This is a genomic window from Streptomyces sp. HUAS TT7, assembly GCF_051550175.1.
Lineage (GTDB): Bacteria > Actinomycetota > Actinomycetes > Streptomycetales > Streptomycetaceae > Streptomyces.
The window spans coordinates 396,668-452,858 of sequence record NZ_CP196175.1; the positions used below are offsets into that span (position 1 = coordinate 396,668).

The window sequence follows — 56,191 nt, forward strand, 5'->3', positions numbered from 1 at the left end:
GCGCCGCACCCCGGCGCGGGCCGTACCACGGAGGCGGCAGCCGCACCCCCGAATATGCCGAATACATACCCACTCGCGACAACAGCAGGAATGCGCCACCGGAAACTGACTCAAAGCCAATGGATATGAGCTCCTCAACCCGCTCCGCGACATCCCCAAAGGCCACGGAACCAGATATTCCGGGCGGCGAGTTTCGATACTCCTAAAGGATGAGTAAGGTGTGGATCGCTGTCGGTGAACCTGCGTAAGAGCTCGGACTCCGGCGTAATTCCGCATGGCTGGAATTCGTAGGGCGCAGGGCGTCGTCTGCGGGGACGGGGAGAGGATCGTGGCTGCCGGCTCGTTCGAGGGACACTATGTGTGGCATCCGGCGGCCGACGATCGCGAGCTGGCACGCGCGTGCACGGACGTCCGGGCGGGGCGCTACCTCGGCGCCCACAACGTCCTCGAAGAGACGCGCGGGGACTACGAGTTGAGGGCCCACCGGTCCCTCGTGCTGGCCTCGGAAGCGGCCGACTCGGACCTCGCGGAACGCTGGATGGCCGAGGAACCCGGCCCGGAAGCAGCCCTGTTGGGAGCGCGCGTGGCGATGATCCGCGCACTGCGCATGGCCGACGCCGGGGACGCGCGGGCCGATGCCCTGCTGCGCATAGCTCAGGCGGCCTGTATGCGGGCGGCGCGCCTGCTGCCCCAGGACCCGACCCCGTGGGTGGCCCAACTGGCCCTGGCCCGCATCGACGGGCCCCGCGATCCCGCCCCGCGGGGACTGCTCACCGCGCCGCCCGGCCCCTGGCAGATGTTCGCCCATGTGCTGCGGCTCGACCCCTGGCACCGCGAGGCCCATCACCGGTTTCTGGCCTGCTTCTTCACGCGTCACGGCGGCTCGGCGAGCGCCCGGTGGGACGTCGCCTCGTTCCTCAGCCACCGTGCGCCCGCCACCTCCGCGCTGCGGCTCCTGCCGTTGGTCGCCCTCGTCGAGGACTACGACCCGAACGTCCTCCTCGCGGACCACACCTGGCAACAGCCGCAATGGGCCGCGACCATCCTCGGCATTTACCACAACTGGTTTCCCCAGACGGCCAGTTACCGTTTCACGCCTGTTCTCGATCTGGCTTATCTGGCGCACGCCCTATTCATGGCGAAGCGTGAATTCGAAGCGCGGGAAGTCCTCACGGCCATGGGTCCGTACGCCTCACGCATGCCCTGGAGCGCGTTCGGCGATCCCGGGGAACAGCTGACCAGGGCCAGGAGGTCCTGCGGACTCCCGACCCCCGCCCCGGCCTGACCACGACCGCCCCCCCAGACCCGCCCGCGCGGCCTACGCGTCTTTTCACCCCCAAGGAAAGGTTGCCACTGTGTCCGAGCGCACGTCCCGCACCCGCTCGCCGATCCGAGACCGGGAATCATCCGTGGCACTCGACGACGATGCCACGCTCCACGCGATGGGATATCCGCGGAAACTCACCCGGAGATTTCACGCCTTCGACAATTTCGCCATATCCTTCACCATCATCAACATCATCTCCGGAATCTTCTCCGCATTCGGTTTCGGAATGGGTGCGGGCGGTCCCCGTATTCTCGTCTTCGGCTGGATCGGCGTCTCGGTCATGGTGCTGTTCGTGGGCGCCGCGATGGGCGAAATCGCGTCCGCCTACCCGACCAGCGGCGCCCTGTACTTCTCCGCGGGCAAGCTCGCCAAGCGTCATCGTGGCGCCTGGTCCTGGTACACGGGGTGGCTGAACTTCGTCGGCCAGGTCGGCGGCACGGCCGCGACCAACTACGCCGCCGCCACCTTCATCCAGGCGTTCATCGGGATGCAGTGGTCGTCGTACGAGCCCACGCAGCAGCAGACGGTCGGCATCGCGACGGCGATCCTGCTGGTCCAGGCGCTCGCCAACACCTACACCGTGCAGCTGGTCGCCCTGGTGAACCGGATCTCCGTGTGGTGGCTCCTGGTCGGCATGGTGGTGATCGTCGTCGCCCTGACCGTGAAGCCCTCCTCGCACCAGCCGGCCTCGTTCGCGACGCACTTCGTCAACGGCACCGGGTTCAGCAACGGCCTGTACGCCGCGATGCTGGGCCTCCTCGTCACGAGCTGGACGTTCACCGGCTTCGACGGCAGCTTCCATATGTCCGAGGAGACGGTGAAGGCCACCGTGAACACGCCCAAGGGCATCATGCGCGCGATCATCTACTCGGCGCTCGCCGGCCTCGTCCTCATGCTCGCCCTGGTGTACGCGATCCGCGACTACGAGGCCGAGCTCCAGGCGTCGGCGCCGCCCGTGCAGATCCTTGTCGACGCGCTCGGCGCGGGCACCGCCAAGCTGCTCCTGCTGATCGTGATCGGGGCCATGCTGTTCTGCGGCCTGGCCAACATGACCAGCAACACCCGCCAGATCTTCGCCTTTTCGCGGGACGGGGCGATGCCGGGGTCGCGCTGGTGGCACTCGGTGTCGCTGCGCACCCGCACGCCCGTGAAGGCGGTGTGGCTCGCCGCGGCCTGTGCGCTCGTGCTGATCATTCCGGCCTTGTGGTCGCACACCGCCTTCACCGCCATCGTCAGCGTCAACGTGGTCGGCCTGTACCTGGCGTACGGGGTGCCCATCTTCCTGCGGCTGCGGCTGAGCCACTTCGAGCCCGGCCCCTGGAACCTGGGGCGCTTCGGCAAGCCGGTGGCGGCGATCGCCGTGGTCTGGATCGGGCTCAGCAGCGTGCTGTTCATGCTGCCCCAGGCCTCCCCCATCACCTCCGACAACTTCAACTACGCGCCGATCGCCCTGGGCGCGGTCCTGCTCATCGCCACCGTCTGGTGGTTCGCCACCGCCCGTCGGCGCTTCCAGGGGCCGGTCAGCTACGGCAGCCCCGACGAGGTGGCGGCGATGGACCTCATCTGACGCAGCGTCATATCAGGCGTCGGGTACCCAACTGCCGTGGAAACCAAGGGGTACCCGGCCCGGCAGATGGATGCGGGCGACCGGCTCGCCGGTGAAGTCCTGAGCGGCCAGGATCACCAGGTCGCTCGCACCCCGCTCCGGGTTGTGGACGTAGGCGAGCGCGTATCCGTCGTCCTCGGCCGCCTTGTGGCCGTCCGTGTCGCGGGGCACGAACACGGCTTCGCCCGCGGCCGCCGCCTTCGGCAGCCGGTGCACCTCGGAGGTGCCGCGCAGCAGGTCCTGCTTGATCAGGGCGCTGCTGAACGCCTTGTCCGGCGGCACCCCGTCGACCGTCTCGTACGCGGCGAAGAAGTCGGCGGCGGCCGCGGAGTAGCCGTACCGGTGGCGCCTGGACACCGTCGCCTCGTTGACGCGTGGGAACTCCTGGGGCCGGTCGTCGATCCGCCGCTGGTGGACACGGCCGTGCTCCAGGTCGATCGTCCAGCGGTCGAGCGCGGGCGTCCCGGTCGCGGCCGGGCCACCGGAGCCGCGCCCGGCGACGAAGAAGGCGGCGGGGTAGGTAGTGAGGTCCATGATCACCGCCGCCCCCTCGTCGTACGCGTTGAGCGTGTGCGAGTAGAAGACGGGGTCCACGTCGAACCAGCGGACCGGACCGCCCTCGCGCGGCATGACCCCGACCCGCGCCGCATGATGGTCGTCCCACACATACGGCACGGGCGCGCCGCTCCGGGCCGCCTCCGGATCGAAGGAGACCGGGATGTCGATGACGACGACATGCCGTTCGGTGAGCCCGAAGTCGTGCACCATCGAGCCGGCGGGCATGGGGATCCGGGTCGTCCTGGCCACCCGCCCGGTGCGGTCCACGACGATGTGGCGGACGTGGTCCCAGGTCGGGTAGTACGCGATGGCGTGCAGCTCGTCCGCGTGGGCGTCGTACTTGGTGTGCGCGGCGAAGGCCCCGCGCAGCGTGCCCCGGAAGTCGTACGGGCGCAGCGTGTCGAGCTCGCCGTCGAGCTCGTACGGCAGCGGCCCGCTCTCCTGCGTCGCGAGGATGCGTCCCTTGTACGGGATCACATGGGTGTTGCAGGCGAAGTCGTCCTCGGGCACCGGCCCCGGGTGCTTCTCCCTCAGTTTCTCGGCGACGGCGGCCGAGCGGATCCAGCGGTTGCGGTACCACTCGGCGCGGCCGTTCCTGAGGCGGACGCCGTGCACCATGCCGGGGCCGATCATCCAGTGGTGGGCCCGCGGGTCCTCGATGCCGAAGGCGTTGGGCCCGTTGCGCAGATAACGGCCGTTCAGCTCGCGCGGGATGCGGCCGGTGACGGGCAGCGAGAACGCCGTCAGCTCTTCCGTCACCGGCGCGAAGACGCCTTCGAAGAAGGGGCTGCCGCCCGGGGCCGCGGAGGCAGCCGGGGCCATGGCTGCCGCCGGCCTGCCACCCAGCGCCATCGCCCCTCCCGCCAGCGCGATCGCCGCCGTGCCCCGCAGCACGTTCCGCCGAGTGTGAACGGTCATCGCCGAGCCCCCTGCCTTCTGTTCTCGCCGTACGGATCTGTCGCTCACGATCCTGGGGCAGAAGCCGGGGCCGGGTCAGGAGGCCTGGGGCCCGGACAGAGGTGGTGCCAGGCCCCCGGGTGCCAGGTGGTTGCAACCCGCTTGCAACCACCCGCATGGTGAGGTGTGACTGCCGGATCGCGCACCATGGCCCGTAGGAGCGAGGGAGACGATGACGCCCGCAGACCAACCGGAACCGACACCGGCGACAATGGACTCACGAACAGTCGAACTCACCGTCGCGGCCATCGAGTTGATCCGCAAGCTGCGCTCGACGCACGGTCCGCTGATGTTCCATCAGTCGGGCGGCTGCTGTGACGGCAGCGCGCCGATGTGCTACCCGGAGGGCGAGTTCCGTACCGGCGGCTCGGACGTTCTGCTCGCCTCCCTCGCGGTGGAAGGTGTCGACGAACGCATACCGTTCTGGATGTCGACGAGCCAGTACGAGCTCTGGCGGCACACCCGGCTGATCGTCGACGTGGTGGAGGGCCGGGGCAGCGGGTTCTCGCTCGAAGCGCCGGAAGGGGTGCGGTTCCTCATCCGGTCGCGGCTGATCTGAGACCCGCCGCCGGGACCTCAGCCCCGGTCGCGTACGGCCACGATGCCGTTGATGACACCTATGTACGCGGGGCCGTCGGGGCTGGTGGTGATCGGCGCCCAGTTGTTGTCGTACGCGGGGCCGGTTCCGGGCTCACACCCGAAAGCCGACCCCCCAAGGGTCACTGAGCAAGCCGCCGCTCAAGTGGGGTCCGGAAGCTCGGTTTGATGCGCACAGAGCCGAAGAACGCGGCAACCCGCTCCGCCTCGGCCTCGATCGCCGCCCGCGCCTCCCGCCCCACCCGCGCCCCCGCAAGGACCTCCGTGACGATCGACCCGTCACCCCGCTGGGCCCACCCACCCACAACCCGCCCGTTCCACCACACACTCGGCCCGATGTTCCCGTTCGTGTCGAAGAGCTCGGTCGTGTGATCGGCATCGAGGTACCAGTCACGATGCCGCCAGCCCATCGGGGTGGGGTCGAGGGCGGGTAGGAGCGCCGCCCAGGGCTCGGGCTCGGCAGGGGGTTCGAGGTGGGCGGGCAGCGCGTGCCCCGGACCGGCGTCGAGGTCGACCTCGACCGCGTCGGTGCGGGCAAGGGCCTTGCGGGTGTCGGTCAGCGTCCACCCCGTCCACCACTTGACGTCCTCCGTGGTGGCGGGCCCGAACACCGTCAGGTACCGCACCGCGAGCTCCGCCTTGGCCTCGTCGACGGGCAGGTCGGGGTGCGGTTCGGCGGGGATCCAGCGGTACTGGCTGGAGGCCCACGTGCCGAGCGGCCGGCCGCGCCGGATGCGGCTCTCGGCGGCCATCATGCCGAGGAATCGGCTGGTGATGCGGGGCCGGGCCTCGTACGGCTTGCCCTCGGACTGGACGATCTGCGACTTCAAGTCGGGTACGTCGTCGGCGAGTTGGGCTGCGGTGGCCTCGCCGCGCCGCTCGAGCGCGGCCAGCACGGCGGCCTCGGTCGCGGCGAACCAGCGTTCGTCGAAACCGAGCTGTTCCTGGATGACCTTGGCGAGGTTCCTGCGTTCGCGGGCCGCCACCGCGCGGGCGGTCGACGCGTCCACGACGGGGGCGAGCTCACGCGGCACCACGAACATGGTGCGCCGCATGCACAGCATCCGGACCAGCGTGTGGTCCTCGTACAGCGCGCGCTCCAGGTCCGCCACGGAGGGGTCCTTCAGCCGGGCGGCGACGCTGAGGTACACGGACGCGGGATCCGTGGCGTGCAGGCCGAGCACCGCCTCGGCGACCGCCTCCGGGGTACGTGCGCGGGCAGCGGGGGTGAGTAGGTGGCGGGCGCCGAGGCGGGCGCGCCGCTCCTCGGCGGTGATCTTCCTGCGGGCCTTGGTCATGGCTTGAGGCTACCGACCACACCTGCCGTCGCGTTGAGGCCGTCCTGGATGGAGGTCGCCATGCTCGTACCGGCCAGGAAGAAACCGAGCAGGGTGCAGACGATCGCGTGCGAGGGCTTGAGCCCGCCGCTCCGCAGGAAGATCACCGCGAGCACCACCAGCAACAGGACCACCGAGATCGACACAGCCATGACGAGCCTCCTCCGCCGCGCCGGAATCGCGGCACTCGGGCGTCAGTGTGGCGGAGGAGGCACTGTTCACCGGCTCAAGACATGTCCGCCGTACGGGTGTTGACTGCGCGTGATCCCGCTACTCGCCGTGGGCGCGGAGGAAGGCTTCGAGTCCGGCGAGGTCGTCGGTGTTGAACCAGTCGATCCCGGCGGCGTACAGCTCGCGCCACAGGGCGTCGCGTTCGGGCCCGGCGACGTCCGGGGTCGCCCAGAACCTCAGCCGCTGGCGGCCCGCGTGGGTGCGGGCCACCAGGTCACGCAGCAGGGCGCGTTCGGCGGCGGGGAAGGGTCCGGCGCCGGTCCAGGTGAAGTGGCCGGTCCAGGCCTCGCTGATCAGCGGGATGAAGGAGGCGGTGGCGGCCGTCCCGAGGTCGTCGAGCCGCCCGTCGTAGAAGGCGTACCGCACCTGCTGCGCCTCCATGGGCGTGCGGGCGCCCCGGTCGCCGGAGACGACCGCGGTGATGGCGCTGGTGCGCACCCGGCCGTGCGCGTACGAGCTGAAGAGGTGGCGGTACGGGCCGAGGTGCCGGTCGAGTTCGAGGTAGGTGGCCGCGCCCTCGGTCTTGATGTCGATGAGCAGCTGGAGCGGATGGCGATAACCGCGGTACACCGAGCCGTGGTTGGCCCGGATCAGCTTGCGCAGCGGGTCGAGGTAGAGGGATTCGAGGGTGCGGCTCGGGTCGAGCTCGCTCGGGTCGTGGCCGACCAGGAGCTGACCGTCGACGAGGAAGATGTCGGCCTCGACGCTGGTGAAGCCGTGCGCGAGGGCGTCGAAGAGGGGGTGGGTGTGCTCGTAGTCGTTGTGCGCGTGGGTTCTGCGCAGGGGGCTGGGGCCGGAGGGGTGCCCGGCCGCGCGGGCGGTGCCGGCCAGGGCGGGCACGGCGACGGCCGCGGCGAGGGCGGCGACGGCACTGCGGCGGGTGAGGTGGGCCATGGGTGCGCTCCCGGGGAACGAGGGACGGACGCGACCGAGTATGCGTCCGCCCGCTCTCAACTTGCGTTCGGCTGCACAGAGTTGGCCGGTCCTTCGCCTCGCCGTCGCGCGCCGGTCAGGTCGGCGGCGAGGCTTCCCAGCTGACCGTGCGGTCGCACCAGCGGTCGAGGAGGACCTGGTCGTGGCCGACGGCCAGCAAGGACGCCTGCGTCTCGCGGCGGTAGTTCTCGACCGCCGCGACCAGCGCGGCCGTCGTCGAGGCGTCCAGCATCGCGGTCATCTCGTCGCAGATCAGCAGGCGCGGGCGCAGCACCAACGCCCGCGCCAGGCAGGCCCGTTGGAGCTGTCCGTCGCTGACCTCGTGGGCGCTGCGGGTCAAGAGGTCGCCGCCGAGGCCGACCGCGTGGGCCAGCGCGTCCACGCGCTCGCGGATCTCGATCCGCCGGCCGGTCGCCTTCAACGGCTCGGCGATCAGGTCGCGCAGCCGCAGTCTCGGGTCGGCGGAGAGCCGGGGCGACTGGAAGACGACGCCCACGGTGGTGCGCAGGGCGCGCGGGGCGCGGTGGCGGTAGTCGGTGACGGCGGTGCCGTCCAGGACGACCGTCCCGGCGTCGGGGCGGTGCAGCAGGGCGGCGACCCTGGCCAGGGTGGACTTGCCGCAGCCGCTGGGGCCGAGCAGGCCGACCGCCTCGCCGCGGGACACGGCCAGGCTCACATCGCGTACGACGGGCTTGCCCCGCTCGTAGCCGGCTGTGATGTTGCTGAGCTCAAGCACGGCTGGGGTCCTCCGTGTGGGCGTGGTGGCAGGCGGCTCGGCCGTCGAACCGCGGCTGGGTGCCGCAGAGCGCGTCGGCCAGGTCGCAGCGGGGTGCGAACGCGCACCCCGCCGGGAGGTCCCCCAGTTCCGGCGGCATACCGGGGATGGGCTGGAAGGACCGTTCCGGCAGGGCATCGAGCAGACCACGAGCGTACGGGTGAAGGGGACCCGGCTCGCCGAAGAACCTGGTGGCGTCGGCGAGTTCGACGATCCGCCCGGCGTACATCACGGCGACCCGGTCCGCGATCCGGGCGGCCGCCGCGAGGTCGTGCGTGATCATCAGCAGGGCGCGGCCCTCGTCCACGGTGCGGCGCAGTTCGTCGGCCGTGCGCTCGACCAGTGCGCGGTCGAGCCCCGTCGTCGGCTCGTCGGCGAGCAGCAGGGGTGCGTCGCCGACGAGGGCGAGGGCGGTCGCCGCGCGCTGGGCGAGCCCGCCGGACAGTTCGTGCGGGTAGCGGTCGAGGTGGTCCGCCGGGAAGGCGGCCCGCCCGGCAGCGGCCTGCGCGGCGGCGCGCAGCTCCTTGCGCGGGACAGGCGTCAACTCCCTTACAGTCTCGGCCAGTTGACTGTGCACGGTGCGCACGGGGGTCAGATGAGCGGCCGGGCTCTGCGGTACGAGGCCGATGCGCCGGCCCCGTACCGTGCGGGCGAGCAGCCGCTCGTCGGCGGTGATCAGGTCCGTGCCGTCGTCGAGCAGCGCCGCACCCTCGGATTCGGCGTTGGCGGGCAGCAGGCCGAGCAGCGCGGAGGCGAGCACGGACTTTCCGCAGCCGCTCTCGCCGACGAGCGCGAGGCACTCCCCCGCCGCCAGGTCGAAGGAGGCATCGGTGACGGCGGCGATGTGCCCGCCGCCCCGCGTCCGGAAGCGTACGGAGAGGTTCCGTACGGACAGGGTCGCGTTGACGGTCCCGGTGGTCACAGCATCAGCTCCGATCGACGGCGCGGACTGAGCCGTTCGCGCCAGGCTCCGGCCAGGCCCGCGACGGCGAGCGTCGGCAGGATCAGGAGGAGCCCTGGGAACAGGGTCGGCCACCAGTCCCCCGCGAGCAGCGAGCCGCGCGCGCTCTGGACGAGGTTGCCGAGGCTGGCCTGGTGGGCGGGCAGACCGAGGCCCAGGAAGGACAGGGCGGACTCGTGCCACATGGCGTGCGGCACCATGAGAACGGCGGCAAGACCGGCCTGCGGCAACACACCGGGCAGCAGATGACGGACCGTCACCCGCCACCGCGAGGCGCCGCCCGAGATCGCCGCGTCGATGAACGGGCGCGAGCGCAGCGACAGGATCTCGGAGCGGACGATGCGGGCCGTCGACAGCCAGTGCGTCAGCGCGACCGACACCACGACCGGCCACACTCCGGGGCGGAACATCGCCACGACGAAGATGCCGAGCAGCAGGTGCGGTACGGACGAGCAGGTGTCGACGAGCCGCATGACGACCCGGTCGGTCCAGCCGCCGAAGGCCCCGGCGACCGCGCCGACCGCCGTGCCGATGAGGGTTGCGGCGAGCGCGGCGACGGCGCCCACCAGCAGCGAAACGCGCAGGCCGTACACACAGCGGAGCAGCAGGTCGCGGCCCACGTCGTCGGTGCCGAACGGGTGGGCCCAGGACGGGGGTCGGAGCTTCTGAGCGAGGTCCACGGCCTGTTCGTCGAGCTGGGCCAGGGGCGGCACAAGGACGACGGCGAGCACGACGACGGCCATGATGATCACCGAGGTGCGGACCCGCAGGGTGCGGGTGGACCGGCCAAGGGCCTTTTTCTGCGGGCTCGGGCGGGCGTCAGCCATCGAATCCCACCCTCGGGTCGGCGAGCCCGTACAGGAGGTCGGAGAGCAGGTTGCCGAGGAGGACGGCGGCGGTCGCGAGCACCGTGAGGGCGGCGAGCAGCGGGAAGTCGACGGAGGTCGCGGCCTGCACGGTGGCGGCGGCGATGCCGGGCCAGCTGAAGACCGTCTCGACGAGCAGCGCGCCGGTGATCAGTTCGGGGACGCGGGAGCCGATCAGGGTCAGCATGGGGAGCATGCCGGAGCGCAGGGCGTGGCCCGTCAGGACGGTGCGTTCGGCGAGGCCGCGGGCCCGCGCCCCGCGCACCGGGTCCTCGTCCAGCGCGTCGCCGACGCCTTGGCGTACGTACAGGAAGAACCAGGGCAGTTGGGACAGGCCGAGCACGCCTGCCGGGAGCAGGAGGTGGCTGATGACCTGGCCGGAGGTGACCGTGTCGCTCGCGGTGTCGGTGAGGCCCCCGGCCGGCAGCGTGCCGAGTTTGAGCGCGAAGAACCAGATGGCGAGCAGGCCGAGCCAGAAGGCGGGGGCGGCTTCGAGGGTGTAGGCGGCGGAGCTGACGCAGCGGTCGAGCCAGCCGCCGCGGCGGCGCGCGGCGAGCACGCCGAACGCGGTGCCGAGCAGGATCGCGACGGCGAACGCTGCGGTGGCGAGCAGCGCCGACCAGCCGATGCGTTCGGCGATGACGTCGGCGACGGGCTGGCGCAGCACGCTGGAGTCGCCGAGGTCGCCGGTGAGGGCCGAGGTCAGCCATTCCCACCAGCGCTGGACGAGCGGCTGGTCCACGCCGAGGTTGGCGCGCAGCTGGTCCAACTCGGCCTGGGAGGCGGTGAGTCCGGCGGTTCCCGCGTACGCCTTGACGGGGTCGAAGGGGGATGCGGCGGCGACGGCGAAGACGCCGAAGGTGACGGCGAGCAGGACGGGGGCGGCGGACAGGATCCGCCGCCCCGTCATGCGGCCCATCGCCCCCCACGGGAGGCGGCGGCTCACTTCTTCGGGGTCCACTTCTCGACGTCCCACCAGGGGCCGGACGCGAGCCCGTGGTCGTGCGGTTCGACCTGCGTGGAAAGACCGGCCCACTTGTCGTTGACGACGTACAGGTGGTCGATGTGGGTGAGGAAGGTGTAGCCCGGGTTCTTCACGAGCTCGCGCTGAATGGTGTCGTACGCGGTCTTGCGGACGGCCTGGTCGCCGCTCTTGCGGGCATCCTCCAGGGCCCTGTCGACGGTGTCGTTGGCGTACGAGGCCATGTTGTTGAAGCCGTCGCCCGCGAGCGAGGACTTGAGCAGGTTGTACTGGTCGAAGTCGGGGTCGCCGGGCGAGCCGCCGCCCGCGAGGACCGCGTCCTGCTTCATGCGGGGCTCGATGACCTCCCAGGTGCCGGACTGGGTGGTGACGGCGATGCCCGCCTTCTTGGCGTCGGAGGCGAACGCGAGGGCGTGGTCCTGGCGGAGCTTGTCGCCGGAGAGGTACCAGAGCGGGAAGGCGGCCTTGACGCCGTCCTTCTCGCGGATGCCGTCGGCGCCCGGCTTCCAGCCCGCGTCGTCGAGGATCTTCTGGGCCTTGCCGAGGTCGTGGGCGCGCTCGGTGCCGGCGGCGAACCACGGGCTGCCGGTCGGCACCGGGCCGTAGGCCGGCTTGCCCGCGCCTTCCAGGATGCGGTCGACCATGGCCGTGCGGTCGACGGCGAGGTCGAGAGCCTGGCGCACCGCGGTGTCACCGGCGACCTTGTTGCCGGTGGGCAGGGTGACGTTGCGGTAGTCGTACGTCTTCGCGGCGTACGTCTTCTTGCCCCCGTCCCCCTTGAACGTCTTGGCGAGGTTGGGCGGCAGGATCGCGCCGTCGAGGTCGCCGGCGCGCAGCCGGGTCGCGCGGACGTCGTCGTCCTTGGTGATCGCCATCGTGAACTTCTTCACGGCGGGCGCGCCGCCCCAGTAGGAGGGGTTCGCCGAGAAGGTGATCTTCTCGCCCTTCGACCACTTGGTGAGCGTGTACGGGCCGGTGCCGACGGGCGCGCTGGAGAAGGCGCCCGAGTTGACGTCCTGCTGGGCCGCGACGTGTTCGGGGACGACGGGCAGCACGGTCCGCTCGGCGAACGGGGCGTAGGGGTACTTGAGGGTGAAGACCACCGTGTCGTCGCCCTTGGCCTCGACGGACTTCACCGCGTCGAGCTCGCCCTTGGACGGGTTGTTGGTCTTCGGGTCGAGGATCTTCGTGTAGGTGAACACGACGTCCTTGGCCGAGAACGGCTTGCCGTCGCTGAACTTCACGCCCTGCCGCAGCTTGTATGTGTAGGTCAGCCGGTCCGCGCTCACCTCAGGCAGCGCGGTGGCGAGGGCGGGCCGCAACTTCATGTCGGCGTCGAAGGTGAGCAGCCCGTCGAAGAGCTTGGAGTTGCCGTCCTTGCCGTAGCCGAGGAGCGGGCTGAGCGTCTCGGGCTCGTAGGCGATGCCGACGACCGCGGAGTCCTTCTTGCCGCCCCCGGCCGCCCCACCACCCGGATGGGAGCAGGCGGCCGTGCCGACGGCGAGAGCCCCGGCCAGTACCGCGGCGGCCGCGGCACGTATGGAACGGGCGGTCATGCGGCCCACACCCCTTGCTGAAGATCAACTGCTATTGCGAACAAATCGCAATTAAACCCGCATGCAAAGGAGTGGTCAAAAGCGGTCGGCCCCGGTCCGCGCGGGTGACGCGGACGGGGGCCGTAACAAATGGGGGCGGGGGCGGCTACTCGCCGGTCGCGCCGTCGATGGCCTCGCGGAGCAGATCGGCGTGACCGTTGTGGCGGGCGTACTCCTCGATCATGTGCGTGAGGATGTAGCGCAGCGAGATGGTCTCACTACGGAACTCCACTGTGTCGTCAAGGGAGTTGAAGGCGTCGGCCGCGGACCGGGAGTCCTCGCACGCGGCCCGCCAGGCGGCGAACGCCTCGTCGACGTCGGCGTCCGCGACATGGAACTCGCCGAACTCGCCGTCGGCGGTGCGGGGCCAGTAGGACGTGAGCCGCTCGCCGTTCAGGACCAGCCGGAACCAGCTCCGCTCGACCTCGACGGCGTGCCGGACCAGGCCGAGCAGGGTGAGCCCCGAGGTCGGCACGGCCTTCCGTTTGAGCTGTTCCGCACTCAGGCCGGCGCACTTCCAGGCGAGGGTTTCACGCTGGTGGTCGAGGAACGCGGTCAGCGAGGTGCGGTCGTCGGCCGTCTTGGCGGGTTCGGTGCGCTGCTGATCACTCATCGGCCGATGATGCCAAGGCGCGAGGGAGCCGGTGCTCGCCGTCCGCAGGGTGGACTGCCGGGTGTTCCCCCGCCCTCCTGCGGACGGGCGAACACCCGGCTCGCCGTCAGGGTGCCTGAAGATCGACCAGTTCGGCGATCGCCGACCGGTGCTCCCCGGCCGAACCGAGCGCGATCTGCGCCGACTTGGCGCGCTTCAGGTAGAGGTGGGCCGGGTGCTCCCACGTCATGCCGATGCCGCCGTGCAGTTGCACGCACTCCTCGGCGGCGTGCACGGCGACCCGGGCGCAGTACGCCTGGGCGACCGCCACCGCGAGCGGCGCGTCGGGGCTGCCGGTGGCGAGCGCGTCGGCCGCATTGCGGGCGGCGGCCCGCGCCGAGACGACCTCCAGCCAGAGCTGCGCCATCCGGTGCTTGAGCGCCTGGAAGGAGCCGACCGGCCGGTTGAACTGCTTGCGCTCGCGGGTGTACGTCACCGTCTCGGTCAGGCACCACTCGGCGACGCCCAGTTGCTCGGAGGCGAGCAGCCCGGCCCCGGCCAGCAGGCCCCGGCGCACGGCGGCGAGCGCCGTCTCCGCGTCGGCGAGCCGCGTGCCGGTGACGCCGTCGAGGGTGACGGCGGCCAGCGGGCGGGTCAGGTCGAGCGGGGTGAGCGGGGTGACCGCGACATCGGTGGCGTCGACGGCGTACAGGCCCTCGCCGGTCGGCACGAGCAGCACGTCGGCGGTGGCCGCGTCGGCGACGGCGCTGACGGTCCCGGCGAGCCTTTCGGGCAGCCGCACCGAGTGCGGGCCCGCCGAGAACGGCACGACGAGGGCCGCGGTCCGGTGCCCGGACGCCAACTCCCCCAGCAGGGAGGCGACTTCGTCCGCTTCGGGATCCAGCGCGAGGAGGACCTCGGTGGCGACGACGGCACTGGTGAGGTACGGCACCGGCGCCACCGCGCGGCCGATCTCCTCCAGGACGACCGCGGCCTCGCGGTGCGAGGCGCCCTGTCCGCCGAGCTTCTCGGGGACGAGCAGCCCCGCGAGGTCCATCCCGGCGCCGAGCGAGCGCCACAGCTCCGGGTCGTACGGGGTGTCCGACTCGGCGCGGGCGAGCGCGGACGGGGTGTCGGTGCGGTCGGCGAGCAGGGAGCGCACGGCCGCCCTGAGGTCGTCCTCGTCCTCCGAGTACAGCAGGTCAGGGGTGGCTTCCGCCTCGGTCTGCGCTGTCATCGGGCCAGGTCCTTCCAGGCGACGTCCTTGTCGTTGCGCGGCTCGGCGGGCAGGCCGAGGACGCGTTCGGCGACGATGTTCAGGAGCACTTCGCTCGTGCCGCCCTCGATGGAGTTGCCCTTCGAGCGGAGGTAGCGGTATCCGGCGTCGCGGCCGGTGAAGTCGACGAGTTCGGGCCGGCGCATGGTCCAGTCCGAATACAACAGGCCGTCCTGGCCCAGGAGTTCGACCTCCAGGCCGCTGATCTCCTGGTTGAGCCGGGCGAACGCGAGCTTCATGCCGGAGCCCTCGGGACCGGGCTGGCCCGCGACGAGCTGCTGGCGCAGCCGCTCGCCGGTGAGGCGGGCGACCTCGGCCTCGACCCACAGGGTGAGCAGGCGCTGGTGCAGATCGTGGGTGCGCAGCTCGGGCCGGTCGCGCCAGGCGCGGGCGACGGGGCCGATCATGCCGCCCTCGCGCGGGATGCGCATGCCGCCGATGGAGACCCGCTCGTTCATGAGGGTGGTCTGGGCGACCTTCCAGCCCTCACCGATCTCCCCGAGCCGGTGGGCGTCGGGAATGCGCACACCGGTGAGGAACACCTCGTTGAACTCGGCCTCGCCGGTGATCTGGCGCAGCGGCCGCACCTCGACCCCGGGGTCGGTCATGTCGCAGATGAAGTAGCTGATGCCCTGGTGCTTGGGCAGGCCCGGGTCGGTGCGGGCGATGAGGATGGCCCAGCGGGCGAGGTGGGCGCTGGACGTCCACACCTTCTGCCCGTCGACCACCCAGCCGTCTCCGTCGCGTACGGCACGGGTACCGAGCGCCGCGAGGTCGGAGCCCGCGCCGGGCTCGCTGAACAGCTGGCACCAGACCTCCTCGCCCACCCACAGCGGGCGCAGGAAGCGCCGCTTCTGCTCCTCGGTGCCGTACTTGAGGACGGTCGGCGCGGCCATGCCGAGGCCGATGCCGATCCGGCGGGGGTCGTTGTCGGGCGCTCCGGCGGCGGCGAGCTCGGCGTCGACGACGGCCTGCAGCGAGCGCGGCACGTCGAGGCCGCCGAGGCCGACCGGGTAGTGCACCCAGGCGAGCCCGGCGTCGAAGCGGGCCTTGAGGAAGTCGAGGGGCTCGGTGGTGGCGGGTGGGTGCGCGGCGAGCAACTCGCGGGTACGGGTGCGGAGTTCGGCAGCGTCGGTCATCGGGCGGCTCCGTCCGGTACGACGACCACGCGGCCGGTGGTCGTGCCGTCGGCGACGCGCTGCACGGCGGCAGCGGCGTCCTTCAGCGGGACCCGCTCGCTGATCAGCGGCTTGATCGCACCCTCGGCGGCGAGCTTGGTCAGCTGCTCGTGGCAGCGCGCGATCGAGGCCGGGTCCTTCTGCGCGTACAGGCCCCAGTGCAGCCCGACGATCGAGTAGTTCTTCACCAGCGCGTGGTTGAGCGCGGGAGCGGGAACGGATCCGCTCGCGAATCCGACGATCACGATCCGGCCCTCGAAGGCGACGCACTTGGCGGACTTGGCGTACGCGTCGCCGCCGACCGGGTCGAAGATGACATCGGCGCCGCGCCCGCCGGTGGCTTCCTTGACGGCGGCCACGATGTCGTCGGTGCGCCGGTCGATGACCAGATCACACCCCAACTCCCGTGCCACATCGGCCTTTTCGGGTCCGCCGACGACACCGATGACACGCGCCCCGGCAGCCTTGCCGAGCTGCACGGCCGCGCTGCCCACTCCCCCGGCGGCGGCGTGCACGAGCAGCGTCTCGCCCTCCTGGAGATGGGCCCGGCGGTGCAGTCCGAACACGCCGGTCTGGTAGCCGATGTGCAGGGCCGCGGCCTCGGCGTCGTCCAGGGCCTCGGGCGCGGGCAGCAGGGCCGCCTCGTCGGCGACGACGTACTCGGCGAGCCCGCCGTACGGCAGTGCCGGGTTGGCGATCACCCGGCGGCCGTCCTCGGTCTCACCGCAGATCTCCACGCCCGGCGTGAAGGGAAGCGGCGGGCGGATCTGGTACTGGCCCCGGCAGAGCAGCGCGTCCGGGAAGTTGATGTTCGCGGCGCGCACCCTCACCAGCACCTGGCCCGGGCCCGGCACGGGCCGGTCCACCTCTTCGAGCCGCATCACCTCGCCCGGCTCGCCGTTCTCGTGCACTCGCCATGCCTGCATTCGGGGCCTCCACACGCTGGGCGCGATACGGCTGCGTACCGCTGAGTACGTTCCACTGCTCGCGGGCATACTAAGCGGTCGCTTGCCCTATTGGGAACAGCCCGGCGGATCGGCCCCGCTCCCGATGTGCGGACATACCCCCCTGCCACTGGCCCTGCCCGTTCGGCCGGGCCTTTTCTGCCCTTGCGTCCCTGGCCTCGGCCGTCACTCACCGGCTAAGCAGGAAGAGATCGCGTTTCACTCGGGAAGAGGCCCTCTTGCACGACCACGACCACGTCAGGACGACCGGATCAGAAGCCGGCCGCCCCTCCGCCCGCAGGCCATCGGCGGAGAGTGGCACACCGCTCCAGAACCTGCTCGCCCTCCAGAGCGGTGCCGGAAACAAGGCCGTCGTGCAGATGCTGCGCGAGGCCGGGCACGCCAGTGCGCAGGAGCGGCACCAGCACGGCGCAGGCTGCGGCCACCAGCAGGACACGCAGGCCTCGGTTCAGCGCTCCGCCGTGCATGACGTGCTGCGCTCGGGCGGCCGACCGCTCGACAGCGCGACCCGTACGGACATGGAGTCGCGGCTCGGCGCGGACTTCTCGGACGTGCGCATCCACAACGACAGCGCCGCCAGGGCCTCGGCGGCGGAGGTCGGCGCCCGCGCTTACACCTCGGGCAGCCATGTCGTGATCGGCGACGGCGGCGCCGACAAGCACACCCTGGCCCACGAACTGACCCACGTCATCCAGCAGCGGCAAGGTCCGGTCGCGGGCACGGACAACGGCTCGGGACTCAAGGTCTCCGACCCGTCCGACCGGTTCGAGAGGGAAGCCGAGGCCAACGCGACGCGGGCGATGTCCGGCGCGCCGGTGCAGCGGGCCGGACAGGAGCACACGCAGGACGGCGCGGCTGCCGCCGGAGCGGGTGCGCGGGCCGGGACCCCGCAGACGGCGGCGGTGCAGCGGATCATCAGAATCACCCCGGGGATGTACGAACGGGGTCTCGACAGCGGTGCCCTGACGCTGCCTCAGCTCAAGGAGTACTTCTTCTTCGCGGTCCGGGACGACGCGATGCGCGCCGCGAAGGTGCAGGGCAAGGGCAGCCCGATCGCGAACGCCCTGAAGGCCCTGGTGAACAGCCTGAAGAGCGCCACCGCCGACCCTGTGGCGGTGCGCGCCGAGATGGACGCCCTGGTGACAGACGTGAACACCGTCCTGCAGGGCGAGGAGGCGTACCTCGACGACTACACCTCCACCGTCGAGGGAACCCGGCACGTCCCCGGCCCCGGTGTGGGCACGGTGCCGAACTCGATGACCCGGTACAGCCAGGAGGGCGACAAGGGGTACCAGTACGCGCATTCGCGGAAGACGGCGGACCAGCTGGAGGAACCGCGCTGGCCCGATGAGGAGACCATGCACCGTCAGGTGGCCGCGGAGCTCGGTCCGCACGCGGCCCCGGTCGAAGGGGATCCGCGCCCGCGGACCCACGGCGAACGGGCGCTCAAGCAGCTCGACTGGCAGCAGGCCCAGAACCTGCTGCCCCGCCCGCTGCTGAACCTGATCTTCGATGTGCGCTACCAGCTGGAGGCGGACGCAGGCTCTCCGGTGGTCGTCGACGAACGCACCCCCGAGCAGCAGCGGCGCAAGGACAAGAGCCCCTCCGCCCCGGGCACGCTGCGCAGCTGGCACCAGGACGACAGCGGCAAGCTCCCGGCCAACGGCTTCGACGCCGACGCGATTCCGGCCCATGCCACGGCCCTGCACAACCACTACGCCACGGCCTCGCAGTCGGGTGCCGGCTCGTCGGTGCAGAACGCCGCAACCGCTCCGCGCGGCTTCGCCGAGTACACCGGTGCGGGAAGCCGGGGTGTGCACGACGTGAAGGTGGTCCTGGACTACATCCAGAAGCGGGTCTACCTCACCCTGACGCACTATCAGTACTGGGCGCTGGTCCCGCAGGAGGGCGGCTACACGTTCTGGCCGTCGGGCACCCAGGACCAGGAACAGGCGCTGGGCAATCTCAAGAACCAGCCGAACGGCGCCCAGGGCGTCCTGATGAGCCCCTGGCTGGAGGTTCTCGTCTCCTGAATCCCCGCACGGCCATGGCGGTTTGGCGCGGCAGCCGGTAGGGATGCGCCATGACGGACGACGCCGCACGGCCCCCACGTCCCGCGCACCCCGGGCTGCCCGCACCTCCCCCGCTCGGCGCGTGCGCGCTGCCGCCCGGGACGTACGAGGGCAGCCTGGTGCTGGTGACCGGGGGCGGGTCGGGGCTCGGCAAGGCGATGGCCGCCGAGTTCGCGCGGCTCGGCGCCGATCTCATGATCGTGGGCCGCTCGGCGGACCGGCTCAAAGCCGCCGAGCAGGAGCTGGCCGGGTTCGGCGGGCGGGTGGCGGCCGCGGTGTGCGACATCAGGGAGCCGGAGCGGATCGCCGAGGTCTTCGACGCGGCCGAGGCGGCGCTCGGCGTCCCGGCCGTCCTGGTGAACAACGCCGCCGCCAACTTCCCCTCTCCGGCCGAGGACTTGTCGCCGAACGCCTGGCGGGCGGTCCTGGACATCACCTTGACCGGAACGTGGTTCATGACCCGCGAGTTCGCCCGTCGCCACCTCGCGGCCGGTACCCCCGGCTCGGTGATCAGCATCGGCGCCTCGTACGCCTGGACGGGCGGCCCGGGTCACGCCCATTCGGCGGCGGCGAAGGCGGGCGTGCGCAATCTCGTCGAGACGCTGGCCGTGGAGTGGGGCCCGTACGGCATCCAGGTCAACGGCCTGGTGCCCGGCCTGATGCCGCACCCGGATCTGCCGGAGGCGATCCGGGCCGGCCTCGACCGGGCCGCCGATGACGGCGAACTGGCCCTGCGCCAGCCCGCGTTGCGGGTGGGACTGCCGCGTGAGCTCGGCTGGGCGGCCACCTTCCTCGCCTCCCCCTACGCCCGCTTCATCAGCGGTCACACGCTGGTGGTGGACGGGGCGAACTGGCAGCGCCGGGCGCTGGTGACGCCGCCGGTGAGCAGCGTGCGGGAACAACTGGGGCGCGGGCCGTTCGGGGAGTAGGGCACCCCATGACTCTGTTCACTTCCCGTCGAAGGCGGGCGGGCGCCGGTCGGCCTTGGCCGCGTAGCCCTCGCGGGCGTCCTCGGAGGTGAGGGTGAGGGCGGCGGTCAGCGCCGTACGGTCGAGGGCCGCGGCGAGCCCCGCGTCGGCGAAGGCGTCGATGTTGCGCTTGACGGACCGGACGGCCAGGGGCGCGTTGTCCGCGATCTCGGCCGCGAGATCCATGGCAGTGTTGCCCAACTCCCCCTTGGTGACGATCTGTTGGATGATTCCGATGCGTTCGGCGGTGGGGGCGTCGATGCGGCGGCCGGTGAGTGCGAGCAGTTTGGCCCAGCCGGCGCCCGCGTCGCGCGCGATCCGCAGATCGCCTCCGGCGTCGACGGCCACGCCGAGGCCGGTCTCCGGCAGCGCGAAGACGGCGTCGTCGGAGGCGATCCTGATGTCGGCCATCAGGGCCAGCTCGAAGCCGAAGCCGAGGCAGTAGCCCTGGACGGCGGCGATCACGGGCTGCGGCAGCCCTGCGAAGGCGGCGAAGCGCTCGTGGACCCAGCGGATGCCTTCGTAGTAGCGGTGGGTGCGTTCGGCCGGGGAGCGTCCGGTGATGGCGCCACCGGGGGCGGTGACGTCGATTCCGGCACAGAAGGCGCGGCCCTCGGCCCGCAGCAGCACGACCCTGACCGACTCGTCGAAGCGGATGCGGTCGGCGAGCAGTCCCAGCTGGCGGCTCGACTCCCAGCTCCACCCGTTGAGCTTGTCCGGCCGGCACAGGGTGAGGACGCCGACGCCGGAGCCGGTGACGTCGAGCCGGATCCGCTCCTCACTCTCGGCGACCCGCCGGTCCAGGATGTCGATCATCACCTCTCCCTTTCTTTATGCTGACTATCCGTCAGACATGTCGAATACGTCGAGACTAGGGGACTTCCGTGCATGGCGCACCCCTGCGGGAGGGGGCGCCGCCCGGGCCGGGTGATGCTCCGGCCTTCGCTTTGGCAAGCCCTTGCTCTTCGTTGGGCGCGTGTTCATCGGTTCCCACCACCGCCCCACACCCAACAGCGGCAAACTGACTGGCAGGTCCACGTCACTGGTCTCAACCGACAGCTCTGAAAGGGGCGTTCATGGCCGAGTTGACACGACGCAGACTGCTGGGATCGGCGGCCGGAGCCATCGGCGGCGCGGCAGCGCTGTCCCTGCTGCCGCCCAGCGTGCAGAAGGCCGTCGCCGCCGGACCGCCACGCAACGGCTCGCTGCGCGACGTCGAGCACGTCGTCATGCTGATGCAGGAGAACCGGTCGTTCGACCACTACTTCGGCACTCTCTCGGGCGTGCGCGGGTTCAGCGATCCGGGCGCCCTGAAGCTGCCCAACGGGCGTTCGGTGTTCTACCAGCCCGACTCCGTGAACCCGCGGGGCTACCTGCTGCCGTTCCACCTGGACACGCACAGCACCAGCGCGCAGGCCATCCCGTCCACGAACCACGCCTGGGCCGTGCAGCACCAGTCATGGAACGGCGGCAAGATGGACCGGTGGCTGCCCGCGCACCGCAAGGCGGACGGCGTCAACGGGCCCTATGTGATGGGCTATTACACGCGCGAGGACATCCCGTTCCAGTTCGCGCTCGCGGAGACCTTCACCATCTGCGACAACTACTTCTGCTCCGTCTTCGGCCCGACCTGGCCGAACCGCCTGTACTGGATGACGGCCAGCATCGACCCGGGCGGCACCAAGGGCGGCCCGGTGATCAGCAACTCCGCGCCCACGCCGTACCGCTGGACGACGTACGCCGAGCGGCTCCAGGCGGCCGGGGTCAGCTGGAAGGTCTACCAGCAGGACGACAACTACGGCTGCAACGTGCTGGAGCAGTTCAAGGCCTTCCGGGACGCCAAGCCGGGCTCTCCGCTGTACGAGCGCGGGGTGCGCCCGCAGCCCGAGGGCACCTTCGAGGACGACGCCCGGAACGACCGGCTCCCGGCGGTCTCCTGGATCATGCCGACGAGCTACCAGTCCGAGCACCCCGACTATCTGCCGGCCGCGGGGGCCGACTTCGTGGCGCAGAAGATCGAGGCCATCGCGTCCAACCCGAAGGTGTGGGCGAAGACCGCCTTCATCCTCAACTACGACGAGAACGACGGCCTGTTCGACCATGTGGCGCCGCCGACCCCGAAGGCGGGCACCGCGGACGAGTTCATCGGCGGGCTGCCCATCGGCGGCGGCTTCCGGGTGCCCGCCATCATCATCTCGCCCTGGACCGTGGGTGGTTGGGTGGCGAGCGAGGCCTTCGACCACACCTCGGCGCTGCGCTTCCTGGAGCACTTCACGGGGGTCAAGGAGCCGAACATCAGCCAGTGGCGTCGCCGCACCTTCGGCGACCTGACCTCCGCCTTCCGGTTCAGCAGCACCTCGCCCCGGCCGCCGAAGCTGCCGGACGACACGGCGGAGCAGCTGGAGGAGGCCAAGCGCGAGGTGGCCACGCTGCCGAAGCCGACGCTGCCCGGTGCGACCCAGCACTTCCCCAAGCAGGAGCCGGGTCACCGCCCGCACGTGTAGCCCCCTAGCCAGGCGGAGCCCCCTGGGGCTCCGCCCCAGACCCCGAGGCGCCTTGCCCACCCGCCCGCCCGTCGCGCAGGGTTGGATGGTTCCGGCCCCTGGGGCTCCGCCCCAGACCCCGTTCGCGCCTGAACGGCGCTCGTCCTCAAACTCCCCCAAGGACTTAAGGGCCAGGGGGGAGAAGCCGAGAACTTGGGGGAGCGACCAGCCGTCCACGGGCCGCGGACGGAAACGGGGTCAGGCGGTCGGGCTCGCGGATGGAGCCGGGGCGCCCGAGTGGCGCTGTGGCAGCAGGGCCTTGCAGAGCGCGAAGGCCTGCGCCGACTTGGGGTCCGAGGTGTTGAGGCCCCGCATGCCCCCGCCCCCGCCGGCCCCGGGCGAGGCGGACGGCAGCACCACCCCGTGGTCCTTGAGGCAACTGGCGAAGGCCTTCATCGCGGTGCTGTCACCGCCGCCACCCCGCCCATTGAACTGCGGCCGCTCGCTCGCACAGGCCTGCGCGGCCCGCCTCTGGGCCGGATCCGCGGAGACCCCGCCCCCGAAGCCGCCGAACCCGCCACCTCCGCCGGGCCGCCGGGCGGCGCCGCTCGGCCGGCCGCTGCCGCCAGGCCGGGGCGCCATCGTGACCCCGTGCTGCGCCAGGCACTGGCGGTAGGCGTCCATGCCCTTGGAAGCGGACGCGGAAGACGCGGGCTTCGCCTGGGCGCTGGGGACGGCGGCCGAGGACGAGCAGGCCGCGAGCAGCAGGCCGCACGCGGCGACGACGGTGGCCGAGACGGCGGCCCGCACGGCGATCGCGGTGAGCGCGGTGGCGGGCCGGCGCTTGGTCCAGGTCATGTCCGGTGTCTCCTCTGTACGTCGGTCTGACGGCGTGCGTCGGTCTGGCGACGGCCTCGCTGGAGGGGTACGCCGTCGGCGACCCACGACTGAACCGCACCCGGGTGGGCGCCTCCAGGGGAAGGACTGGGAGTTCCCTGGACGTCCGGGCCCGTGCGGGACTCCCGGGACACCCGTGGTGATCCGATACGTAACCGCACGCCCTCAATGCGAAGTTTCTGCGGCATCGGCGCTCCCAGGGAACTCCCAGAAAGCTCCCAGACGTTCCAAAGTGCGGGAGGTCAGGATCCGCCGTCATGAAGGTGCTCCCACGACGGCGCAAAGCCGTCCTGATCAACTCGGTGCTCGGTGTGGCCGTCCTGGCGGGTGCCGGCGGCGCCTACGCGGCGGTGACCAGCCACACCGACACTCCCGCGCGGGCCGGCTCGAAGACCGTCGAGGTCACCAAGGGCACGGTCCTCGCCACCGTGTCCGGCTCCGGCGCGCTGGCCTCGCCGAACGACGCCGGGGTGAACTTCACCACCGGCGGCAGGCTCACCGAGGTCGACGTCAAGCCGGGCGACAAGGTGTCCCGGGGCCAGGTACTCGGCAAGGTGGACGCCACCGCCGCCAAGGAGACCCTCGCCCAGGACGAGGCATCGCTGACGGCGGCCCAGGCCAACCTCACCAAGGTGCAGGAGGGCCAGCCGAGTTCGAGCACGGCGTCCGGTTCGGGAGGCGGCTCCTCGACACGCGGCTCCGCCAACACCGCGCCCGCCCCGGCCGCCTCGCCGACGGTCGACCCCGCGCAGCTCGCACAGGCCGAGGCGCAGCTCACCCAGGCGCAGAACGCGGTGGACGCGGCGCAGCGCGCGGTGGACGGGACCACGCTCACGGCCCCGGTGGCCGGGACCGTCGCGTCCGTGTCGGCGAAGACGGGCGACACCGTCACCGGAACCGGCGGCAACGGCACGAATGGGGGCGGCGGAGGTTCGGGCAGTGGGTCCAACTCCCCTTCCAGCAGCGTCAGTTCGTCCTCCTCTTCCGCCCTCTCCGGCTTCGTGGTCCTCACCAACCCGTCCGGCATGCAGGTCACCGCGAACTTCTCCGAGGCCGACGCGCTCAAGCTGAAGCCGGGCCAGGCGGCCACGGTCACGCTGAACGCGGAGTCGGGCACGGTCCTCAACGCCAAGGTACTGTCGGTCAGTTCACTGCCCGTCAGCTCCGGATCGGGCTCCGGCGGGGGCGGCGGCAACAGCAGCTCGGGGAGCGCCGTGCAGTACGCGGCCACCCTCACCGTCACCAGCCCCACCGCCGACCTGCGCACCGGGCTCAGTGCCGGCATCCAGGTCGTCACGGGTGAGGCGTCCGGCGCCCTGTCGGTGCCGACCGCAGCGGTGACGGGCACCGGCGCCAACCGTGCGGTGACCGTGGTCAAGGCCGACGGCACCACCGAGCGCACGCCAGTCACGGTGGGTCTGGAGGGCGACAGCTCCGACCAGATCCTCAGCGGTCTGAGCGAGGGCGAGAAGGTGCAGCTGGCCAGCGTGTCCGCGACGGGCAACGGCGGCTTCCCGAGCGGCGCCTTCCCCGGCGGCCTCGGCAGCGGTGGCGCACGCACCCGCGGAGGCGGGGGCGGCGGCACGAGCGGCGGGGGCGGCGGCTTCCGTGCCGGTGGCGGCGGAGGTGGCCGCGGATGACGCCGCCCCTGTGGCCGCGCGGAGCCACGGCGCTGCCCGAGGCGACGCCCGGCAACGAGCCCTGGGCTCCTGCGCCGGTGATCGAGGTGCGCTCCCTGATCAAGACGTACGGGCATGGAGACGCGGCAGTCCACGCGCTCAGCGGGCCCACCGACCCGGTGAGCGGCCAGGCCCTCGGCGTCGAACTCGTCGTCGAGCAGGGCGACTTCGTCGCCGTGATGGGAAGTTCCGGCTCGGGCAAGTCGACCCTGATGAACATCCTCGGCTGCCTCGACGTGCCGACCTCCGGCCGGTATCTGCTCGACGGCATCCACGTCGGCGGCCTGGACGAGCGCCAGCTCTCGCTGGTACGCAACCGCAAGATCGGCTTCGTCTTCCAGTCGTTCAATCTGGTGCCGCGCACCCCCGCGCTCGCCCAGGTCGAGCTGCCGCTGGCGTACGCGGGTGTGAAGCCCGCCGAGCGGCGCCGGCGGGCCGAAGCGGCACTCACCCTGGTCGGGCTCGCCGACCGGATGGACCACCGCCCCAACGAACTCTCCGGCGGTCAGCAGCAGCGCGTGGCCGTAGCCCGGGCGCTGGTCACCGCGCCCGCGATGCTGCTCGCGGACGAGCCCACCGGAAACCTCGACAGCCACAGCACCGAGGAGGTGCTCTCCGTCGTCGACCGGCTGAACGCGGCGGGGCGCACCGTCGTGCTGATCACGCACGAGGACGAGGTGGCCCGGCACGCCAAGCGGGTCATCCGGCTCGTCGACGGAAGGATCGTCGACGACGTACGGCAGGCTCCCGTCGACGGTCCGCCGCCCGCCCTGCGCGAGGACGACTCGCTGGTCGGAGGCGGCCGGTGAACCCGTTCGAGACGCTGCGCTTCGCCTTCGGCGGGCTCGCGGCGAACAAGGTGCGCTCCGCGCTGACCATGCTCGGAGTGCTGATCGGCGTGGCCGCGGTCATCGTGCTGCTCGCGGTCGGCAACGGCTCCTCGCAGGCCGTGAAGGACTCGATCGAGAAGCTCGGCACCAATGCGCTCACGGTGTCCTCGGGCGGCGGCTTCGGCGGCTCGCGCTCATCCGGCGCCACCGTCACCAAGCCGCTGACCGTGGACGACGCGAGGGCACTCGCCGACCCCGCGTCCGCGCCGCACATCGAGTCGGTCGCCCCGGAGACCACCACATCGCAGACCGCGCTGTACGAGGGCACCTCGCACTCGGTGAGTCAGGTCGTGGGCACCTACCCGGCGTATTTCAAGGCGTCCAACAGCAAGGTGACCAAGGGCGACTACTTCAGCTCCGACGACGTGCTCGGCTCGCGCAAAGTGGCTGTGATCGGCTCGACCACGGCGACCGACGTGTTCGGCACGGCCGACCCGGTCGGCAGGAAGATGACGCTGGGCGGCACGCCGTTCACGGTCGTCGGCGTCCTCGCCACCAAGGGCGGCACCGGGTTCCAGGACCCGGACGACGTGGTGATCGCGCCGCTGCCGACCGTGCAGAACGCCTTCACCGGCTTCGGCTCGATCGGCCAGATCCTCGTCGAGGCCAAGTCGGCCGACGCGACGACCCAGGCGCAGAACGAGATCACGACCGTCCTGATGGGTCGGCACGGCATCAAGGACCCGAACGTGCTCGACTTCCGGGTCAGCAGCCAGGCCTCCCTGCTCACCACGCAGGCGGACACCAACAAGACGTTCACGGTGCTGCTCGGCGCGGTGGCGGCGATCTCCCTGCTCGTCGGCGGGATCGGCATCACCAACATCATGCTGGTGACGGTGACCGAGCGGACCCGGGAGATCGGCATCCGCAAGGCGATCGGGGCGCCGCGGGGCGTCATCCTCGGGCAGTTCCTCGCCGAGTCGACGCTGCTTTCGCTGATCGGCGGCGGGCTCGGGGTCGCGGCGGGCCTGATCGGCTCGCACTTCACGATCGTCGGCATCAAGCCGGTGATCATCCCCGAATCGGTCGTCGGCGCCTTCGCGACCGCCGTGGCCATCGGGCTGTTCTTCGGCGGCTACCCGGCCAACCGGGCCGCGAGCCTGCGGCCCATCGAAGCCCTGCGGCACGAGTGAACCCCATGTACGGACAGGGAGAGGACATGTTCGGCAACGCCGAGATTTTGGAGAGCGCCGGCCCCACGGAGACCGGCGATCCGGAGGACATCCTCGCCGAACCACCGGACGCCCGGGACATTTCGGCCGAGCTCAGCGCACCGCCGCGGCAGCAGCTGCCCTGGCTGACGCTGGTGCTCTCGGGCTCTTTGGTGGCGGGGCTCGCCTTCGCCGGGGGAGCCCTGGCGGAGAAGAACCAGAGCCAGGGCTCGGCATCGGCGACCCAGCGCACTCCGTCCGCCGCCGGGGCCCGCGGCGGCTTCGGGCAGGGCGGCCAGAGCGGCCAGCGGCAGGGCGGAGGCATCCCGGGCGCGGCGGGCGGGCTGACCATCGGTACGGTGAAGCTCGTCGACGGCAGCACCATCTACGTCACCGACACCCAGGGCAACGTCGTCAAGGTCACCACTGCCGGCAGCACCCAGGTCACCGAGGCCAGGAGCGGCAAGGTGTCCGATCTGCAGCCGGGCCAGACGGTGACGGTGCGCGGCAGTCAGAATGCCTCCGGGGATGTCGCGGCGACCACCGTCACCCAGGGCGGCGCGAGCGGCTTCGGCGGTGGCCGGGGCTGACCGCGCACCCACCGCCCACGCCGCCACGAGGAGGAACCCGATGGACACGGCTGTGCCCGAGGCGAGCCTGCTGGTCGTCGACGACGAGCCCAACATCAGGGAGCTGCTCTCGGCCTCGCTGCGCTTCGTCGGCTTCAAGGTCGTCTCGGCGGCCACCGGGGCCGACGCGCTGGCCGCCGTCGCCAAGGAGCGCCCGGACCTGGTGGTGCTCGATGTGATGCTGCCCGACATGACGGGTTTCGCGGTCGTGCGCAGGCTGCGCGAGGAGCCCGGCGGCGGCCCGGGCGCCGACCGTCTGCCGGTGCTCTTCCTCACCGCGAAGGACGGCGTCGACGACAAGGTCAGCGGTCTGACGGCAGGCGGCGACGACTACGTCACCAAGCCGTTCAGCCTGGAGGAGCTGATCGCCCGGATCCGCGCGATCCTGCGCCGCACCGGCGGCCCGAGCGGCGAGGGCCGCCTGGTGGCGGGCGACCTCGAACTCGACCCGGTGGGCCACCAGGTCCTGCGGGCCGGGCGCCCGGTCTCCCTCTCCCCGACCGAGTTCAAACTGCTCGCCTACCTGATGACCAACGCCGACCGCGTCGTGTCCAAGCCGCAGATCCTCGACCATGTGTGGGCGTACGACTTCGGCGGCGACCTCAGCATCGTCGAGTCGTACATCTCGTACGTGCGCCGCAAGGTGGACTCCGGGGCCGACGGCGCGCCCAAGCTCATCCACACCGTGCGCGGCATCGGCTATGTGCTGCGCCGCCCGCAGTCCTGAGGTGCCGGCCCGATGCTGAGATACCTGTGGGCGCGGTTCGGGTGGCTGCCGCGCCGCTTCGCCGCCCTTTCGCTGCGCTCGCGGCTGGTGCTGCTCGCGATGGCGCTGGTGGCGCTCGGGCTGACAGTGAGCGACACCGTCGTCCTGAGCTCGGTGCGCGGCCAGTTGGTGCAGCGCGTCGACCAGCAGCTGAACCGGTTCGGGGATTCGGTGGCGCACCGGGTCGGCGTCGAGGGCACTCCGGCGCCGCGCGCGGGCCGGTCGGGCCGGTCCTGGCTGCCCAGCCAGTATGTGATCGCCTTCGCGGCCGACGACGGCAAGGTCACCGAGCAGTTCCGCCAGCCCGTCGCGGCGGGCGACCCCCGGCCGCTGTGGCCGGTGATGGACGCGAAGGCGCTGCGGGCACACCTGGGCAAGCCCTTCGAGGTACCCAGCGATCACGGCGGCGGCAGCTGGCGGATGCTGATCGTGCCGGTGGACAGCGGCGACCCGGCGCTCCCTGCCGGAGTCGTTGTGGCCGCGCCCCTGGAAGAGGTCTCCTCCACGGTCGACCACCTGGCCACGGCCTTCCAGCTCATCGGTGTCGTCGTGGCGCTGCTGCTGGGGGTGGCGGGCTGGTTCGCGGTGCGGGCGGGCCTTCGTCCGCTGCGCCGCATCGAGGCCACGGCGGCGGAGATCGCGGCAGGACGCCCGCTCTCGCACCGCATGCCGGACGCCTCGCCGCGTACCGAAGCCGGACGGCTGACCAGCGCGCTCAACGGGATGCTGGCGCAGCTGGAGTCGGCGTTCGCGGCGCGCGCCGAGTCGGAGGAGCAGATGCGGCGCTTCGTAGCGGACGCGAGCCACGAGCTGCGTACGCCGCTGGCCGGCATCCGGGGCTTCGCCGAGCTGTACCGGATGGGTGCGCTCCCCGACGATGCCGATGTGAAGCGCACGATGGCCCGCATCGAGAGCGAGGCGGTGCGCCTCGGCGGGCTGGTGGAGGACCTGCTCACGCTGGTCCGCATGGACGAGCAGCGGCCGCTCCAGCTCGCCCCGATGGATCTGCGCACCCTCGCGGTGGACGCCCTGCACGACACGAGGGCCCTGGACCCGACGCGCGAGGTGACCCTGACCGGGCCGGGCGGCGAAGGTCCGCCCGGTCCTGCCCCGGTGCTCGGCGACGAGGCGAGGCTCCGCCAGGTGGTCGCGAACCTCGTCGGCAACGCCGTCGCGCACACACCGTCCGGCACTCCGGTACGGATCGGGGTGGGCGCCGTCGACGGCCGCGGCCTCATCGAGGTCGCGGACTCGGGCCCGGGTCTCACGCCCGAACAGGCGGCCCGGGTCTTCGAGCGGTTCTACCGGGTGGACGCCTCGCGCAGCCGGCAGACCGGGGGCGGCGCGGGGCTCGGCCTGGCCATCGCCTCGGCGCTCGTCCAGGCCCACCAGGGGCAGGTGGAGCTGGAGGCGGCTCCGGGCGAGGGCGCGCTCTTCCGGGTGCTGCTCTCCGCGGCACCCTGATCGGCTCCCACTCCCCCGGACCGGCCCGAGTGCGGGCGGGGCCGGGGGCTCCTAGCGTGGGTTCATGATCCGGTTCGAGCAGGTCAGCAAGGTCTACCCGGACGGCACCCGTGCCGTCGACGACCTGTCCTTCGAGGTCGCCGAGGGCGAACTGGTCACGCTCGTCGGCCCGTCGGGCTGCGGCAAGACGACCACGATGATGATGGTGAACCGGCTCATCGAGCCCACGTCGGGCCGCATCCTCGTCGAGGGCGAGGACATCGCGACGCTCGACCCGGTCAGGCTGCGCCGCCGGATCGGTTACGTCATCCAGCAGGTCGGGCTCTTCCCGCACCGTACGGTCCTCGACAACACGGCGACCGTCCCGGCGCTGGTCGGCTGGAAGCGGGCGAAGGCCCGGGCGCGGGCGGCCGAACTGCTCGACCTGGTCGGCCTCGACCCTGCGAAGTACGGCCCGCGCTACCCTGCGCAGCTCTCGGGAGGCCAGCGCCAGCGGGTGGGCGTGGCAAGGGCGTTGGCCGCGGACCCGCCGGTCCTCCTCATGGACGAACCATTCGGAGCGGTGGACCCGGTCGTACGCGAACGCCTCCAGAACGAGTTCCTCAGCCTCCAGGCGACCGTACGCAAGACGGTCCTCCTGGTCACCCATGACATCGAGGAGGCCGTACGGATGGGGGACCGCATGGCGGTGTACGGGTCCGGACGCATCGAGCAGTTCGACACCCCGGCGTCGGTCCTGGGGGCGCCGTCCACCGCATACGTGGCCCAATTCGTGGGCGCGGACCGGGGGTTGAAGCGCTTGTCGGTGACGAGGGTCGAACCGGACGACCTGGAGCAGCCGCCGATCGTACGGCTCGACGAACCCGCGGAGGCGGCCGCGGCCCGGCTGCGCGGCGAGGAGGCGCGCTGGGCCGTGGTGCTCAACGAGGGGGGCGAGCTGCACGGCTGGGTCGCGGCGGACGAGCTCTCCCTCGCGGGTTCGGGCTCGGTCGCCGACCTGGCTCGGCGCATGGAGGCGTGGGTGCCGGTAGGGGCCCCGCTCAAGCAGGCGTTCAGCGAGATGCTGCAGTACGACGCGGGCTGGGTGGCCGTGGTGGACGGCGCCCGCTTCCTCGGCGTCCTGACCCCGGCGAAGCTGCACGAGGCGCTGCGGAGGTCGGTGGACGCGGATGCGCTGGGGGTGGCGCGGGGGGAGGTCGACTTCGACTCGGTCGCCGACGCGTGAGGGGGGCCCGCTGAGGGCGCCTGCCCACCCGTTCCGCCGTGCGGAACGGGTGGGCACAAGCGGGGTGGGAAATCCGGGCCCGCATGCGCCTTACGTTCCGCGGAGCGCGTGGCTACCATCCGGTAGCCCTCGTACCGGGCGCCCCACAACACCCCCCGCTGGAGCCGCCATGCGCCTCGCCCCCGCCGCCACCGCGCTCGTCCTGCTCACCGGCACGATCGCCCTCGCCCCCGCCGCCCAGGCGACCGCCCCCGCCCCCATCCCGGTCGTGTTCGTGCACGGCCGCAACGCGGACCCCGGCGTCTGGGGCACCATGAAGGACCGCTTCAGGCAGGCCGGTTACCCCGACGGGGACCTCTTCGCCTGGGGGTACGACTCCAGCCAGTCGACCAACGAGGTGCTGGCCGGCCAGTTCGCCGCATACATCGACTCCGTGCGCGCCCAGACCGGCTCCTCTCAGGTGGACATCGTCGCGCACAGCCAGGGCAGCCTCCCCACCCGCTGGTATGTGAAGTTCGGCGGCGGCACGCAGGTGGTGCGGCACTGGGTCTCGCTCGGCGGGCCCAACCATGGGACGAGTCTGGCCTGGGCGTGTTCGATCTGGGACCAGGGGTGCCGGGACATGACGCCGAACTCGTACGTCGAGAGCCGTCTGGCGAGCGGCAACGAGACGCCGGGCCCCACGAAGTACGCCACGTTCTGGTCGGACTGCGACGGCTTCATCCTGCCGAACAGCAGCGTGCCGCTGTCCGGCGCCGTCAACACCGATGCCGGCTGCCTCGCCCACAACGACCTGCTGACCGACGCCCCCACCGCCCAGGGAGTCCTCAACTTCCTCAAGAAGTAGTCCAGTTGACCAAAGGCTCACGACATCAGATCAGTCGCTTCGACTTGAGATAGTTCCTCGCCACGTCCTCCGGCAGCCGCCGCCAGCTGTCGACCTGTTCGTTCAGGGAGGCGAGGTCGGCCGTGGTGAGCACTGTGTTGAGCTTGTCCAGCGCGCCGGTCACCCCCGTGCTGCCGGCGCGTGAGCGGTTCACCACCGGCACGATGTAGTCGGCGTTCTGCAGGTGTTTGTCGTCGGCGAGCAGCACCAGGCCGAAGGCGGAGAGCGTGGCGTCCGTCGTGGTGGTCAGGACCATCTGATCCTGACCACTCTGGACGGCCTGCTTGGCCTGTGTCGTGCCGACCCCCTTGGGGTCGACGGCCGTGACATCGATGCCGTACGTCTTCTTCAACCCCGGCTCGCAGTACGGGCGTTGGACGCATTCGTCGCCTGCCGCGAGCCGTACCGGAAGCTTCGCCGCACCGAGGTCGCTCAGCGTCTTGAGCCGGTGCTCGCGCGCGTACGACGCGGCGACGGCGAACGCGTTCTGGTCGACCGCCTTGCCCGGGTCGAGGACGGTGAGCCCGCGCGGGGTGGCCAGGGCGCGCAGGGCCGTCATCGTACGGTCGAGGTCCGGTGAGCCGACCGGCTTCGCGTCGGGCCCGTGGGCCTTGGCGTTGAGCCAGTCGGCGAAGGTCGCCGCGTACTCGGGCACCACGTCGATCTGCCCGCTCTCCAGGGCGGGTTCATAGATCTCCCGGTTGGTAACCGAGAGGATCTTCGTGCGGTAGCCCGCCTTGCCGAGCAGCAGCGCGTACATCTGGGCGAGGACGTCGCTCTCGGTGAACCCCGCCGTGCCGATCGTCAGGTGCTTGTTGTCGCCGGGCGGCGCGGTGACCGAGCCCTGCTTCTCCAGGCTCGGCCCGGTGGTGCAGGCGGCGACCGCCGTCAGGGCGAGGACGGCCGGCAACAGGCGCGGGCTCAGCAGCCGCGGCTTCATCCGAAACCGCCCCTTGCCCACTGCGGCGCGAACCGCTGGACCGCCTCGAAGATCCCCTCCACCACCAGCGCGAAGACCGCCACGAGCACGGCGCCCGCGACGACTTGGGGCGTCGAGGCGAGGTTGAACCCGGCCGTGATGATCCGGCCGAGCCCTCCGCCGCCCGCGAGTGCGGCCAGTGTGGCGGTCGCGACGAGCTGCACGGCGGCGATCCGCACACCGGTGAGGATCAGTGGCAGGGCGAGGGGCACCTCGACGCGGAGCAGGAGCTGGCGTCCGGTCATGCCCATGCCCCTGGCCGCCCGCACCACATCGCGGTCGACCTCGCGCATGCCGACGTAGGCGTTGGTCAGCAGCGGCGGTACGGCGAAGAGGATCAGCGCGACGATCGTCGGCCCCTCGCCGTATGTGCCGAGCGGGGTCAGCAGGAGCAGCACGAGGATGGCGAAGGTGGGCACGGCCCGGCCCACGTTCGAGATGTTGACGGCGAGCGTCCCGCCCTTGCCGAGGTGGCCGAGCACCAGCGCCACGGGCAACGCGATGAGGCAGCTGAGGACGAGGCACAGCGCGGTGAGCCAGAGGTGTTCGCCGAGCCGGTGCCAGATGCCGTTCTCGCCGGACCAGTGGGCGGCGGAGGTGAGCCACGACCATGCGTCGGAGAGCGTGTTCATGCGGGCTCCGCCCTCGTCCAGGGCGTAAGGAGCCGCTGGATTCCGAGCAGCACCAGGTCGGCGGCGACGGCGATCACCACGCACAGCACGGAGGCGGTGAGCACCTGTGCCTTGAAGTACGTGTTCATCCCGGAGTAGATCAGGTTGCCGAGCCCGCCGTAGCCGACGATGGCGCCGACCGTCACCAGGGACACCGCGGAGACGGTGGCGATGCGCAGACCGGCCATGGCGGCGGGCACGGCGAGCGGGAGTTCCACGGCCAGGAGCAGCCGTACCGGCCCGTAACCCATGCCCCGGGCCGCCTGCCGGGTGTCCTCGGGAACGGCGCGCAGCCCGGCCAGGATGTTCCGTACGAGCAGCGTCAGCGAGTACAGGACCAGGCCCGCGATGACGAGGGACGCCGAGAGCCCGTACACCGGGAGCAGCAGCGAGAACATGGCGAGGGACGGGATGGTGTAGAGCACCGTCGTGACCCCCAGTACGGGACCTGCGGCCCAGCGCCATCGCCGGGCGGCGACGGCCAGCGGCACGGCGATGACCAGGCCGAGCAGGACCGAGACCGCCGTCAGGTGGAGGTGCTGGAGCACCGCGTCCCAGAGGATCTGGCGACGGCTCGACAGATAGGCGCCGCAGATCCATTCGTTGCGCGCGAGGCAGTCGTCGGGAGGCGCGGTCACCCGTTCATTGGAGCCCGGGGCCCCGGTCGGCCGCGCGTCCTGGTGGGCTGTCCGGGGCATACGTTGAGATACGGGGTCAAAAGGGGGACTCTTGGGGTAGGTGCGGCCGGGAGCCACCGGTGCGTGGAGGCCACCCGCCCGGTCGGGAAGAGGTGAGTGCCGTGCGCGTACTCCTCAGGGCGATACTCGACACCGAGAAGACCAACGACGCCATTCGCAACGGAACCATGCAGAAGTCGATGCAGGCCACGATGGAGGCTCTGCGTCCCGAGGCCGCCTACTTCACCACCGAGGAAGGGTGTCGTACGGCGTTCATCTTCTTCGACCTGGCGGACCCGTCCCAGATGCCGAAGATCGCCGAGCCGTTCTTCATGGACATGGGCGCCAAGATCTCCTTCGTGCCCGTCATGAACGGGGACGACCTGGAGAAGGGGCTCGCCGCCCTTGGCTGACCGTCGCGGGGCTTCGCGGAGGCCGGACCACAGACGTGGCCCGGCCCTCTCGGTCTAGAACCCCGCGTCGCAGCAGCCGTCGCGGCGCATCAGGCGGCCCACGTCCAGCCAGTCCTCGGCCTTCGCCGCCGCATGCCGCTCGTGCGGCTCGTACGCGGACACGAGATCGGTGGTCGTGTACGGCACGCCTCCCTTGACCACGCCGGTGGTGCGCACCAGGGAGTCGAAGTCCGTGAACGGGTCGCCGTCGACCAGCGTGAGGTCGGCGAGCCTGCCGCGCTCGACCGTGCCGAGGTCCTTGTCGAGTCCGAAAAGGCGGGCCGGCAGAACGGTCGCGGTGCGCAGGGCAGCGGCCGGGGAGAGGCCGCCCAGGTGGAGGGCCCGCAGGCTCAGATGGAGGGAGAGCCCGACGGGCACGAGGGGCTGGTCCGTGCCAAGCGCCACGAGTCCGCCCCCTTCGAGCACCCTGCGGTAGACGTCGGTCTCCCGGTGCAGGGTGGCCAGTTGGGCCGGGCTCGGTGCCGTGCCCGCCGACTGCTTCACGGCCGCCGAGTCCCACGGCGGCATCACGGCGGTGACCCGCGGGTCGTCGGCGAGAGCGGGGTCCGAGCCGAGCAGCGGCGCGGAGGTGAACGGCGTCACGATGAGCGCGAAGTTGATCCCGCGGGCCGTGTAGATCTCGATGACGTCCTCGTAGGCCTTGCCGGTGGCGGAGGTGGCATGTCCGAACTCGGCGCGCTGCGTTGCCAGTAGATGGGTCGTCAGATCCTGGCCGACCTCCACTCCCGGGGAGACGAGATGGCTTCCCGAGCGCACGCCGAGTCGTTCGTGGGCGAAACGTGCGGCCTCCTGCATGAGCCAACTGGGCGCCCGTACATAGGTTTTGACGAAGTCCCAGTCGAGTGCGGCGCCGCGTTCGAGGGAGCGCCGGAGCCCGGCCTCGGTGCGGTGGGCGCGGCCCATGCTGTAGGCGACCCGGGATCCGTCGAGCAGCTCCCCGGTGGTCAGCAGGCGCGGCCCGGCGAGCTGTCCGGTGGCCACGGCCTCGCGGATGCGGGCCTGTTCGTAGGCGAACCCGCCGAGCGACACGGCGGTGGTGATCCCGTACGTGAGCTGGCCGACGGTCTGGCGGCCGCCGTATGTGCTCTGCCACGGGTGGGTGTGGGTGTCCCAGAGTCCGGGGAGGACGGTGCGGTCGGATGCGTCGACGGTCCGCTGGGCGGCGCGCCTGCGGTGGGGTTCGACGGAGGCGATGCGTCCGGCGCGTACGACGATGTCGACGTCGTCCCGCACGGAGTCGCCCGTGCCGTCCCAGAGTCGTCCGGCGTGCACCACCGTGTCGGCGGGGGCGGGCCTGCGCTGGTCGAGGGCGACCCGCACGGTGCGCGCGGCTCCGCCGTCGACGCCGATGAGCCGCAGCCGTGCGCCGGACAGATAGAGCAGGGTCTTGGAGTCGCCGGACCAGGAGGGGTGGTCGGCGGGTTCGGTGGTGAGGGAGCGCGGCGGGCCTTGCGGGGTGCCGTCGGGGGCGACGGGAAGCAGGCACAGCGCGGATTCGACGACGACCGCCATCCAGCGGCCGTCGGGCGACCAGACGGGCCCCGAGTCGTAGCGGTCGGCGATGGAGACGTGCGGGGCCACGGCGTGCAGCTTGTCCGCGCCGGTGGTGGTGTCGACGACGCGGATGACGTTGTAGCCCTCGCGGAAGCGCAGGTTGAGCCGGTTGCGGTCGCACAGCGCGACGTAGCGCCCGTCGGGCGACCAGGTGGGCCGGCCGGGCAGCCCGCCCGCGCCGAGCGGGGTCACCAGGACGCGTTCGGCGCCGCTCGCCAGGTCACGTACGACGAGCCGCCCGGACATGTCGATGGCGGCGAGGCGCTTGCCGTCGGGCGAGAGCGCAGGGTGCACCCGGCCGCCCGTCGCGAGCGCGCTTTCCTCGCCGGTGGCGAGATCCCGCCGGTAGACGCCGAGCAGCCCGTCGCGGTCGTCGGCGTACAGGAGCGAGCGGCCGTCGCGCGCCCACATCGGCCCGAGGAGGTAGCGGGTCGCGGGCGACTGCCGCAGCCGCTCCGGCGGTCGCGAGCCCGAAGTGTCGGTGATCCAGAGCGAGTTGAGTGCCGCGAAGGCGATGCGCCTGCCGTCGGGGGACAGTGCGGGCAGGTGGATGCCGCGCACCGGGCGCACCCGTTCCTCGCCGAGGTCGTACGACTTGACCTGATAGCGCGGCCGGTCGACGGGCAGCTCGCCCGCGAACGGGATGACCTCGGGCTCCGTCGGGTTCTCCGGGCGCACGAGGGTGAACCGGCCGTCCAGGGTGAGCAGCAGCTCGCCGTCGGTGGTCCAGCGCGGGGGCATCGGGGCGATGTCCCCGGCGACCGGGACGGGCTTGCCGTCGACGACGAGTGTGCAGGAGGCGTTGGGCGCGGCGGTGGTGCGCAGGTAGGCGAGGCGGCGGCCGTCGGGCGAGAGCGCCGGAGTCATGACCTGTGCGTTCTCGGTCTCGCTGTGCTCGACGGTGACCGCGCCCGCACCCTGGGCGGGAACGGAGGCGACGGTCCTGGACTCCACGCCGAGCCCGGACGGGGTCGTGACGGCCTTGGCGCGGACGAACAGGATGCGCTTGCCGTCGGGTGACCAGGTGGGGTCGAAGTCCTCCCACGGGCCGTCCTGGAGCGGGCCGTCCTGTCCGGACAGCCCGGTGAGTCTGGTCAACTTGCCGGTGTGCAGGTCGAGTTGATGGATGCGGTACGGGCTTCCTGCCACCGGGTCGCCGCCGCGTTCGGAGGCGAAGACGATGCGCGTGCCGTCGGGCGACCACGCGGGGCCGCGGTCGTCCCACGGTCCATCGGTGCGCTGGCGCACGTCGGTGCCGTCGGGCCGCATGGTCCAGATGTGGTAGCCGCCGCCCTTGTAGGCGCAGAACGCGATGAGCCCGCCGTCGGGGGCGTAGACCGGCCGGGTGGGTTCGAGTCCTGCCGGGGTGAGCGGCTCGGCCTCGCCGCCGGCGCGGGGCAGCGACCACAGGACGTCCTGGACCTCGGCGATCAGATGGTCCCCCGCGGGCGAGAGGCTCGCCGCGCCATTGGTGGAGGCCGTGAAGGAGAGGGAGAGTCCGGTACGCGGCGCGGCAAGCGCGGGGGCGGGTATGGCGCCGACGGCGGTGACGGCCCCGGCGGCGCCCGCGGCGGCGAGGAGTTGACGGCGGGAGAGGGAGAGGGGGGTGGCGGTGTTGTCACGGTCCATGACACAGCACGCTCGCGCACCGTACGGCGCAGGGGCAACACCGCCATTCCCGCCAAATCGTCATGACCCACCGTCAAACCCCGTAAAATTCAGCCCACTTGAGCCGCCCATCAGGCGGTGTGCACCTCCAGGACCGTCACCGAGTACGGCGCGAAAGTCGCGGTGAAGGTGGGTGCCACTCCGATGATGGTGCGGCCGCGCGGGACGACCGCGAGCGGGTCGGCGAGCGTGTTGGTCGCCTGTGGATGCGCCCCCGCGAGCACGGTCACGGCGGCCGAGGCATCGGTGCGGGCGACGCCTTGCAGGGTGACAGTGGTCTTGCGGGCCGTGCCGCCCGTGTTGACCACCGCGAGGTGGATGCGGCGGGCGCCCGGATCATGGGTGGTGACGACGTTGAGCCCGGGCAGGGCGCGCACGGCGGTCGGCAGGACGACGGTGCCGCGTCGCGTGAGCAGGAGCTGCTGTGCGTAGTAGCTCGGCGAGTTGTAGCTGGTCAGCGCGTCGTAGGCGATGAGGTTGGTGGCCCAGGTGTTGTCGCGTACGTGGCTGAACAGCGGGGCGTACGCTTCCATCAGGACCTGGTCGGAGTTGCGGATGATCCCGGCGAGCCAGGAGGCGTCGCCCAGCGCGGCGTTGAGGTCGGGGGTGGGCCGGCCCTCCTGCGAAGCCCACTCCCCCACGAACACCTTCGGGCTGTTGCGGTCGCGCCGGTCGTACTTGTGGGAGCCGGCCTGGAAGGCGGCGGGCGACTGGTAGTAGTGCTCGTCGATCAGGTCGTACGGGCGGGATGCCACCGGCGTGGTGGCGATCAGCTTCAGCGCGGGGAAGCGGGCCTTGATCGCGTCGTGGAAGGCGGCGTAACGCTCCTCGTAGGAGCCGGACTTGTCGAACCAGTCCTCGTTGCCGATCTCGACGTACTTGAGGGGGAACGGCTTGGGGTGGCCGTCGGCGGCACGCCGGGCACCCCAGCTGGAGGTGGTGGGGCCGGTGATGTACTCGATCTGGTCGACGGCATCCTGCACAAGGGGCTTGAGCGCGTCTCCGGTGACGTGGGCGCCCTGGAGCGAGTACCCGGCGTACACGCACAGCAGCGGCATGCAGCCCAGGTCCTCGGTCATCTGGAGGTATTCGGGCAGGCCGAGGCCGTCCGTCGACCAGTAGCCCCAGGCGGAGTTGTGGTGGCCCGGGCGCTGTTCGACGGGGCCGATCGTCTTCTTCCAGTCGAAGCGGTCGGCGATGACGTTGCCTTCGAGGTAGTTGCCGCCGGGGAAGCGCAGGAACTTCGGTTCCAGGGCGGCGAGTTTCTCCATCAGGTCGACGCGCAGCCCGTTCCTGCGGCCCTTGTAGGTGGGCGGAAAGAGGGAGACCTGGCTCAGCCACAGCGTGCCGGGGGCGGAGGTGGTGACGACGAGGCGGGCGTTCGCGGTGGTGGGGGCGCCGGCGGCGGTGCGCAGGGTGAGCTCGTACATGCGCCAGGATCCGGTGAGGGGCCCGGTGGTGCCGGTGGCATGGACCTCGCCGTCGGCGCCGATGACGGCGACGGTCAACTTGGCTGTGGAATCGGCCGACTTGGCGTAGAGAGAGGCACGGTACGTGGTGGACGGGCGGACCGGGATGCCCCAGTAGCCCTCGTTGGCGACGCCGTCGCCCGCCGCCTTCGCGGTCACGCGCAGGGACTGGGTGAGGGCGGAGTTGAGTGGCTGGGCGGTGTCGATGGCCAGGGTCGCGGAGCCGGTGGCGCTCCAGTGGAGCGGGGTGGCCGCGGCCATGAAGCTGCGGTTGTTGACGAGTTCGGCGTACAGGCCGCCCTCGCCGCTGTGGTTGATGTCCTCGAAGAAGATCCCGCCGAGTTCGGTGCCGACCTGGGGGCCGGGGCGGGTGGTGTCGACGGTCAGGAGGGGCTGGGTGGAGTCGACCGGTACGCCAGCGAGCGCGGCGGCATCGGTCGCGGTGAGGGCGGTGTCGAAGACCTGGACGTCGTCGATGAGAGCGCGAGCCTGGTCGACCCGGGCTCCGCCGAACAGTCCCCGGCCCACCGCGGTCGCCCCGGTGGCGCGCCAGCCTGCGGCGTAGGGCACCTCGCCTTCCAGGACGCCGTTGACGTAGAGGCGTATGACTCCCGCCGCCTTGTCGTCGACGCCGAGCAGGTGGTACCAGACGCCGGTCACGGGCGCGGAGGCCGCCCCGGCGACGCCCGCCCCGCCATTGGCCGAGGTGGAGTCGTTCGGCAGCCGGGTGAACGCGAACGCTCCTGTGTCGTCCCGGAGTTGGAGATAGAACCCGCTCACCGCGAGCCCGTCGACCGAGACGAAGGTCTGGTACCCGGCGGTGCCGGTGAGCCGCACCCACGCGGCGACGCTGAAGCTCTTCGACGTGTCCACCACTGGGCCGGACGCCGACGCGTTGCCGCCCGCCGAGACGTCGAGGGCGGCCGCGCCGGACTTCGCGGCGCCCCACTTCGCACCATCGGCGAGGGTGAGCGCGCGGCCGCGTCCGGAGCTGTCGGCGGCGGTCGCACCCGCGCCCTCGTCGAAGGCCCAGTGGGCGACGGGAGCGGGCAGCGCCGACTCGGCCGCTCGCGCCGGGGAGGCCGCGAGCGCGGGGCCGATCGCGCCGGCCAGCGGCAAGGCGCCGAGCGCGGTCACGATCGCTCTGCGGCTGGGCCCGGAGGCCGGGGCGGGGGTGGGTTGTGTCATGCGGGTGCTCCTCAACTCTCGCTAGAGGTTCGAGATTTCGGACAGCGTTCTGCATTTCGACGCCGGGGAGCATTCCGCCTTTCCCGCCCTCGCGTCAACACCCCTGGAACGGCTCGGAACGGTTCCCGTCCGACCCATTGACACCCTCGGCCGCACGTCATTACCGTCACGCCAGCATTTCGAACGCATGACGAAATATCGAACGTCACGGACAGCAGCCCCGGGAGCAACTGCCTTGCGAATCACGGGAATCAGCACCCACGTCGTCGGGACCCCCTGGCGAAACCTCAGCTACGTCCAGGTCCACACCGACGAGGGCCTGACCGGCGTCGGCGAGACCAGGATGCTCGGCCGCACCGACGCGCTGATCGGCTATCTCCGCGAGGCAGAGGCCAACCACATCGCGGGATCCGACCCGTTCGCGATCGAGGACCTCGTGCGGCGGATGAAGTACGGCGACTACGGGCGGGCCGGCGAGATCGTGATGTCGGGCATCGCCGTGGTGGAGATGGCCTGTTGGGACATCAAGGGCAAGGCTCTCGGCGTCCCGGTGTGGCAGTTGCTCGGCGGCCGGGTGACCGACCGGGTCAAGGCGTACGCCAACGGCTGGTACACCACCGAGCGCACCCCGGAGGCCTATCACAAGGCGGCACAGGCGGTCGTCGAGCGGGGGTACCGGGCGCTGAAGATCGACCCGTTCGGCACCGGCCACTTCGAGCTGGACCGCCAACAGTCCCTGTACGCCGTCTCGTTGATCGAGGCGGTGCGGGACGCGATCGGTCCGGACACCGAGCTGATGCTGGAGATGCACGGCCGCTTCTCGCCGGCCACCGCCGTGCGCCTGGCCCACGAGCTCGCGCCGTTCCAACCGGCGTGGCTGGAGGAGCCGGTACCGCCGGAGAACCTCAAGGCGCTGGCGAAGGTCGCGGGCAAGGTCGACATCCCGATCGCGACCGGCGAGCGCATCCACGACCGGATCGAGTTCCGCGAGCTCTTCGAGTCGCAGGCCGCCGACATCATCCAGCCGGACGTCGGCCACATCGGCGGCATCCTGGAGACCAGGAAGCTCGCCGCGACGGCCGAGACCCACTACACGCTGGTCGCGCCACACAACGTGGGCGGCTCGGTGCTCACCGCGGCCTCCCTCCAAGTGGCGGGCTGCACACCGAACTTCAAGACTCTGGAACACTTCAACGACTTCGCGGACGCCGAGATCAAGAAGGTGGTCAAGGGCGCCCCGCAGGTGGTCGACGGCTACTTCGAGCTGCCGGACGCGCCGGGTCTCGGCGTCGAGCTCGATGTGGACGCGGCGGCCGAATTCCCGCAGCAGCAGGCCCGGTTCGATCTGTGGGCCGAGGGCTGGGAGAAGCGCGACCCGTCCGGGGCGCGGGGATGAGCAGCCGCGCGATCGTCGTCGACGCGCCGGGGCGCCACCGCCTGGTCACAGGCGAGCGCCCCGAGCCCGGCCCGGGTGAGGTCGTGGTGCGGGTCGCCGCCGCCGGGATCTGCATGAGTGACCGCGAGGTGTACGACGGCCACCGCGACCCCGGCTACGTGCGCTACCCGCTCACGCCCGGCCACGAGTGGGCCGGGACCGTGGAGGCGGCCGGGCCGGGCGTGGACCCGGGACTCGTCGGGCGCAGAACGGTCGCCGAGGGCTTCCGCACCTGCGGCACCTGCGAGCGGTGCCGACACGGCGAGACTTCGCTGTGCACGGCTCCGTACGCCGAGACGGGGTTCACCCACCCCGGCGGCTTCGCCGACCATGTGGTGGTCCCGGCCCGGCTTCTGCACCCGCTGCCCGACGACGCGGACCTGAGCGCCGCCGCCCTCCTGGAACCGGCCGCCGTGGTCGCCGGCGCCGTACGGGCCGGCGCGCCCGAGCCGGGCGAGCGGATCGCGGTGCTGGGCGCGGGCACCCTGGGCCTGCTCGCCGTACAGCTCCTGGCGAGCTACTCCCCCGCCGACCTTGCGGTGATCGACCCCCGCTTCGAACGGGCCGAGCTGGCCTGCCACATGGGGGCGACCGAGGCCCGCACCCAGGAGCTGTCGCACGACGTTCGCGGCCGCTTCGACCTCGTGGTCGAGACGGCGGGCGCACCGTCCACCGCCGCCGATGCGACCCTGCTCGCCCGGCGCGGCGGCCGGGTCGTCCTCACCGGAATGTTCGCGCCGGGCGCCACCGGGATCGACCCCGTCCACCTCTCGCTGAGCCAGCTCACCGTACGCAGCGTCTTCGGCGCCTCGTCGGCGGCGTGGTCCTTCGCGGTGCGGGCGTACGTCACCGGGCAGCTCGACCCGGCGGCGCTGATCACCCATGAGTTCCCGCTCGACCGGTACGCGGACGCGCTCGCGCTGGTGGGCGGAGGCGACTCGAAGACCGGAAAGGTCCTGCTGCGCCCGTAGACCACTGCTTCCTGCCCCATGGCGTCCCGCCACATGGGTTCGCGCCACATAACCCCCGACCACACGGCTCCGCGCCACATAACCCTCGACCACATGGGGCGCGGCCACATAGCCACCGACCACACGACCTCCCACCCCGCAGCCCCCCCCATCCCATCCCCTCGTACCCAATGACCCGAACCATGTTCGATATACCGAACAAGCCCGAAGGCCCGCTCACGCAAGGAATCCCGCCTGTGACCGACACTTCAGCCCCCTTTCTCACACCCGCGGGACCCCGCCGCCCCGGCGAGCGGGCCCTCACCGCGGTCGGCCTGGCCGCGCCCGCCGACAACCCCGCCGACTCCTCCCCGCACGTCTTCCCCGACGGCGGCTCCTGGCGCACCGAGATCCCCTCCGTCGAGGGCCCCGAGGCGCTCGCGATCGTGCTCAAGGAGTCCTCGCGGCTCGACGTGCCGGTGCACCGGGTCAGCCAGGGCAGTGGCGTGTGGATGCTCTCCGACGCCGAGATCACCGAGATGGCCGAGGCCTGCGCGGAGCGCGACATCGAGCTCTGCCTCTTCACCGGGCCGCGCGGCACCTGGGACACCGGCGGCTCCACGCGTACCGCCTCGGGCGGCGCGGGGCTGCGCGCCCGGGGTCACGACGCGCTCGCAGGTTGCGTAGAAGACGCCCTGCGTGCAACGGAGTTGGGCGTCCGGTGCCTGCTCGTGGCCGACGAGGGCGTGCTGTGGACCCTGCACCGGCTGCGCGAGCTGGGCCTGCTGCCCGCGGACACCACCCTCAAGGTCTCGGCGCTGATCGGCCCGGTCAACCCGGCGTCGGTCTCGGTGCACGAGCGGCTCGGCGCGGACTCCGTGAACGTGCCCTCGGATCTGACGGCCTCTCACTTCACCGAGATCCGCCGGGTTTCCGGCGTTCCGCTCGACCTCTACATCGAGGCGCCGGACGACCTCGGCGGCTATGTGCGGATGTACGAGGCGGCCGAGCTGATCCGCCGCGCCGCCCCGCTGTACCTCAAGTTCGGCCTGTCCAGGGCGCCCGGCATCTACCCGTACGGCGCACATCTGCGGGACGCCGCCCTGGACACGGCGCGCGAGCGCGTGCGGCGCGGCCGGCTCGTGCTCGACCTCCTCGCCCGGCACGGCGCCGACGGCGGCATGTCCCCGCTCGGCTCCCGCCTCCCCGGCCCCCTCAACCGCTTCTCCTTGAAGGACTGATGACCATGCGCCGCATCCGCAGAGCAGCACTCGCCCTCGTCGCCGGCTCCCTCGCCCTCGCGCTCGCCGCCTGCGGGCAGAGCAGTGAGGGCGGCAGCAAGGACACCAAGAAGGGCAGCAAGGGCTCCACCATCGGCATCGCGATGCCGACCAAGTCGTCCGAGCGGTGGATCAACGACGGCAACAACATGGTCAAGCAGTTCCAGGACCTCGGCTACAAGACCGAGCTCCAGTACGGCGAGGACAACGTCGACCAGCAGGTCGCCCAGATCGAGAACATGATCACCAAGGGGGTGGACGTCCTGGTGATCGCCGCGATCGACGGCCGCGCCCTGAGCGACGTCCTGAAGCAGGCCACCGACCAGCACATCAAGGTCATCTCCTACGACCGGCTCATCCTCGGCTCGCCGAATGTCGACTACTACGCCTCCTTCGACAACGAGAAGGTCGGCGTACTCCAAGCGACGTACATCATCGACAAGTTGGGGCTGAAGGACGGCAGCAAGAAGGGCCCGTTCACCATCGAGCTGTTCGCCGGGTCGCCGGACGACAACAACACCCGCTACTTCTTCCAGGGCGCCCTCAAGACCCTCCAGCCCTATCTCGACAAGAAGCAGCTGGTGGTCCGGAGCGGGCAGACGAACCTCAACCAGGTGACCACCCTGCGCTGGGACGGCGCCACCGCGCAGAAGCGCATGGACGACCTGCTGACCAAGGCGTACTCCTCCGCCCGCGTCGACGCTGTGCTCTCGCCGTACGACGGGATCTCCATCGGCATCCTGTCCGCGCTGCGCTCCGGCGGCTACGGGACCGCCGCCAAGCCGTATCCCGTGGTGACCGGGCAGGACGCCGAGGTGGCGTCGGTGAAGTCGATCATCGCGGGCGACCAGACGCAGACCGTCTACAAGGACACCCGGGCGCTCGCCAAGCAGGCCGTGCAGATGGCCGACGCGGTGCTGAACGACAAGACGCCCGAGGTCAACGACACCAAGACGTACAACAACGAGAAGAAGGTCGTGCCGTCGTTCCTCCTCAACCCGGTCAGCGTCGACAAGTCCAACTACCAGTCCGTGCTTGTGGACTCGGGCTACATCAAGGCGAGTGACCTGAAGTGAGCGCACCCGCACATGAGGCGCCGCCTGTCCTTGAGATGCGCTCCATCGTCAAGACGTTCCCCGGCGTCCGGGCGCTGTCCGACGTGTCACTGACCGTCACCCCGGGCGAGGTGCACGCGATCTGCGGGGAGAACGGCGCGGGCAAGTCGACCCTGATGAAGGTGCTCAGCGGGGTTCATCCGCACGGGAGTTACGAGGGCGACATCCTCTTCCAGGGCGAGTCCTGTGCGTTCAAGGACATCCGGGCCAGCGAGGCGCGCGGGATCGTCATCATCCACCAGGAACTCGCGCTCGTGCCCTATCTGTCGATCGCCGAGAACATCTTCCTCGGCAACGAACACGCCACCCGAGGGATCATCAGCTGGCACGAGACGCTGAAGCACGCATCCCGGCTTCTGAAGCGCGTGGGCCTGAGCGAGCATCCGGGGACCCGGGTCGCGGACATCGGCGTCGGCAAGCAGCAGCTGGTGGAGATCGCCAAGGCCCTCTCCAAGGAGGTGAAACTGCTCATCCTCGACGAGCCGACGGCCGCGCTCAACGACGACGACAGCGCCCATCTCCTCGCCTTGATAAGGGAGTTGAGAGATCATGGCATCACGTCGATCGTCATCTCGCACAAGCTGAACGAGATCGCGGCGGTCGCCGACTCCGTCACCGTCATCCGTGACGGCCGCACCATCGAGACCCTCGACGTGAGGGATCCGGCCACGACCGAGGACCGGATCATCCGAGCCATGGTCGGCCGCGACCTCGACCACCGCTTCCCCGACCGCACCCCGTACGACGGCGATCCCGGCGCGCACCCCGCCCTGGAGGTGCGGGGCTGGACCGTGCACCATCCCATCGACCACCAGCGCAAGGTCGTCGACGACGTGTCCGTGCAGGTGAGGCGGGGCGAGATCGTCGGCATCGCGGGCCTGATGGGCGCCGGCCGCACCGAGCTCGCGATGAGCCTGTTCGGCCGCTCCTACGGGCGCAACATCAGCGGCTCGGTGTGGAAGGACGGCCGCGAGATCCGGACGCGGACCGTACCGGAGGCGGTGGGCCACGGCATCGCGTACGTCACCGAGGACCGCAAGCAGTACGGCCTCAACCTCATCGACACCATCGCCCGCAACATCACCACGGCCGCGCTCGGCCGGGTGTCGCGGCGCGGGGTGGTCGACGAGCACGAGGAGCGGCGGGTCGCCGAGTCGTACCGCACGTCCATGAACATCAAGGCGCCCACCGTCTTCGAGCAGGTCGGGCGGCTGTCCGGCGGCAACCAGCAGAAGGTCGTGCTCAGCAAATGGATCTTCGCGGGGCCCGATGTGCTGATCCTCGACGAGCCGACCCGGGGCATCGACGTGGGTGCCAAGTACGAGATCTACACCGTCATCGACCGGCTCGCGGCTCAGGGCAAGGCCGTCGTCTTCATCTCCTCGGAACTCCCCGAACTGCTCGGCATGTGCGACCGCATCTACACGATGGCGGCCGGCCGGCTCACCGGTGAGGTGCCGCGTGCCGAGGCGACGCAGGAAGTGCTGATGCGCCACATGACCACGAACAACATGACCACGGACAAGAGGTAGTCGCCATGGGTCCGGTCACCACCGACACCCCCAGGAGCGCCCCGTCGGCGCCCGCTTCCCCGCGCCCGGCGCCCGCCGCGCTGCTGCTTGGCGCGGCGCGCCGCAACATGCGCCAGTACGGGATGCTCGTCGCGCTCGGCCTGATCGTCGTGCTGTTCCAGATATGGACCGGCGGGGTGCTGCTCAAGCCGAACAACGTCACCAATCTGGTGCTCCAGAACAGTTACATCCTGGTGCTCGCGATCGGCATGATGATCGTCATCATCGCGGGCCACATCGACCTGTCCGTGGGCTCGTTGGCGGCGTTCGTGTCGGCCGCGTGCGCCGTGATGATGGTCGAGCACCATGTGCCCTGGGTGCTCGCCCTGGTCGTGGCGCTGGCCATCGGGGCGGTCGCGGGCGCCTGGCAGGGGTTCTGGATCGCGTACGTCGGAATACCGTCGTTCATCGTCACGCTCGCCGGGATGCTGCTGTTCCGCGGCGGCACCCAGATCCTGCTCGGCTCGCGCTCGCTCGGCCCGTTCCCCGACGGCTTCCAGAAGATCTCCACGGGCTACCTGCCGGCGGTCGGCCCGGACACCAACTACCACAATCTGACACTGCTGTTGGGGCTCACCCTGATCGGGGTCGTCCTTGTCCAGGAGGTGCGGTCCCGGCGGCGCCAGCGGGCGTACGAACTCGATGTGCTGCCCCAGGGCCTGTTCATCGCCAAGTGCGTGGCGATGGTGGCCGCCGTCCTCGCCTTCACGATGACGCTGGCCAGCTACCGCGGTGTCCCGGTGGTGCTGCTCCTGCTCGCGGCGCTGCTCATCGGGCTCGGTTTCGTGATGCGCAACGCGGTCGTGGGGCGCCATGTGTACGCGCTCGGCGGCAACCAGGCGGCGGCGAAGCTCTCCGGCGTCAAGGACAAGCGGGTCACGTTCTGGGTCTTCGTCAACATGGGTGTCCTGGCGGCGCTGGCCGGCGTCGTCTTCGCAGCCCGCCTCAACGCGGGCACGCCCAACGCGGGCGTCAACTTCGAACTGGAGGCCATCGCGGCCTCGTTCATCGGCGGTGCGTCGATGAGTGGCGGGGTGGGCACGGTGTTCGGCGCCATCATCGGCGGCCTGGTGCTCGGCGTGCTCAACAACGGCATGTCCCTGGTCGGCATCGGCACGGACTACCAACAGGTCATCAAGGGGTTCGTGCTCTTGGCCGCGGTCGGCTTCGACGTCTACAACAAGCGCAAGGTCGGTTCATGAGTCCCTCGGATCTCCCCCCTTCCGGATCTCCCTCAAGGAGTCGCTCCATGAAGACCAGCAGACGTACGGTACTTGCGGCAGGCGCCGCCGGTCTGGCCGCTACGACAGCGCTCGGCGCCGGAACCGCCCAGGCCGCACCGCGCCGCTCCCCCACCAGGAAGCACTTCGGCACCCTGGCCGACGGCACCGCCGTGGACCTCTGGACGGTCAGCAACGGCGGAACCCGGCTCCAGGTCCTGTCCTGGGGCGGGGTGATCCACTCCCTCGAAGTCCCGGACCGCGACGGACAATTGGCGAACATCGCCCTCGGCTTCGACAACCTCGCCGACTATGTCGCGAAGAGCCCGTACTTCGGCGGCCTCATCGGCAGATACGGCAACCGCATCGCGGCGGGACGGTTCACGCTGGACGGCCATACCTACCAACTCCCCCTGAACGACGGGGCGAACAGTCTGCACGGCGGCACCCAGGGCTTCGACAAGCGTATGTGGCGGGTGGAGCCTTTCACGCGCGGCCCGGAGACCGGGCTGGTCCTGAGCCGGGTCTCCCCCGACGGCGAGATGGGCTACCCCGGCACCCTGAGGGTCCGCGTCACGTACACCCTCACCGCGCGCGGCGACTGGCGCATCGACTACGAGGCGGCCACGGACCGGCCGACCGTCGTGAACCTGACCAGCCACACCTACTTCAACCTGGCGGGCGAGGGCAGCGGCTCCATCTACGACCACACCCTGGCACTGGCTGCCGCCCGCTACACCCCCGTCGACGCGGGCCTGATCCCGACCGGCGAACTGGCCCGGGTGGCGGGCACGCCCTTCGACTTCCGGCGCCCGAAGCCGATCGGCCGGGACATCCGCGCCGGTGGCGAACAGCTGGTCCGCGCGAAGGGATTCGACCACAACTGGGTGCTGGACAAGGGAATTTCAACCTCCCCCGCCTACGCCCTGACCCTCACCGATCCGTCCTCCGGCCGGGTGATGCGGATGCACACGACCGAGCCTGGCCTGCAGTTCTACTCCGGCAATTTCCTCGACGGCACCCTGGAGGGCACCTCCGGCCGCACCTACCGTCAGGGCGACGCCCTCTGCCTGGAAGCCCAGCACTTCCCTGACTCGCCCAATCACCCGTCGTTCCCGTCGACCGTACTGCGCCCGGGCACGACGTACCGCACATCGACGCTCCATTCGTTCTCGACCCGCTGAAGGCTCGACACCACACGCATGTGCCCCACAGGAATTCCCGTGGGGCACACAGCATTTGATGATCCATCATCCGGCGAAGGGAGTGGCGGGCAGCCCGCGCCCCGCCCCCGGAAGTACGAGCACCGAACCGGCGAGGGGGGGCGGTGCGGCCTGCCCGGCGCGGGCGGTGGTGATGTACAGATCGGTGAGGTCCGGGCCGCCGAAGGCGCAGGCGGTGGGGCGCCGCACGGGCAGCTCCACGACCTGGTCGAGGCCGCCGTCGGGCGCGTACCGCCGGACGGCGCCGCCGTCCCACAGCGCCACCCAGACGCCGCCTTCGGCGTCCACGGCGAGCCCGTCGGGAAACCCGGCACCGGCCTCGACCGAGGTGAACTGCCGTCTGTTGTGGGCGAGTTGGCCGTCGAAGTCGAACACATCGACGGTCCGGGTCGGGGTGTCGATGTAGTACATGAACCGCCCGTCCGGGCTCCAGCCGGTGCCGTTGCTGACGGTCACGTCGCCGAGGATCTCGGCCGCGCCGCCGTCCGCGGCGATCCGCGTCAGGGTGCCGCCGCCGGGCGCCTCGTCGTAGCGCATGGTTCCGGCCCACAGCGCCCCGTCGGGAGCGACGGCCGCGTCGTTGGCGCGCCGACCGGCCACGGGGTCGTGCAGCAGCCAGCGGAATCCGCCGTCGGGGCCGTACAGTCCGACGCCGTCCCGCAGGTTGACGACGAGGCCGCCCCCGGCGCGCGGCTTAGCCGCGCCGACGTGCTGTTCGGTGGCCATGACCGTACGGCGGCCGGCGGCCGGATCGTAGGTGTGGATGCGTGAGGAGAGGATGTCGACCCAGATCAGCCGCCCGGTCGCCGGGTCCCACGTCGGCCCCTCGCCGAGCTCGGCCCACTCCCGTACCGCGAGCTCGTACCTCATCGCGCACCCCGGTGGCCGAGCCGTACGGAGAGATCGCCGGCGCCCTTCCGGGCGAGTTCGGCGAGCTCGGTCTCGCGGTCACCGTTCCACCTGATCACGGGTACGGAGATGGAGAGCGCGGCGACCACTCGGCCCGTGCTGTCCTTGACCGGCGCCGCCACGCAGCTGACGTCGGGGTTGGACTCGCGGTGCTCGAAGGCGGTCCCGCGGGCGCGGATCTCGGCGAGCGCGGTGCGCAGGGCGGCGGGGTCGGTGATGCTGTCGGGTGTCATGCCGACGAGTTCGCGGCCTTCGAGGCGGGCGTCGAGCTCGGCCTCGGGCAGCGTGGCGAGCAGCATCTTGCCGACGGAGGTGCAGTGCGCGGGCAGCCTGCGGCCGGCGGCGGAGACCATGCGGACGGCGTGGGTGGAGTCGACCTTGGCGATGTAGATGACGTCGACGTCCTCCAGTATCGCGACGTGGACGGTCTCGTCGCAGGTCTCCGCGACCTCGCGGGCCACCTGCTGCCCCTCGGCCGCGAGGTCGAGCTGCTCGGCGTAGCGGCTGCCGAGCTGATAGGTGCGTACGCCGAGCCGGTAGCGGCCCGGCTGTTCGGGTACCGGCGCCAGGTAGGAGCGGACGGCCAGGGTGGTCAGCAGCTCGTGGACCGTGGTGCGGGGCAGCCCGAGCCGGCGCGTGACATCGGGCGCGGAGAGGCTCCCCTCGCTCTCCAGGAAGAGCTCCAGGACGTCCAGCGCCCTGGTCACCGCGGGAACCAGTCGGCCCATGCTCGGCCACCCACCCTTCTTGTTCGAAACTCCGGCCGTCGACCGGAATGACGAACACAGGCTAACCACAGGGGTGTTCACCGGGCAATGGGCCCGCGGCTACGGCTCGGCTCACCCCTACCGGCCGAGGCGGCCGGGCAGCTCCTTCGGGGGAGCATCCGGGCTCTGTGTCACACGGGGGTGACCTCCACCGGAAGCCGCTTGATCCCGTTCACGAAGTTGGAGCGGACCCTCGGGACCTCCCCGGCCAGGCGGATGTCGGCGAGGCGCGGGATCAACTCCTCGAACATGATGCGGACCTCGGTCCGCGCGAGCAGGTTGCCCAGGCACAGGTGGGGGCTGCCCTTGCCGAAGGTGACGTGGTCGTTGTCGGCGCGGGTCACGTCGAAGGCGTACGGGTCGGTGAAGACCCGCTCGTCGCGGTTGCCCGAGGCGTACCACATGACGACCTTGTCGCCCTCCCTGATCCGCTTGCCGCCGAGTTCGACGTCGCGGGTCGCGGTGCGGCGGAAGTGGTAGACGGGCGAGGCCCAGCGCAGGAACTCCTCCACGGCGCCCGGGACGAGGGAGGGGTCGCGGCGGAGCCGGTCGAGCTGTTCGGGGTGCTGGATCAGGGCCAGCATGGTGTGCGAGATGGCGTGCCGGGTGGTCTCGTTGCCCGCGACGACGAGCAGCAGGAAGTAGTTGTCGAAGTCCTGGGCGCTGAGCGGGATGTGGTCGCGCGGGGTCTCGTTGACGAGCCGCGAGACGAGATCGGTGCCGTGGCCGCCGCGGCGTTGCCGGGCGAGTTCGCGGCCGTACTCGAAGACCTCGATGGAGGCGGGCGAGCGGAACGGCAGGTCCCGGTACTGCTCGCTCTCCGCGCTGTCGAGGAGCACGTCCGCGTAGTCGGGGTCGGTGTGGCCGATGATGCGGTTGCCCCAGTCGATGAGCCGCCGGTTGTCTTCGGGCGGCACGTCCAGGAGCCGGGCGAGGACGTTGATGGGGAAGTCGGCGGACACGTGCTCCACGAAGTCGAAGGTCTTCCTGGGCAGCGCCGCGTCCAGGGTGGTCGCGGTCAGGCCGCGCAGGAAGTCGGCGTAGCCGTTGATCACGTTCTGCCCGAACTGGCGCTGGAGCAGGCCGCGCAGCGCGCGGTGGCGCACCCCGTCCATTTCGAGGATGGAGGCCCGCTTCTTGATCTGGTCGTCGTCGAGCTCTTCGAGGTTGACGAACCGGGTGGAGGTGAACGTGTCGGCGTCCCGGTCGACGCGGACGATGTCCTCGTGGCGGGTCACCGCCCAGAACCCGGAGTTGGGGGCCGGCTCGGGCTGCCAGTGGACGGGATCCTGGTGGCGCAGGGTGTGGAACATGCGCCATGGGGTGATGCCGTCGGTGAACCGGTCGAGGTCGGCGAGGTCGACGTCGTCGAGGGACATCGGGTCGTACGCGGCGGGGTTGGCATCGGCCATGGGGGCTCCTTGAGCGGGTGGTCCGCGCGGTGGGGGCGGCCCGTATCCGCGGGTCACAGGTGGTACGCGTACTCCGTGAACTCCCAGTCGGTGACGTGCTGCTGGAAGCGCTCGACCTCGTTGCGCTTGTACGCGAGGTAGGCGGCGGTGAAGTCCTTGCCGAGGATTCCCGTGAGCGCGGTGTCCGCTTCGAGGGCGTCGAGCGCGGTCGGCAGGCAGTCCGGAAGAAGGGCGGACCTCGCGGTGTCGTAGCCGTACCCCTCAAGCGGCTCGGGCGGCTCGTCCCCCGCCTGGATGCCGAGCAGGGCCGCGGCGATGGTCGCCGCGATGAGCACATACGGGTTGGCGCTCGCGTCGCCGAGCCGCAGTTCGAGCCGGGACCCCGCTCCGCGCTCGGGCGGGATGCGGACCATCGCGCTGCGGTTGTCCAGGCCCCAGTCGACGAGCCAGGGGGCCACTGTGTCGGGCCCGAAGCGCTTGTACGAGTTGACCGTCGGGTTGACCAGGGCGGCCAGGGCCGGAGCGTGGGCGAGCAGGCCCGCGACCGCGTGCCGCGCGGTATCGGAGAGGCCGTAGGGACCGGTGGGGTCGTCGAAGACGTTGCGGGACTTCCCTCCGTCGCTTGCGTCGCAGGACAGGTGCAGATGGAAGCCCGAGCCGCCCGCGTCGTTGAAGGGCTTGGCCATGAAGGTGGCGAGCCTGCCCTCCTTGCGGGCGAGTTCCTTGACGGCGGCCTTGAGCCGGAAGGCGCGGTCGGCGGCGCCCAGTGCCTCGGAGTGCACGAGGTTGATCTCGAACTGCGCGCCGTCGAATTCGTGGTTTCCGTGAGTGATCCCGATGCGGAGGTCGCGCAGCAGCCGCAGCGTCCGCAGGAGGTGGTTGTCCGGGTCGGCGCGCAGTCCCGCGGTGTAGACGGCGCCCGCGGCGGAGCTGTAGCGCCGCCAGCCGCCGGGCGCGCCGGGGTCCGGATCGCACAGGAAGTATTCGAGCTCGGGTCCCGCGACCGGGCGCAGCCCGTGTTCCGCACAGCGGGCGAGCACCGCGCGCAGCAGGGCGCGGGGGGATTCGGGGGCGGGCGCGCCGGTCGCCGGGTCGGTGACATCGCCCAGGCAGGAGGCGACGCCGGGTTCCCATGGCAGCGTGAGGAGGGTGTCGAGGTCGGGGCGTACGACGATGTCGGGGAGCCCCGCGTCCAGGCCGCCCGCGATCGGGACGACATCGCCCTGGGGGCTGGTGTGGTAGACGGCGCGGCAGAAGGAGAGGCCGTGCGAGCAGGCCGCGGGCAGCTGGTCGAGGAGCACGTCCCGGGCGCGGTCGGTGCCGATGAGGTCGGGGTACGTCACCCGGACCACATCAATGCCCTCGACGGACAGTCGCTCCGTGAACTGGATTGCTTCTGAAGGTACTTGAGCACTCACCGACGTCTCCTCGGGCTGAGCGCACGCTATTGGTTTGGCTTCAAACGGTATGGATGCGAGACGCCTTCCCGCAAGAGGTGCGCACCTTCCCGCCAAGGCTGCTTCCACGAACTCCGCACCGCTGCAAGGGCATTGACCGTCCGGCGACACGTCTCTATGTTGTTTGGTATCAAACGAGTTCGGTCGAGCGGTTCGATCGAGCAGCTTGGTCATACGGCTCGGTTACGCAGTTCGGTCACAGGGAGTCGGCCCATGAAGGTCGCCGTCGACATGAACAAGTGCCAGGACCACGGGCAGTGCGTGTTCGCCGCCCCGGACGTCTTCCGCCTCGACGACAGTGGACACCTCGCCTATCTCAGCGATCCCGGTGAGACGTTCCGCACCGATGTCGAGGAGGCCGCCGACGTCTGTCCGATGCAGGCCATCCGGATCGAGGCCTGAGCGCCGTGACCGCGCGCGTGGTCGTGGCCGGGGCGTCGCTGGGCGGGCTGCGCGCCGCCGAGCAGTTGCGCGCCGCCGGCTGGACCGGGCCGATCACGGTGGTCGGCGACGAGCCCCACATGCCCTACAGCCGCCCCCCGCTCTCCAAGCGCGTCCTCGCGGGAACAGCACCGTTCGCCTCGCTGGCCCTCACTCCGCGGGCGAACGCCGCCGATGTGGAGTGGAGGCTCGGGACGAGGGTGACGGACGCCCGGCTGCGGGACCGCGTCGTCGTCCTCGATGACGGCGACGAGCTCGGCTTCGACGGCCTGGTCGTCGCGACCGGGCTGCGCTCGCGACGGCTGCGCTGCCCGGGACCGTCCGGACCGGGCAGTGGCCGCCATACGGTCCGGACACTGGCCGACATACGGGCACTGCGGGCCGAACTGGCTCTGCCCGGTGTTCAGTTGGTGGTGATAGGCGCGGGGTTCATCGGCTGCGAGGTGGCCGCCACCGCCGTCGGTCTCGGCGTCGCCGGGGTGACCGTCGTCGATGTCGCGCCCCTGCCGATGCTGCGCCCGCTCGGCGAGCTCCTCGCCCGGGCGCTGCTGCGCCGGCACGAGGAACGCGGGGTGCGGTTCGCGCTGGGGACAGGGATCGCCGGGTTCGCGGGCGAAGACCGCGTGACCGGGGTCGCCCTGAGTGACGGGCGGGTCCTGGCGGCCGATGTGGTCGTGGAGTCGGTCGGCTCGGCCGCCAACACCGAGTGGCTGGCCGGCAACGGCCTCGACCTGTCCGACGGCGTACTCACCGACGAGCACCTGCGGGTGCGGCGCGTTGCCGACGGGGCGGGCGCGGCCGCCGGGGCGGGCGGACGGGCAAGCGGCGCGACGGCCGAGGCGGACGGGCCGGCATCCGGCGCCGCTGCCGAGGCGGGCGGACCGCCCTACGGCACGACAACAGACGCGGGCTGCCTCCCCTACGTGGTCGCGGTCGGCGACATCGCCCGCTTCCCCAACGCCCGGTACGACGGCGTCCCGCGCCGGGTCGAGCACTGGTCGATCCCGGGCGACACGGCCAAGCACGCCGCGAAGGTGCTCGCGGCCCAACTCCGCTCACATGCCACCGACTTGGCACCCTTCGCGCCCCTCCCCTCCTTCTGGAGCGACCAGTACGACTTCCGGCTCCAGTCCTTCGGCTCGCCCGAGCTCGGGCACGACGACGTCCGGCTGCTCGACGGCGGGTCGGACGGCGACATGCTGGTGGGCTACCACCGCGACGGACGCCTCGTCGGCGTGGTGGGGCTCGGCGGACCGGCCGCCGCCGCGGCCGCCGCCCGGCACCGTCCTCTCCTCCTCGAAAGGCCCGCCCTCAGCCCGCAAGGAGCCGCCCCGTGAGCAGCGTCCGTGGCTACTTCCACCCGAAGACGGCGACCGGCGAATCGTCCATCGCCCCCGCACCCCCGTGGCTGTACTCGGGCGACGTCCTCACGGTCGAATACCGCACGGATCCGGAGCGCGTACGCGAACTCCTTCCCCACCCACTGGAGTTGGCGCCCGAGGATCCGGGAGCGGTCGCGCTCGTCTGGGCGGACTGGCAGTCCTGTTCGGCGTCGAAGCGGGAGCTGCTCGACCCGGTGCGCGCCCAGTACAAGGAGGCGTTCGCAGTCGTGCGCTGCTCGTACCGGGGGCAGGCCTATTCGCGCTGCGTGTACATCTGGGTCGACAAGGACTTCGCGGTCGTACGCGGCTTCCACCAGGGCTATCCGAAGAAGCTGGGCTCGATCCATCAGACCCGGCCGCACCCGTTCGGACCGGCGCCCCGGATCGAGCCCGGGGCTCGCTTCGGCGCCACCCTCGCGGCGGCCGACCGGAGGCTCGCCCAGGTGGTGGTGACGCTGCGTCAGCCTTCGACGACGGGCGGCTTCGTGAACGCACACCCGATGG

General features: G+C 71.2%; 50 protein-coding genes (1 of these 50 only partly in view). 25 read left to right on the forward strand and 25 right to left on the reverse strand.

Translation table 11 applies throughout. The features are described 5' to 3' along the window. Nucleotides 1–328: 328 nt before the first annotated feature. A complete protein-coding gene (locus ACSHXC_RS01925) occupies nucleotides 329–1,285 on the forward strand; it encodes a hypothetical protein (protein WP_438289827.1) in 957 nt (318 codons plus the stop codon). A gap of 157 nt (nucleotides 1,286–1,442) precedes the next feature. Beyond that, entirely contained in the window at nucleotides 1,443–2,894 is a 1,452-nt protein-coding gene (locus tag ACSHXC_RS01930; RefSeq protein WP_438296396.1) for an amino acid permease, read from the forward strand. A 12-nt stretch (nucleotides 2,895–2,906) separates the two neighbouring features. Here the strand turns inward: ACSHXC_RS01930 and ACSHXC_RS01935 are convergent, their stop codons facing one another. Then, on the reverse strand, nucleotides 2,907–4,409 hold the full coding sequence (locus ACSHXC_RS01935; protein ID WP_438289828.1) for a carotenoid oxygenase family protein: 1,503 nt from the start codon (nucleotides 4,407–4,409) through the stop codon (nucleotides 2,907–2,909). 250 nt (nucleotides 4,410–4,659) lie between these two features. Between ACSHXC_RS01935 and ACSHXC_RS01940 the strand changes: the two genes are divergently transcribed. Then, the gene (locus tag ACSHXC_RS01940) at nucleotides 4,660–5,007 is read left to right on the forward strand and encodes a DUF779 domain-containing protein (protein WP_438289829.1); all 348 of its coding nucleotides are present in this window, start codon (nucleotides 4,660–4,662) and stop codon (nucleotides 5,005–5,007) included. Nucleotides 5,008–5,024: 17 nt separating this feature from the next. Here the strand turns inward: ACSHXC_RS01940 and ACSHXC_RS01945 are convergent, their stop codons facing one another. The 13 genes from ACSHXC_RS01945 to ACSHXC_RS02005 form a co-directional block, all read right to left on the reverse strand. Beyond that, nucleotides 5,025–5,171 carry a hypothetical protein gene (locus ACSHXC_RS01945; RefSeq protein ID WP_438297096.1) on the reverse strand — a complete coding sequence of 49 codons (147 nt, stop codon included), beginning with the start codon at nucleotides 5,169–5,171 and terminating at the stop codon, nucleotides 5,025–5,027. Continuing rightward, a complete protein-coding gene (locus tag ACSHXC_RS01950) occupies nucleotides 5,168–6,343 on the reverse strand; it encodes a winged helix DNA-binding domain-containing protein (RefSeq protein ID WP_438289830.1) in 1,176 nt (391 codons plus the stop codon). The genes ACSHXC_RS01945 and ACSHXC_RS01950 overlap by 4 nt, the downstream gene beginning before the upstream one ends. Continuing rightward, entirely contained in the window at nucleotides 6,340–6,534 is a 195-nt protein-coding gene (locus ACSHXC_RS01955) for a hypothetical protein (protein WP_438289831.1), read from the reverse strand. Before ACSHXC_RS01955 ends, ACSHXC_RS01950 begins: the two co-directional genes overlap by 4 nt. 118 nt (nucleotides 6,535–6,652) lie before the next feature. Further along, nucleotides 6,653–7,507 (reverse strand): phosphatidylinositol-specific phospholipase C/glycerophosphodiester phosphodiesterase family protein, encoded by an 855-nt coding sequence (locus tag ACSHXC_RS01960; RefSeq protein ID WP_438289832.1) that lies wholly within the window; start codon nucleotides 7,505–7,507, stop codon nucleotides 6,653–6,655. Between the two features lie 115 nt (nucleotides 7,508–7,622). Further along, complete coding sequence (locus ACSHXC_RS01965; protein WP_438289833.1) at nucleotides 7,623–8,282, reverse strand: ABC transporter ATP-binding protein; 660 nt, start codon at nucleotides 8,280–8,282, stop codon at nucleotides 7,623–7,625. Beyond that, complete coding sequence (locus tag ACSHXC_RS01970) at nucleotides 8,275–9,243, reverse strand: ABC transporter ATP-binding protein (RefSeq protein WP_438289834.1); 969 nt, start codon at nucleotides 9,241–9,243, stop codon at nucleotides 8,275–8,277. The genes ACSHXC_RS01965 and ACSHXC_RS01970 overlap by 8 nt, the downstream gene beginning before the upstream one ends. Next, nucleotides 9,240–10,109 (reverse strand): ABC transporter permease, encoded by an 870-nt coding sequence (locus ACSHXC_RS01975; protein ID WP_438289835.1) that lies wholly within the window; start codon nucleotides 10,107–10,109, stop codon nucleotides 9,240–9,242. The genes ACSHXC_RS01970 and ACSHXC_RS01975 overlap by 4 nt, the downstream gene beginning before the upstream one ends. Further along, a complete protein-coding gene (locus ACSHXC_RS01980) occupies nucleotides 10,102–11,067 on the reverse strand; it encodes an ABC transporter permease (protein WP_438296398.1) in 966 nt (321 codons plus the stop codon). The genes ACSHXC_RS01975 and ACSHXC_RS01980 overlap by 8 nt, the downstream gene beginning before the upstream one ends. A gap of 23 nt (nucleotides 11,068–11,090) precedes the next feature. After that, nucleotides 11,091–12,686: an ABC transporter substrate-binding protein gene (locus ACSHXC_RS01985; protein ID WP_438289836.1), complete on the reverse strand. Its 1,596-nt coding sequence runs from the start codon at nucleotides 12,684–12,686 to the stop codon at nucleotides 11,091–11,093. A 145-nt stretch (nucleotides 12,687–12,831) separates the two neighbouring features. After that, entirely contained in the window at nucleotides 12,832–13,338 is a 507-nt protein-coding gene (locus ACSHXC_RS01990; protein ID WP_438289837.1) for a DinB family protein, read from the reverse strand. A 106-nt stretch (nucleotides 13,339–13,444) separates the two neighbouring features. Further along, complete coding sequence (locus ACSHXC_RS01995; protein ID WP_438289838.1) at nucleotides 13,445–14,554, reverse strand: acyl-CoA dehydrogenase family protein; 1,110 nt, start codon at nucleotides 14,552–14,554, stop codon at nucleotides 13,445–13,447. Further along, nucleotides 14,551–15,732: an acyl-CoA dehydrogenase family protein gene (locus tag ACSHXC_RS02000; protein WP_438289839.1), complete on the reverse strand. Its 1,182-nt coding sequence runs from the start codon at nucleotides 15,730–15,732 to the stop codon at nucleotides 14,551–14,553. The genes ACSHXC_RS01995 and ACSHXC_RS02000 overlap by 4 nt, the downstream gene beginning before the upstream one ends. Continuing rightward, the gene (locus ACSHXC_RS02005) at nucleotides 15,729–16,697 is read right to left on the reverse strand and encodes an NADPH:quinone oxidoreductase family protein (RefSeq protein ID WP_438289840.1); all 969 of its coding nucleotides are present in this window, start codon (nucleotides 16,695–16,697) and stop codon (nucleotides 15,729–15,731) included. The genes ACSHXC_RS02000 and ACSHXC_RS02005 overlap by 4 nt, the downstream gene beginning before the upstream one ends. 398 nt (nucleotides 16,698–17,095) lie before the next feature. Here ACSHXC_RS02005 and ACSHXC_RS02010 point away from each other — a divergent pair, with 398 nt between their 5' ends. Together ACSHXC_RS02010 and ACSHXC_RS02015 are read left to right on the forward strand one after the other, a co-directional pair. Next, the gene (locus tag ACSHXC_RS02010; protein WP_438296400.1) at nucleotides 17,096–18,769 is read left to right on the forward strand and encodes an eCIS core domain-containing protein; all 1,674 of its coding nucleotides are present in this window, start codon (nucleotides 17,096–17,098) and stop codon (nucleotides 18,767–18,769) included. A 50-nt stretch (nucleotides 18,770–18,819) separates the two neighbouring features. Next, nucleotides 18,820–19,737, forward strand: coding sequence for an SDR family oxidoreductase (locus tag ACSHXC_RS02015; RefSeq protein WP_438289841.1), 918 nt, complete (start codon nucleotides 18,820–18,822; stop codon nucleotides 19,735–19,737). Between the two features lie 18 nt (nucleotides 19,738–19,755). Here the strand turns inward: ACSHXC_RS02015 and ACSHXC_RS02020 are convergent, their stop codons facing one another. Next, nucleotides 19,756–20,592, reverse strand: coding sequence for an enoyl-CoA hydratase/isomerase family protein (locus ACSHXC_RS02020; RefSeq protein WP_438289842.1), 837 nt, complete (start codon nucleotides 20,590–20,592; stop codon nucleotides 19,756–19,758). Between the two features lie 260 nt (nucleotides 20,593–20,852). Between ACSHXC_RS02020 and ACSHXC_RS02025 the strand changes: the two genes are divergently transcribed. Then, nucleotides 20,853–22,280 (forward strand): alkaline phosphatase family protein, encoded by a 1,428-nt coding sequence (locus ACSHXC_RS02025; protein ID WP_438289843.1) that lies wholly within the window; start codon nucleotides 20,853–20,855, stop codon nucleotides 22,278–22,280. Nucleotides 22,281–22,517: 237 nt separating this feature from the next. Here the strand turns inward: ACSHXC_RS02025 and ACSHXC_RS02030 are convergent, their stop codons facing one another. Further along, nucleotides 22,518–23,117 carry a hypothetical protein gene (locus tag ACSHXC_RS02030; protein ID WP_438289844.1) on the reverse strand — a complete coding sequence of 200 codons (600 nt, stop codon included), beginning with the start codon at nucleotides 23,115–23,117 and terminating at the stop codon, nucleotides 22,518–22,520. 296 nt (nucleotides 23,118–23,413) lie between these two features. Between ACSHXC_RS02030 and ACSHXC_RS02035 the strand changes: the two genes are divergently transcribed. From ACSHXC_RS02035 to ACSHXC_RS02070, 8 genes are all read left to right on the forward strand, one after another. Next, nucleotides 23,414–24,796 (forward strand): efflux RND transporter periplasmic adaptor subunit, encoded by a 1,383-nt coding sequence (locus tag ACSHXC_RS02035; RefSeq protein ID WP_438289845.1) that lies wholly within the window; start codon nucleotides 23,414–23,416, stop codon nucleotides 24,794–24,796. Then, the gene (locus ACSHXC_RS02040) at nucleotides 24,793–25,644 is read left to right on the forward strand and encodes an ABC transporter ATP-binding protein (RefSeq protein WP_438289846.1); all 852 of its coding nucleotides are present in this window, start codon (nucleotides 24,793–24,795) and stop codon (nucleotides 25,642–25,644) included. The genes ACSHXC_RS02035 and ACSHXC_RS02040 overlap by 4 nt, the downstream gene beginning before the upstream one ends. Continuing rightward, nucleotides 25,641–26,858, forward strand: coding sequence for an ABC transporter permease (locus ACSHXC_RS02045; RefSeq protein ID WP_438289847.1), 1,218 nt, complete (start codon nucleotides 25,641–25,643; stop codon nucleotides 26,856–26,858). Before ACSHXC_RS02040 ends, ACSHXC_RS02045 begins: the two co-directional genes overlap by 4 nt. A gap of 26 nt (nucleotides 26,859–26,884) precedes the next feature. Beyond that, nucleotides 26,885–27,466, forward strand: a complete 582-nt coding sequence (locus tag ACSHXC_RS02050) for a hypothetical protein (RefSeq protein WP_438289848.1) — start codon at nucleotides 26,885–26,887, stop codon at nucleotides 27,464–27,466. A 40-nt stretch (nucleotides 27,467–27,506) separates the two neighbouring features. Next, nucleotides 27,507–28,232 carry a response regulator transcription factor gene (locus ACSHXC_RS02055; RefSeq protein WP_438289849.1) on the forward strand — a complete coding sequence of 242 codons (726 nt, stop codon included), beginning with the start codon at nucleotides 27,507–27,509 and terminating at the stop codon, nucleotides 28,230–28,232. A gap of 12 nt (nucleotides 28,233–28,244) precedes the next feature. Beyond that, nucleotides 28,245–29,735 carry a sensor histidine kinase gene (locus ACSHXC_RS02060; RefSeq protein WP_438289850.1) on the forward strand — a complete coding sequence of 497 codons (1,491 nt, stop codon included), beginning with the start codon at nucleotides 28,245–28,247 and terminating at the stop codon, nucleotides 29,733–29,735. A 64-nt stretch (nucleotides 29,736–29,799) separates the two neighbouring features. Beyond that, the gene (locus tag ACSHXC_RS02065) at nucleotides 29,800–30,960 is read left to right on the forward strand and encodes an ABC transporter ATP-binding protein (RefSeq protein ID WP_438289851.1); all 1,161 of its coding nucleotides are present in this window, start codon (nucleotides 29,800–29,802) and stop codon (nucleotides 30,958–30,960) included. Nucleotides 30,961–31,129: 169 nt separating this feature from the next. After that, a complete protein-coding gene (locus tag ACSHXC_RS02070; RefSeq protein ID WP_438289852.1) occupies nucleotides 31,130–31,807 on the forward strand; it encodes an esterase/lipase family protein in 678 nt (225 codons plus the stop codon). A 25-nt stretch (nucleotides 31,808–31,832) separates the two neighbouring features. On the opposite strand, the gene ACSHXC_RS02075 is transcribed toward ACSHXC_RS02070, so the two are convergent. The 3 genes from ACSHXC_RS02075 to ACSHXC_RS02085 are packed head-to-tail and all read right to left on the reverse strand — an operon-like array spanning nucleotide 31,833 to nucleotide 34,134. Further along, nucleotides 31,833–32,786, reverse strand: a complete 954-nt coding sequence (locus ACSHXC_RS02075) for an ABC transporter substrate-binding protein (RefSeq protein WP_438289853.1) — start codon at nucleotides 32,784–32,786, stop codon at nucleotides 31,833–31,835. Beyond that, nucleotides 32,783–33,457: an ABC transporter permease gene (locus ACSHXC_RS02080; RefSeq protein ID WP_438289854.1), complete on the reverse strand. Its 675-nt coding sequence runs from the start codon at nucleotides 33,455–33,457 to the stop codon at nucleotides 32,783–32,785. Before ACSHXC_RS02080 ends, ACSHXC_RS02075 begins: the two co-directional genes overlap by 4 nt. Continuing rightward, nucleotides 33,454–34,134 carry an ABC transporter permease gene (locus tag ACSHXC_RS02085; protein ID WP_438289855.1) on the reverse strand — a complete coding sequence of 227 codons (681 nt, stop codon included), beginning with the start codon at nucleotides 34,132–34,134 and terminating at the stop codon, nucleotides 33,454–33,456. Before ACSHXC_RS02085 ends, ACSHXC_RS02080 begins: the two co-directional genes overlap by 4 nt. A 161-nt stretch (nucleotides 34,135–34,295) precedes the next feature. Here ACSHXC_RS02085 and ACSHXC_RS02090 point away from each other — a divergent pair, with 161 nt between their 5' ends. Next, a complete protein-coding gene (locus ACSHXC_RS02090; protein ID WP_438289856.1) occupies nucleotides 34,296–34,586 on the forward strand; it encodes a hypothetical protein in 291 nt (96 codons plus the stop codon). Between the two features lie 54 nt (nucleotides 34,587–34,640). Here the strand turns inward: ACSHXC_RS02090 and ACSHXC_RS02095 are convergent, their stop codons facing one another. Continuing rightward, nucleotides 34,641–37,829, reverse strand: a complete 3,189-nt coding sequence (locus ACSHXC_RS02095; RefSeq protein WP_438289857.1) for an amidohydrolase family protein — start codon at nucleotides 37,827–37,829, stop codon at nucleotides 34,641–34,643. Nucleotides 37,830–37,939: 110 nt separating this feature from the next. After that, nucleotides 37,940–40,525, reverse strand: coding sequence for an alpha-L-arabinofuranosidase C-terminal domain-containing protein (locus ACSHXC_RS02100; RefSeq protein ID WP_438289858.1), 2,586 nt, complete (start codon nucleotides 40,523–40,525; stop codon nucleotides 37,940–37,942). Between the two features lie 235 nt (nucleotides 40,526–40,760). On the opposite strand from ACSHXC_RS02100, the gene ACSHXC_RS02105 reads away from it, so the two are divergent. From ACSHXC_RS02105 to ACSHXC_RS02135, 7 genes are all read left to right on the forward strand, one after another. Continuing rightward, nucleotides 40,761–41,921 (forward strand): mandelate racemase/muconate lactonizing enzyme family protein, encoded by a 1,161-nt coding sequence (locus ACSHXC_RS02105; RefSeq protein ID WP_438289859.1) that lies wholly within the window; start codon nucleotides 40,761–40,763, stop codon nucleotides 41,919–41,921. Beyond that, on the forward strand, nucleotides 41,918–42,931 hold the full coding sequence (locus tag ACSHXC_RS02110) for a zinc-dependent alcohol dehydrogenase (protein WP_438289860.1): 1,014 nt from the start codon (nucleotides 41,918–41,920) through the stop codon (nucleotides 42,929–42,931). The genes ACSHXC_RS02105 and ACSHXC_RS02110 overlap by 4 nt, the downstream gene beginning before the upstream one ends. Before the next feature lie 236 nt (nucleotides 42,932–43,167). Further along, nucleotides 43,168–44,151, forward strand: a complete 984-nt coding sequence (locus tag ACSHXC_RS02115; protein ID WP_438289861.1) for a hypothetical protein — start codon at nucleotides 43,168–43,170, stop codon at nucleotides 44,149–44,151. Beyond that, the gene (gene chvE, locus ACSHXC_RS02120) at nucleotides 44,151–45,266 is read left to right on the forward strand and encodes a multiple monosaccharide ABC transporter substrate-binding protein (protein WP_438289862.1); all 1,116 of its coding nucleotides are present in this window, start codon (nucleotides 44,151–44,153) and stop codon (nucleotides 45,264–45,266) included. Before ACSHXC_RS02115 ends, chvE begins: the two co-directional genes overlap by 1 nt. Next, nucleotides 45,263–46,837 carry a multiple monosaccharide ABC transporter ATP-binding protein gene (mmsA, locus tag ACSHXC_RS02125; protein WP_438289863.1) on the forward strand — a complete coding sequence of 525 codons (1,575 nt, stop codon included), beginning with the start codon at nucleotides 45,263–45,265 and terminating at the stop codon, nucleotides 46,835–46,837. The genes chvE and mmsA overlap by 4 nt, the downstream gene beginning before the upstream one ends. A 5-nt stretch (nucleotides 46,838–46,842) precedes the next feature. Continuing rightward, a complete protein-coding gene (mmsB, locus tag ACSHXC_RS02130) occupies nucleotides 46,843–48,078 on the forward strand; it encodes a multiple monosaccharide ABC transporter permease (protein ID WP_438289864.1) in 1,236 nt (411 codons plus the stop codon). Between the two features lie 47 nt (nucleotides 48,079–48,125). Further along, complete coding sequence (locus tag ACSHXC_RS02135; RefSeq protein ID WP_438289865.1) at nucleotides 48,126–49,280, forward strand: aldose epimerase family protein; 1,155 nt, start codon at nucleotides 48,126–48,128, stop codon at nucleotides 49,278–49,280. Nucleotides 49,281–49,346: 66 nt separating this feature from the next. Here the strand turns inward: ACSHXC_RS02135 and ACSHXC_RS02140 are convergent, their stop codons facing one another. The 4 genes from ACSHXC_RS02140 to ACSHXC_RS02155 all read right to left on the reverse strand — a co-directional run bounded on the left by ACSHXC_RS02140 (nucleotide 49,347) and on the right by ACSHXC_RS02155 (nucleotide 53,825). After that, the gene (locus ACSHXC_RS02140; protein ID WP_438289866.1) at nucleotides 49,347–50,189 is read right to left on the reverse strand and encodes an SMP-30/gluconolactonase/LRE family protein; all 843 of its coding nucleotides are present in this window, start codon (nucleotides 50,187–50,189) and stop codon (nucleotides 49,347–49,349) included. Next, entirely contained in the window at nucleotides 50,186–50,956 is a 771-nt protein-coding gene (locus ACSHXC_RS02145) for an IclR family transcriptional regulator (protein ID WP_438289867.1), read from the reverse strand. Before ACSHXC_RS02145 ends, ACSHXC_RS02140 begins: the two co-directional genes overlap by 4 nt. Before the next feature lie 170 nt (nucleotides 50,957–51,126). Further along, nucleotides 51,127–52,407, reverse strand: coding sequence for a cytochrome P450 (locus tag ACSHXC_RS02150; protein ID WP_438289868.1), 1,281 nt, complete (start codon nucleotides 52,405–52,407; stop codon nucleotides 51,127–51,129). Nucleotides 52,408–52,460: 53 nt separating this feature from the next. Continuing rightward, nucleotides 52,461–53,825, reverse strand: coding sequence for a glutamine synthetase family protein (locus ACSHXC_RS02155; RefSeq protein ID WP_438289869.1), 1,365 nt, complete (start codon nucleotides 53,823–53,825; stop codon nucleotides 52,461–52,463). Between the two features lie 252 nt (nucleotides 53,826–54,077). Between ACSHXC_RS02155 and ACSHXC_RS02160 the strand changes: the two genes are divergently transcribed. The 3 genes in view from ACSHXC_RS02160 to ACSHXC_RS02170 are tightly spaced (at most 5 nt apart) and all read left to right on the forward strand, a layout consistent with a single transcriptional unit that may run on beyond the window. Beyond that, nucleotides 54,078–54,266, forward strand: coding sequence for a ferredoxin (locus tag ACSHXC_RS02160; protein WP_438289870.1), 189 nt, complete (start codon nucleotides 54,078–54,080; stop codon nucleotides 54,264–54,266). A gap of 5 nt (nucleotides 54,267–54,271) precedes the next feature. Next, a complete protein-coding gene (locus ACSHXC_RS02165) occupies nucleotides 54,272–55,642 on the forward strand; it encodes an NAD(P)/FAD-dependent oxidoreductase (protein WP_438289871.1) in 1,371 nt (456 codons plus the stop codon). Continuing rightward, a protein-coding gene (locus tag ACSHXC_RS02170) for an acetoacetate decarboxylase family protein (protein ID WP_438289872.1) crosses the window boundary here: on the forward strand, nucleotides 55,639–56,191 show its 5' portion. The gene runs 254 nt beyond the window's last position; only the first 553 of its 807 coding nucleotides appear in the window; its start codon is at nucleotides 55,639–55,641; its stop codon lies beyond the right edge, outside the window. The genes ACSHXC_RS02165 and ACSHXC_RS02170 overlap by 4 nt, the downstream gene beginning before the upstream one ends.

Bases quoted from the DNA above. Each gene is read 5' to 3' on its own strand.
- ACSHXC_RS02095 (WP_438289857.1), bottom strand. From the start codon at position 37,829: ATGGACCGTGACAACACCGCCACCCCCCTCTCCCTCTCCCGCCGTCAA.
- ACSHXC_RS01960 (WP_438289832.1), bottom strand. From the start codon at position 7,507: ATGGCCCACCTCACCCGCCGCAGTGCCGTCGCCGCCCTCGCCGCGGCC.
- ACSHXC_RS02005 (WP_438289840.1), bottom strand. From the start codon at position 16,697: ATGCAGGCATGGCGAGTGCACGAGAACGGCGAGCCGGGCGAGGTGATG.
- ACSHXC_RS01985 (WP_438289836.1), bottom strand. From the start codon at position 12,686: ATGACCGCCCGTTCCATACGTGCCGCGGCCGCCGCGGTACTGGCCGGG.
- ACSHXC_RS02110 (WP_438289860.1), top strand. From the start codon at position 41,918: ATGAGCAGCCGCGCGATCGTCGTCGACGCGCCGGGGCGCCACCGCCTG.
- mmsB (WP_438289864.1), top strand. From the start codon at position 46,843: ATGGGTCCGGTCACCACCGACACCCCCAGGAGCGCCCCGTCGGCGCCC.
- ACSHXC_RS02025 (WP_438289843.1), top strand. From the start codon at position 20,853: ATGGCCGAGTTGACACGACGCAGACTGCTGGGATCGGCGGCCGGAGCC.
- ACSHXC_RS02055 (WP_438289849.1), top strand. From the start codon at position 27,507: ATGGACACGGCTGTGCCCGAGGCGAGCCTGCTGGTCGTCGACGACGAG.
- ACSHXC_RS01950 (WP_438289830.1), bottom strand. From the start codon at position 6,343: ATGACCAAGGCCCGCAGGAAGATCACCGCCGAGGAGCGGCGCGCCCGC.
- ACSHXC_RS01980 (WP_438296398.1), bottom strand. From the start codon at position 11,067: ATGGGCCGCATGACGGGGCGGCGGATCCTGTCCGCCGCCCCCGTCCTG.
- ACSHXC_RS02065 (WP_438289851.1), top strand. From the start codon at position 29,800: ATGATCCGGTTCGAGCAGGTCAGCAAGGTCTACCCGGACGGCACCCGT.
- ACSHXC_RS02050 (WP_438289848.1), top strand. From the start codon at position 26,885: ATGTTCGGCAACGCCGAGATTTTGGAGAGCGCCGGCCCCACGGAGACC.
- ACSHXC_RS01930 (WP_438296396.1), top strand. From the start codon at position 1,443: ATGGGATATCCGCGGAAACTCACCCGGAGATTTCACGCCTTCGACAAT.
- ACSHXC_RS01990 (WP_438289837.1), bottom strand. From the start codon at position 13,338: ATGAGTGATCAGCAGCGCACCGAACCCGCCAAGACGGCCGACGACCGC.
- ACSHXC_RS02000 (WP_438289839.1), bottom strand. From the start codon at position 15,732: ATGACCGACGCTGCCGAACTCCGCACCCGTACCCGCGAGTTGCTCGCC.
- ACSHXC_RS01940 (WP_438289829.1), top strand. From the start codon at position 4,660: ATGGACTCACGAACAGTCGAACTCACCGTCGCGGCCATCGAGTTGATC.
- ACSHXC_RS02060 (WP_438289850.1), top strand. From the start codon at position 28,245: ATGCTGAGATACCTGTGGGCGCGGTTCGGGTGGCTGCCGCGCCGCTTC.
- ACSHXC_RS01935 (WP_438289828.1), bottom strand. From the start codon at position 4,409: ATGACCGTTCACACTCGGCGGAACGTGCTGCGGGGCACGGCGGCGATC.
- ACSHXC_RS02015 (WP_438289841.1), top strand. From the start codon at position 18,820: ATGACGGACGACGCCGCACGGCCCCCACGTCCCGCGCACCCCGGGCTG.
- ACSHXC_RS01995 (WP_438289838.1), bottom strand. From the start codon at position 14,554: ATGACAGCGCAGACCGAGGCGGAAGCCACCCCTGACCTGCTGTACTCG.
- ACSHXC_RS02100 (WP_438289858.1), bottom strand. From the start codon at position 40,525: ATGACACAACCCACCCCCGCCCCGGCCTCCGGGCCCAGCCGCAGAGCG.
- ACSHXC_RS02075 (WP_438289853.1), bottom strand. From the start codon at position 32,786: ATGAAGCCGCGGCTGCTGAGCCCGCGCCTGTTGCCGGCCGTCCTCGCC.
- ACSHXC_RS02140 (WP_438289866.1), bottom strand. From the start codon at position 50,189: ATGAGGTACGAGCTCGCGGTACGGGAGTGGGCCGAGCTCGGCGAGGGG.
- ACSHXC_RS02030 (WP_438289844.1), bottom strand. From the start codon at position 23,117: ATGACCTGGACCAAGCGCCGGCCCGCCACCGCGCTCACCGCGATCGCC.
- ACSHXC_RS02160 (WP_438289870.1), top strand. From the start codon at position 54,078: ATGAAGGTCGCCGTCGACATGAACAAGTGCCAGGACCACGGGCAGTGC.
- ACSHXC_RS01975 (WP_438289835.1), bottom strand. From the start codon at position 10,109: ATGGCTGACGCCCGCCCGAGCCCGCAGAAAAAGGCCCTTGGCCGGTCC.
- ACSHXC_RS02080 (WP_438289854.1), bottom strand. From the start codon at position 33,457: ATGAACACGCTCTCCGACGCATGGTCGTGGCTCACCTCCGCCGCCCAC.
- chvE (WP_438289862.1), top strand. From the start codon at position 44,151: ATGACCATGCGCCGCATCCGCAGAGCAGCACTCGCCCTCGTCGCCGGC.
- ACSHXC_RS02150 (WP_438289868.1), bottom strand. From the start codon at position 52,407: ATGGCCGATGCCAACCCCGCCGCGTACGACCCGATGTCCCTCGACGAC.
- ACSHXC_RS02040 (WP_438289846.1), top strand. From the start codon at position 24,793: ATGACGCCGCCCCTGTGGCCGCGCGGAGCCACGGCGCTGCCCGAGGCG.
- ACSHXC_RS02020 (WP_438289842.1), bottom strand. From the start codon at position 20,592: ATGATCGACATCCTGGACCGGCGGGTCGCCGAGAGTGAGGAGCGGATC.
- ACSHXC_RS01955 (WP_438289831.1), bottom strand. From the start codon at position 6,534: ATGGCTGTGTCGATCTCGGTGGTCCTGTTGCTGGTGGTGCTCGCGGTG.
- ACSHXC_RS02135 (WP_438289865.1), top strand. From the start codon at position 48,126: ATGAAGACCAGCAGACGTACGGTACTTGCGGCAGGCGCCGCCGGTCTG.
- ACSHXC_RS02035 (WP_438289845.1), top strand. From the start codon at position 23,414: ATGAAGGTGCTCCCACGACGGCGCAAAGCCGTCCTGATCAACTCGGTG.
- ACSHXC_RS02145 (WP_438289867.1), bottom strand. From the start codon at position 50,956: ATGGGCCGACTGGTTCCCGCGGTGACCAGGGCGCTGGACGTCCTGGAG.
- ACSHXC_RS02070 (WP_438289852.1), top strand. From the start codon at position 31,130: ATGCGCCTCGCCCCCGCCGCCACCGCGCTCGTCCTGCTCACCGGCACG.
- ACSHXC_RS02010 (WP_438296400.1), top strand. From the start codon at position 17,096: ATGCTGCGCGAGGCCGGGCACGCCAGTGCGCAGGAGCGGCACCAGCAC.